Consider the following 55572-nt stretch of genomic DNA (forward strand, 5'->3'; position numbering starts at 1 on the left):
ACACGTGCTGTGCGCCCACTGCGACGCCAAGGGCAAAATGTGGAGCAACCTGCGTCTGTTCCACCGTAGCGAAGGCTTCGCCTATCTGGAACGCCGCAGCGTGCTGGACAGCCAGCTGGCGGAAATCAAAAAATACGCGGTGTTCTCCAAAGTCACCATCGCCGCCGATAACGACGCGGTGCTGCTGGGCGTCGCCGGTTTCCAGGCGCGCGCCGCGCTGGCGGATCTGTTCGCCACGCTGCCGAGCGCCGAGCACCCGGTAGTGCAGGACGGCGAGACCACGATCCTGCACTTCAATGCGCCAGCGGAACGTTTTCTGCTGGTGACCCGCCCCGCCGTGGCCGAACAGCTGATCGGCAAACTGCATGACCAGGCGGAACTGAATGACAGCAGCCAGTGGCTGGCGCTGGAGATCGAGGCCGGTTATCCGGTTATCGACGCCGCCAACAGCGCGCAGCTGATCCCGCAGGCCACCAACCTGCAGGCGCTGGAAGGCATCAGCTTCAGCAAAGGCTGCTATACCGGTCAGGAGATGGTGGCGCGCGCCAAATTCCGCGGCGCCAACAAGCGTGCGCTCTACTGGCTGGAAGGTAAGGCGGCCCGCGCCCCGCAGGCGGCGGAAGACCTGGAGCTGCAGCTGGGTGAAAACTGGCGCCGCACCGGCACCGTGCTGGCGTCGAGCCAACTGGCCGACGGCAGGCTGTGGGTGCAGGTGGTGATGAACAACGATTTGGACGCCGACAGCAAGCTGCGGGTGCGCGAGGATGCCGCCAGCCAGCTGGCGATCAAACCGCTGCCGTATTCGCTGGCCGAAGAGAAATAATCCGTCGGCCGCAGGCGCCCTGCCTGCGGCCGTCTTCGTTACTCGTCCAACTCCCCGTCGCGCTGCACCAGATAAATCAGCACCAGAATGATGGTGACGAAGAAGCGAAACGCATCGGGCACGCCGTTCCACTGTTTCGACATCCACATGCCAAACCACTCGCCCCCAATCGACATAAAGCCGACCTGCCAGGTGAGGAAGCCCAGCGTCAGCCCCACTACCGCCAGCTTTTTCCTGCCGTTGAAAGCTTTAGCGGGCAGTTTCAGGCCGCACAGCAAGCGCAGGCCGCCGATCCAGCACAGCAGCGCGGTCAGGCTCTCCAGCGCAATGATGAAGATATAGCCGGCGTGATGCAGCCACGGCGTTTGTATCGAACGGTAGCCGATGGTGGCGTCGGGGAAAATGGTGTCCATCATAAAGACGTGGCGCACGAAGGCGAAGTTGGAGCCGTAATCGGTGATATTGCCGAAGGCCACCAGCGAAGCGAACAAAGCGATAGCGCAGACCAGCAGCGCTTTGGATAAGCGAACGATCATTGTGATGAGTCCTGAACAAAGTTAAGAGAAAGAGTATGCGGGCTCAGAAATGAAAGAACGGGCTTGCTGGATACCCGAAAGAAGCAAGCGCCTATTTTTTAAAACAAAAGAGGCGCCCGTTCAATACGCATTCAGACGTAGCGATAACGTTTAGACGTAGAGGTAGATCGCCATGAAATGGCAGGCGCTGCCGCCGAGCACGAAGGCGTGCCAGATGGCGTGGCCAAAGCGAATGCGCTTGGAGGCGTAGAAAATCACGCCGAGGGTATAGACCACCCCGCCGATCGCCAGCAGCGTGACGCCGCCGGCCTCCAGCCGCGTAACCAGCTGATAAATCACGATCAGCGACAGCCAGCCCATCGTCAGGTAGGTTACCAGCGACAGGGCTTCAAAGCGGTGGGCGAAGGCCAGCTTGAACAGCACGCCCAGCAGCGCCAATCCCCAGATTACCGCCATCAGGCCCTTCGCCAACGGCGAATCCAGCCCCACCAGCAGAAACGGGGTGTAAGTCCCGGCAATCAGGAGATAAATGGCGCAGTGGTCAAATTTTTTCAGCCAATGCTTGGCCTTCTGATGCGGGATCGCATGGTACAGCGTGGAAGCGAGAAACAGCAGGATCATGCTGCCGCCGTACAGGCTGTAACTGGTGATGGCCGTCGCATCGGCGCCGGTATTCACCGCCTGCACCAGCAGCAACACCAGGCCGACGATACCGAACACCAGCCCGATGCCGTGGCTGATGCTGTTGGCGATCTCTTCCGCCCACGGATAAGCCGAGGCGACAATCTTATTGTTCCCGGCTTTCACTACGTCCGTTTTCCCCATAACGCGCAACCCCTCAAAATGCCCTGCTTTGTGCGAAATTAACGCAAAGCAGCTTAACTGAGAATAATTCCAGTGTACACGTGTACGCTAAAATAAAAATGTGAACGCGTGTAACCATCGAAATCGCCCGCCCGGTGGTCTACAATCGTCAGGCTTCAACCCACCCACCTTGAGGTTTACACCATGTCATCCGCTGTACCCGCGTTAGATTTCGGCTCAATGACCCAGGTCATCCAGTTCCTGATGGAAATCGATAAGTTGAAAGGCGTGCAACGCCGCACCAAAGTGCTGGGCACCCAGCGCCAGGAAAACTCCGCCGAACACAGTTGGCACTTCGCCATCGCCGCCATGAGCCTGGCGCCCTACGCCGGTGATGACGTAGACATTCAGCGCGTGATCCAGATGGCGCTGCTGCATGACATTGTGGAAATCGACGCCGGCGACGTGCTGGTCTACGATCTGGCGGCCCGCGCGGCGATCCACGATCAGGAAGTGGCAGCGGCGCGCCGCCTGTTCGGCATGTTGCCGGAGGCTCAGCACGAGTATTTCACCGCTTTATGGCAGGAATATGAAGATGGCGAAAGCGCCGATGCACGCTTCGCCTTGCTGCTGGATCGCACCATGCCGATGCTGATGAACCTGCACAATGAAGGCCAGAGCTGGGTAGAGAACGGCATCAGCCTGGAGCAGGTGCTGGCGCGCAATGCATCGATCGCCGACGTGCACCCCGAGCTGTGGCACCACATGGAGCAACACCTGCGGGATGCGCAGCGCAAAGGCTGGTTGAAGTAATAGTATATGCTGCAGTGAATACACTGCAGCCTGTTTATTTCACCCGACGGCGGCTCCATACTTGCTTTTAGACGTCATCGCAGCGGTCAGTTCAAGCAAACCCAGCCCCGGCACGGGATATGTGTCTCATACTTGCTTAACCCCAGGTTCTCTCCTTTACTTACCTTTTTCGCATCCATTTCTTTGGGGAAAGTCATGAGCTCACTTCTCGTTCAACGCGATGTCGCCGCATTATTTTATGCCGTCATAGGAAAAAAAGCCGACATTAAAGATATCGATTATTTTTCAAAAAAATTGGCACAAGAAAACCTCTCCCTTGCTGCATTAACAAATAAATTAATCAATTCTGAATTAGGTCAATCACGCCTGTCGCAATTAAATAACAGTGAAAAAATACAGTTTATTTACCATAATCTTCATGGTGCCGACGCATCGGAGGAAATACTCGCTTACCTTCTCAGCCAATTGGAAAAAAGTGGCGATCTCGGAAGCCTTGCGGCTTACATGAACAACGAACTTTTGCACTACTCCGGGCAAGAAGTCATTTTAAAAGAACAACAAGCCGCGTTGATTGAAACCGTCAATCAAACGCTATTCCCCTCTTTTAACGGCTCAGTATCAGACGGAGCCGAATGGGTGCAGGGTTTTTATTATGCAGTGAAATCAACGATGACATCCGATGGTATAAACTATTGGGGCAACGTGATAAATAAGCACCCTGAACAGTTAAATCTGATTGCACAAAAATTTGTCGATGGTAAAAAAACGTTGTCGAACCTTAGCGACAATGATTTCGTCATCAAAATTTATGAAAATATTTTTGGATCAACCCCCGATAACAACCAACTACAAAAATATACTGCCGGGTTAACTATCAATACGGAAAACCGTGGCGATGTTATAGTACGAATGATTAATGACATCCGCAATGATGACACCAGCGAACATGCTGATGCCAAAGCAATTTTTTTGGCTAACACGCATGTTTATGCTGCCGGAGAGTTACCGGCACCGGAGTATCAAGAGGCCATAACTGCAATATACTTGAGCATTGCCGGTTATTATATTGATGCCAATGCATTGGATACCTACAGTAAGCAATTAGCCGCAGGGCGCTCTGAGAGTGATATCCTCGCCATGTTCGCTAAGCAGCCTGCATTCGCCAAAGCCGTCTCATATCAGATAATATTCAGTAATTTATGGGGAAGACCCATGACGACAGCCGAGTCTGTCGCAATTATGAACGAAAGTGGCAATGATGCACTGAAGGCAACACTGGCGGTATTGGCGCACTTTCGTGCTAATGAGAGTATTATTTCAGGCAATGGCGGAGCTCCGGGCAGTTATGCGGTCCAACAATTCGAAAAAAAGATCGGAGCCAATTTAAACTATGTCAAACAGGGGGTACTGACAAAAAGTGATGAAAACGGAGCATTAACGGGAACAATAAATAATCATGGCGTCGAACATGTTATTTCCAATGCTGAGTTACTCATGCTGAATGACATTACGTTGAACGTCATGAAATCAGGCACTGTCGACATTAGTCAATTGAATGGGTGGCATACCCTTACCATTGACGGTACTGAGAATGTTTTGCTGAAGTTGTTCACGCAAGCGCTCAATAATATTAATATATTCCTGAAAAACCCGAATGTCACCTTGGCAAACCCTATTACTGGGAACAATCAAAACGTTATCATCACGGCAGATGCGGATATGGCGCATGCCACCGGTGAGCTTCGATTCAATTTTGCAAAAAATATCAATGTACAGTGGCAAGGCAATAGCATCAATGACGGCGCCAATAGCGTTAGCAATACTTTCAAAATTAAGGGGTATGACCAAGGTTCGGTATTAACGGCTAACCTCATCACCAAGAATGTGTATCTCACCACAGGTAGCGATGGTACGCTTTCCGGCACGATTGCCACCAATGTAGGTAATTTTACGCTTTTCCCCCAGATCGATTTGGCGGGCTATCGCGGTACGGGTTCTATCTACCTTGACGGACAATTAGTCGGCAACGAGGGCAGGCACGTATTTGATATCGGCCTCTTGGCCGATCCCTCTATCGCTAACATACACAACAAGGATTATAAGCATATCACCGACCTGAAAGCCCCCGAGCTTTGGGATCCTGCGTGGGGAATGCCAAACGGTTTTACGGGTTCATACGGTTTTGCGCTGTCTGGCTTTGCCGATAACGTTACGGTGATTAATGTGCCGGTAGATTCATTTATGGATGCCCCTTTTAGCCAACGCGCTCTGGAAATCACCGGTAATGCCGGTGAAAACAGCCATATTACCTTCGAGTACGCCCCTGATTACCGTTATAAAAATTTTTCACCCGTGATGACAATTAGTTTTGATGCGAAAAATATAGTTCACGCTGATGCCGGCACTTTATCGTTCAAAACCAATACGGTCTATATTGACTCTGGCATTCCAGAGGTCAGAGAGTTTTTGGAAATATCATCCAAGGGAGATGCGGAAAACACCCTACGCCTTGAGGGCCATGACAACCATATCAGTGAAATTAACATTACCGGTGATAAGGCGCTTAACCTCACCATCAAAAACAATTTCAGCGAAGAATTGAAATCCATCACCAGTCACATGGCTAATAGCACACCGCTGCATTTGACCATGGAACAAGGGGGAACCGGCGGCGGGCAGTTCTATCAGCTGCTAAAACAATTAGACGGACTGACGGGATACGATGCCATCATGTCCCAATTGGCCGGTTACCAACTGTCGATCGCCAACGATGCCCCTACGACCAGCGGCATCCAGGCTAATCATATCTACAACGTAATGGGCAATACGAGTCTGGCAACCGGCAAAGGCGCTGATACGGTGGTATTCAACCACAGTACCATTGATAACATGGTCACCTTTAACGATTACGAAAACAGCAGTACGCAAAATGCATCATGGGTTGAAGGCGACAACATTGCCGTCGGTGATATCGACCGGCAGTGGCTCTTTTCCGCGGGTGGCAGCAAGACTATCGATCTCGTCGGCAGCTTATCCCTGAATGAGCTGACAGTGCTACTCTCCGGAATGAATGTCCAGACGAATACGACTCCGCAACAATTGTTCATTGAACTGGTATCTACAGTCACTCAAGGCCACAGTCAGAGTGCATTGAGCGAAGTCAGCGCCTTATCGTTGAATGGATTCTATTTTGTGATGGTGGATAAGAATCTGAATCACAGTTTGGACAACGATGACATTATTTTTGGTCTCACAAACGACAATGCCTTCAACATGGCCCATTACGATTCACCCGTTCTGGAAATTAATGGCATTGGCAGTTTTACCCATGATGCCCTCGCTGCATAGCTGCTATTTATCATGCACAACTTTCACGCCGGGCTTTGACCCGGTGTGAAAGTTACTACGGTTTGTGCGCCCTCCCCTTCGCGGCAATCACTGCCCCCAGCGCGCTCAGTAACGCCCCCAGCATGCAGTCCAACAACGGCCCGGCATAACGTACCCGGGGCAGAAACGGTTCGGTGATGAGTGCCGCCTGCGGGATGCGCAGCGCAAAGGCTGGTTGAAGTAAGTAAACCAGGCCGCCGCCGCAGCCCGTTATCGTCACGCGAACGCCCGTTGGCGTTCCAACGCCTCCTCATAGCTCGGCATCGATCCCGCCGCCCCGGCGCGCTCCACGCAGACCGCCGCGTAGGCGGCGGCGAAGCGCACCGCATCGGCTAACGGCACCTGATTCGCCAGCTGCGCCGCCAGGGCGCCGTTAAACGCATCGCCCGCGCCGGTGGTGTCTTTCGGCTGCGCCGGAAACGCCGGGATCAGCTCGCTGTTTTCCCCGTCCGAGAACAACGCTCCCTGCGTCCCCAGGGTCACGATCAGCAAGCGAATGCCCTTGGCGTGCAGCACCTGCGCCGCCTGGCGCGCCGAAGCCGCATCCCGCACCGGCACGCCGGTCAGCAACGTACACTCGGTGGCGTTGGGCGTCAGCATATCAACCTGCGCCAACAGGCTGTCCGGCACCGGCTGAAACGGCGCCGGGTTGAGAATGATGAACGTCTGCGCCTCGCGGGCGATGGCGATCACCTGCTCAATCGCCGGCAGATTGTTCTCCAGCTGGGTCAACAGAATGTCCGCCGCGGCGATCGCCGGCCGGCACTGGCGCACCTCATTTTCGCTGACCGTCAGGTTGGCGCCGGGATCGACGGCGATCATGTTCTCCGCCTCCTCGCCGGCAACATAGATAAGCGCATTGCCGGTCGGGCAATCGCCGGTCGAGAACAGCGTCACCGCATCGAAACCGGCGGCGGCGAGATGGCGCCGGGCAAAGGTGCCGAAGTCGTCGCGCCCCACCTTGCCGATATAATGCACCCGCGCCCCGGCGCGCAGCGCGGCGGTGGCCTGGTTGGCCCCCTTACCGCCCGCCCCCATCATGCTGTTGCGGGCGATCAGCGATTCGCCAGGCTGCGGAAAGCGCGCCATGCCGGCGACGATATCCAGGTTGAACGAACCGAACACGCAGACTTTGCCTTTCATTGCGGGTACTCCCTGCTCAATTGGAAATGGCGCCGGGCGGCCAGGCAGGCGCCTTTGCTGCCGGTCTCATCGCTAAGGCGGCTGATAGAGATCGCCAGCCCCTGCGCCGGCTGCGGCTCGCGCAGATGGCGGCGGATCTCTTGCTCCAGCTGCGCCAACGGGAAACCGCTCATGGCGATCACGCCGCCGCCCAGGATCAGCCGCTCTGGATCGAGCACGTTCATTTCGATGGCGATGGTCTGCGCCAATCGTTCGACGAAGCGCCGCAGATCCGGATGCTCGCCGTGGCGTTCGAACAGCCGTTCGAACGGCGTTTGCGCCGCGTTGGCGCGCGCCCAGCCGGTCAGCCAGTGACCGGAGGTCAGGCTCTCGACGCAGCCCCGTTTACCGCACGGGCACTCGCCCTGATGGCCCGGCCAGGGTATGTGCCCCAGCTCGCCGGCGGCGCCGTGCGCCCCGTGGTAAAAATTGCCGTTAAGCCACAGGCTATTGCCCATGCCGGTGCCCAAATACAGCCCTACCGCCACCTGCGGCAGCGCCGGCAGCTGCTGCAAGTCCCACCACAGCAGGTGATTGACGTCTTTATCCATCCGCACCGGCAGCGCCAGCAAATCGGCCAACAGCGCCGCCACCGGCTGAGCATCCAACGCCGGAATGAACGGCAGCGACAGCACCCGCGAGCGATCGCGGCTGAGGATACCCGGCAGCCCCAGCATCACCTGCGCCACCTGACGATCCTGGCAATGCCCGGCGATCAGGCGGCCCAACGCCGCCAGCGGATCGGCCTGCCGTGCCCAATCGGCGGTCGCTATCTTGCGGTAACCGCTGAACTCGCCGTCATCATCCATCAATAGCAGGCGGGTGTTGGTGCCGCCGACGTCTACGCCAAGAAAATGCCGCATCATGTCCCCCGCCTCAGGCCGCCTGCCGCATCTGATCCAGCATTTTTTCCCATGCCGTCTCCAGATCCGGATCGAGGTTGAACAGCCCGGAGCTGCCGACGATCAACACTTCCGCGCCGGCGCCCATCAGATCGCGGTAGGTGCGCTGATTGCAGGATCCGTCGATCTCGATCAGATAGCTCAGGTTTTGTTGGCGTTTCAGATCGCGCAACTGGCGGATCTTTTCCAGCATTTCGGGAATGAACGGCTGCCCGGCATAGCCCGGATCGACGGTCATCACCGTAACCTTGTCCAGCAGATGAAGGTAGTGGCGGATAAACTCCACCGGCGTAGCCGGGTTCAGCACCACACCCACTTTTTTGCCCAGCGCGCGGATCTGGTTGATCACCCGGAACGCGTCGCGGTTGATGGTTTCAGCGTGCGGGCAGATAAAGTCCGCGCCGGCGCGGGCGATCGGGTCGATAAAATCGGTCGGGTTCTCCACCATCAGATGCACGTCCAGCAGCAACGAGGTGTGCGGGCGGATCTGTTCGATAAAGAACGGCGACAGCGTGATGTTTTTAACGTAGTGCCCGTCCATGATGTCGATATGCAGCATATCGGCGCGGCAGTTCAGCACCGCCAATTGCTGCCGGATATCCATCAGGTTCATGCACATCAGTGAAGGTGAAATCTGGTATTTCATTAGCGTTATCCTGTGCAAAAGGGAAAAGGATCAGTGGCCTGCCGCGGCTCTGGCCTGGGCCGCGCTGCGGCGCATCGCCCGCCGCTGCCGATAGCGATGGCGGAAAAACTTCAGCGCCAGCACCGCAATCAGCACCGCGCCCCACATCGCCAGACTGAAGTGCGGGCTGACGTTCATCAGGTTCAAACCGGTGGCGATCACCTGCAGCACGATCAGCGCCAGCACCACGCCGCTGACCCGGCCAAAACCGCCGAACGGATCGGTGCCGCCCAGAATGATCGCCAGCACCGTCAGCAGCAGGTAAGAGTCGCCGTAGCCCATGCGCGCCGAGTTGAAGCGCGCCATCATCACCAGCCCGGCAATGACGCACAGCAGGCTGGAGAGGGTGTAAATGGCGATCAGCACCCGATGGGTATTCACGCCGCTGAAGTGGGTGGCGTTGATGTTGCTGCCGCTCATGTAGATGCATTTGCCGAGCCGGGTTTTCTGCAAGAACAGCGCCAGCAGCACGGCGACCGCCAGGAAGATCAGGAGCGGTACCGGTACGCCCAGCACGCGCTCGGCGCCGATAAACCGCACGATCTCCGGCATGCCGCTCAGGGCCGCGCCGCGCGTCAGGTAGATGCCGATGCCGTTGACCGTAGTCATGGTCGCCAGCGTCACCAGAATCGGATGCGCGCCGACGTAGGCCACCAGCGCGCCGGTCGCCGCGCCGATCGTCACGGCCAGCAGCATCGCCGCCGCCAGCGCCAACACCAGCCACAGCGCCTGCAATCCCAATCCGGCGTCCGGCGGCAGATAGCTGATGAACAGCCAGGCCATCAGCAGGCTGGTCAGGTTGGCGCTGGCGATAATGCACAGGTTCAGGCCGCCGCTGAGGATCGGGATGAACATCGCCAGCGTCAGCAGGCCCAGCTCCGGCAGCTGGAACGCCACGCTGGTGAAGGTGGCGCCGCTGAAGAAGCGCCCCGGCATCAGCAGGCTGAAGGCCAGCACCACCGCCACCAGCAGCGCCAACAGGCCGACGGCGGTGCCGTCCGGACGAAATTTCAGGTAGTTGCCCATCAGGCGCTCCTCAGGCGAAACCGACGTCGGTTTCTTTGCGTTTCTTGTAGTGAGTGACGGTGATCGCCGCGACGATCACCAGGCCGATCACCACGTTCATGAAGTAGCTGGACACGCCGATCAGGTTGAGGCCGTTTTTCAGCACGCCGATCAGGAATACGCCCATCAGCGTGCCGATCACGCTGCCCTTGCCGCCGTTCAGACTGGCGCCGCCCAGCACCGCCGCCGCCAGTACGTCGAGCTCGCCGCCCACCAGCGCATTGGGCACCACCTCCCCCATGCGGTACACCTGCACCAGGCCGCCGATCGCCGCCATCACGCCCAGATAGCCGTAGGCGAACAGGTGCAGCAGGCCGACGCGAATGCCGATGCGCCGCGCCGATTCCGCATCGCCGCCGACGGCAAACAGCTGGCGCCCGAGGTGCGTCTTGTTCAGCAGCAGCCAGGTCAGCAGCGCCACCGCCAGCATCACCAGCGTCGGCAAACCGAGCTGATAGCTCTGTTCACCCAACTGGAACGGCAGCAAGCTGCGCGGCAGCGTCCACCAGTCCGGCAGCGCGTACAGACTGCGGCCGTTGGTCAGCCACATCAGCATGCCGAACAACAACGCCTGCATACTGATGGTGACGATGATCGAAACGATGCGCAGGCAGTAGATCAGCAGCGCGTTAACCATGCCCAGCGCGGCGCCGATCGCCAACGCCAGCAGAATGCTGCCCGCCGGGCTGGCCAGGCCGTAATGGGTCGCCAGCGTGGCGATCAGGTACTGCACCACCGAGGCCACCGCAGCGAAGGAGATATCGATGCCGCCGGTCACCAGCACCACGAACAGGCCGAGGGCAAAGATGCCGCTCACCGCATAGCTTTCGCAGAGATCGAGCAGGTTTTGCACCGTTAAAAACTGCTCGCTGAGCAGCGAAAAGACGATGACCGTCAGCAGCAGCACCCAGGCCAGGTAGCCTTCGTTGCCGCGCGGTTTCAGGCTGAATCTACGCATTGACCGCCTCCGCCAGCTGTTGCTGACTCACCTGCCCCGGCAGGTACTCGCCGATCACGCTGCCGCCGCTGAAGTGCAGCACCCGATCGCAGTTGTAATACACCTCCGGCACTTCGTCGGAGATCAGCAAAATGGCGATCCCCTCCTGCGCCAGCAGATGGATCAGTTGGTAGATGCTGGCCTTGGCGCCGACGTCGACGCCGACGGTCGGCGAGTCGAGGATCAGGATCCGCGGCTGGGTCAGCACCCACTTGGCCAACACGATCTTTTGCTGATTGCCGCCGGACAGCGTCGAAACCGCCTGCTCCGGATCCGCCACCCGCACGCCGAGTTTGGCGATCCACTCCGCGACGATGCGATTCTTGCGGTAGTCGTCAATCAGGCGAAAACGCCCGCGCAGCTTATCAAGAATGGTCAGCACCGCGTTGTCCGCCACCGACTGTTGCTGCACCAGGCCGAGCGTCAGGCGATCCTCCGAGACGTAGCCGATGCCGGCCTTGATCGCGTCCTCATGGCCGCGAAAGCGCACCGGTTTGCTGTCGAGGTAGAGCTTGCCGCTGTCCGGCCGGGTCATGCCGAACAGGCTCAGCGCCAGCTCGGTGCGCCCGGAGCCGAGCAGCCCGCATAGACCGAGCACCTCGCCCTGATGCAGCCGGAAGCTCACGTCCTGATATTGCCCGGCGCGGCTGAGGCGATCCGCCTCCAGCAGCACCCGATCCTTATTCATGCTGGGTGACTTCAGGCGATAGTCCAGCTTCAGACCGGTCATCAGCTCGGTCAGACGATCGCCGGTGATCTCCGCCGCCGGCCAGGTCCCGATCTTGTTGCCGTCGCGGATCACCGTGACGCGATCCGAAATCTCCAGCACCTCGTCCAGCCGGTGGCTGACGAACACCACGCAGATGCCTTTCGCTTTCAGGTAATCCACCGTGCGCAGCAGCTGATTGACCTCGGTGCGGGTCAGCGAGGCGGTCGGTTCATCCATGATCACTAGCCGCGCCTCCGCCACCAGCGCGCGGCAGATCGCCACCTGCTGCCGCTGGGCGATCGGCAGCTCCGCCACCCGTTTGTCGAGATCCAGATGGAAACTCAGCTCTTGCAGCAGGCGCTCGGCGGTGCGCCGCAGCCGTGCCGGGCGGTACCATCCCAGCAGCCCATGCAGGTTGTGCTCGAAGGCGATGTTTTCCGCCACCGTCAGGTTGGGAAACAGCGACAGATCCTGGTAGATCACCTGAATGCCGAAGGCGCGCGCCTGATCCGGCGACAGCCGGCCGAAGGTTTGCCCGTCGATGGTGATGCGGCTGCCGTCGTCCGGTTGATACACGCCGGCGATCGCCTTGATCAACGTACTCTTGCCGCAGCCGTTGGTACCGGCCAGGCAGTGCACTTCCCCCGGCATCAGCGCCAGCGAGATAGCGTTCAGCGCACGCTGCCCGCCAAAGGTCATCGACAGCTGTTGCAGCGCGATCAGCGGCGCGCCCTGGGTTGCCGTATTGCCGGAAATCGCCATGATTACAGCCCCATCTTCACCAGCTTCGGCAGGTTTTGCTTATCCAGACTTTCGGTGGCGTTGCCGAGAATGGTGTGCTGCTGTGCATCCACCTGCACCTTGCCCATGCCTTCGATGGTCATGCCGTCGGTGATCTTTTCTCCCTTGTGCATCATGTCGGCGATGCGCACGAACACTTCGCCCGCCACCATCGGGTTCCAGATGTAACCGCCCTTGATGGCGCCGCGATTGACCAGCGAAGCGCCCTGGCCCGGGCTGAACGGCCCGATGACGCAGATATCGTTGCTTTTGCCGCGGTTGAGCACCGCGCGCCCGGCGCCGATCGGCCCCTGCGATCCGAACGCCAGCACGCCTTTCAGATCGGGATATTTGGCCATCAGATCGTTGGTGGTGCGCACGCTGTCATCCAGCGATTCCCCCACGCCGAACTTGTCGCCCACCAGGTGCATGTTCGGGTAGTGCTGCTTCTGGTAGTTGATGGCCGAGTCCGACCAGGTGATATGCAGCGGCACCGTCAGGCTGCCGACGTACACCGCGTACTTGCCCTGCTCTTTCATGCAGGCGGCCAGCGCTTTCATGTGGTTGACCCCGTGCTGCGAGGCGTCCACTAGCTCAAAGTCCCAGTCGGCGTACTTCTGGCCGGGGGATTCGTGTACGATCACCTTGATGCCCGCCTCCTGCGCGCGCTTGAGCACCGGCTCCAGCACCCGGGCGTCGTTCGGCACCACGCCGATGATGTCCACCTTCTGCGCGATCAGATCTTCGATGGCGCGCACCTGCAGCGCCGGATCCGCCGCCGTCGGCCCGACCATCCAGGCGTCGATGCCGCGTTTGGCGCCTTCGTTTTTGATGCCGGCCTCCATGGCGTTGAACCACGGAATGCCGCCGATCTTCACCACCACGCCCATTTTCAGCTTGTCCGCCGCCTGCGCGGATAGCGACAGCAGCAGCGAGGCAAACAGACCGACCAGTACGGATTTTTTCATTGTTCTCTCTCCACAAGTGTTGGCTGTAAATAAGGGGGTTTCGTTGTTGTTATCGCGCCGCCCTTTTCGCGGCGGGTGAAACTTCAATCACGTCGACGTTGTTCCAGGCCAGTTCCTGACGAAATTCGTCGTCGCTGAGCCGATCGGTGATTAAGGTATCTATCTCCCGGTAGTGGCAGATGCGCGCGAACGAGCGGCGGCCGAACTTGTTGCTGTCCACCAGCAGGAACTTGCGTTCCGACGCCAGCAGCATCTGCTGCTTCAGCCGCGCATGGTGCTCGTTGCTTTCGCGGATGCCGCCGTCCTGGCAGATGCCGTGGCAGGAGAAAAACAGCTTGTTGATCACGAACTCTTTCAGCATCTGCTCCGCCAGCACGCCGATAAAATCCTCATACTTGGCGGAATACTCGCCCCCCAGTCCGATGGTGCGCACGTTGGCCTTGCAGGCCAGCGTCTGGATGATGTGCAGCGAGTTGGTCAACACCACCAGCGAGATATCCGGCAGTTGGCGCGCCAAAAACCAGCTGGTGGAGCTGCTGTCCAGCAGCAGGCAATCCCCCGGCGCGATAAACTCCAGCGCGCGTTTGGCGATGCGCGTCTTCTGCTCCGGCGCCTCGTTGCTGCGCTGGCGGAAAGATTCCCCCTGGTCTATCTCGGCGGGCACATAGGTTTTCTCCACCGCCGGCGGCTCGACGAACACCGCGCCGCCGTGGCTGCGCAGCAGCAGGCCGCGCCGTTCCAGCAAGGCCAGATCACGCCGCGCCGTCTCGATAGAGATGTGGCACAGCTGCGCCACCTCCTGCACCATCACGCGGCCGCGCTGGCTCAAGACTTCGGTGATAAAACGATGACGTTCTACAGGCAGCATGTTTCTTTTCTCCTCCAGGACGATGACTACGATATCGATTTGCCGCGCCGCGTTTTGCGCGCAGACGCAAAGCGCATCGCCCCGCGATCGGTCAACGATGGCGGTGTGATAGTTGTCAAAAAAATCGGGAGGAAAATGAAATGAATAATTATGAAAGTGTGGAGTAACAGGCAGTTATGATGCGCGTGCGTCTTAGGCAGACAGGAGAGAAACGGTAAACGGTCACAATTCCACGTTCCGCAACATGACCGTTAATGACCGTTTTTGTGGTTTTGACCGAACGCCGGGCCTAAAGTAGCCCGGCATTCTATTTACAGCGGCTTATGCGCCGTTTCCCGCGCCGCCCATACCGCCCAAAGCGTGATAAGCAGAGCCAACGCGACATAGGCGGAAATCGCCAGCGTGCTGTCGTAAGATTTAAACAACGAAGTGATGATCAGCGGGGCAAAGCCGCCACCGATAATCCCCGCCAAGGTATAGGCTAACGACGATCCGGCATAACGCACCCGTGTCGGGAACTGTTCCGTGATGAAGGCCGCCTGTGGCCCATACATCGCCGCATGGATCAACAGCCCGATCACCACTGCCGTGCAGATCAACACCGGTTGACTGCTGTCGAGCAGGACGAAGAATGCAAACGCCCACGCGATCGCCGCCAATGCACCGCCGATATACACCGGACGACGGCCGAAGCGATCCGACAAGGCGCCAAACAGCGGTACCGCGACGGCGTTGCCTATCGCCCCCAGCATGGTGGCGCCCAGCGCCAGCGGGCGCGGCAGATTCAGCACGGTGGTGACGTAGGTCAATGTGAACACGACCACCAACGCATAGAGCACGTCAGAGCCGATACGCGATCCGCCGGCGATCAGCAGTGGGCGCATGTGCTGCGTGAAGACTTCGCGTATCGGCGACTGCGTAACATCTTTCGACGCCTCCAGTTGCAAAAATGCCGGCGTCTCACCCACCCCCCGACGCAGCCACAAACCGAAGATGACCAGCACCAGGCTCAGCAGGAACGGGATCCGCCAGCCCCATTGCTGGAAATCGTCCGCCGACATCGCCAACGTCACCAGCGTAATCAGGCCGGTGCCGATCAGCGAACCGCAGGACGGCCCTACCTGAGCAAAGGACGCGTTGCGCCCGCGCTGATGCGGCTTACCGTGTTCCATCGACAACAGCACCGCCCCCGCCCATTCTCCGCCCAGCGCAATGCCCTGAATAAAGCGCAGCGTCACCAGCAGCAACGGGCTCCAAATCCCCCAGCTGGCATAGCCGGGCAGCAACCCCATCAGCGCCGTGGTCACGCCCATGATCACCAGCGTGGTGACCAGCACAAAACGCCGCCCCAACACATCGCCAAGGTGGCCGAACACGATGCCACCGATCGGCCGGGAAACATAGCCCACCGCGTAAGTGGAGAACGCCAGAATCGTGCCCACCAGCGGATCGAACGATGGGAAGAATACATGGTTGAAAATCAACGCGGCCATGATGTTGTAGACGGTGAAATCGTACCATTCCAACGCCGTGCCGATCGAGCTGGCCGCCGCCAGCTTGCCGGTATTGGGCGGTGCGGCGGCACTTTCTGCGGCCGGCGCGGCAGCCTGTGCCGTTTCAGTGGTGTATGCGTTCATGATGTCAGCTCCTGTGCGGTCAGTTGCCAGCCAAGGGCATAGTGCCAGGCATCGGCGGCGGGCATGTTCAGCGCTTCAGCGGCCTGCTCGCTTAAACGCAGGCCGGCTTCGGCGTCGCTGCTTTCGATCAATAGCATCGGCAGCATTCGGCGGTTTTCTCGCGATTCTTTCGGCAGCGGGGAACTGAGTTCGGCATCCGGCGTCAACAGGCTGCTGCGCACAAAGCCAGGCTGTTCAGCCAGCCGTGCGCCCAGTTGCAAGATGCGGGCATGCAGCGCTTCCGATGCCGCCGACGGCAGCACGAAGATACAGAGATGACTGCCGCACCCTTGGCCGGTGACCGCCTCCACCGCACACACCCGGCGCATTGGATCGCGCATTTTCTCCAGGCTGGCCACCGACCAAGGCGTTTGGTGTTGAAACGCGGCGCGATAGGCTTCGGAGGTAAAACTGGCCAACGATTCGGTTTTATACAGCCCCAAATATTGACGCCCGCCCTGCAATGCCCGATAGCGTGTGCCGGATAAAAAGCCGGGCACCCGCACCCGCTCCTCCACGTGTTCGCGGTCATACCAGCGATTGAAATCCGCAGCATCCTGCGTGGCGACATCCGTCGCGACAAACAGCATTCCGTTCGGGGAATCGTTCATGGATATTCTCCTGGTCATCTCAAAAGGCAGGCCTGCGCCCACCGGAAAATCACGCCTCGGCAAGACGGCGTTCGATCGCCAGCGCCCATCCCAGCAGCGCCTCATCACACATCGGCAAGCCCGCCAGCATCAGGCCGATCGGCGCGGCGCCCGGCCGCTGGCAGGGCAAGGACAGCGCGCAGCCATCGAGGAAATTGACGATCGCGGGATTGCGCAGCATCAGTCCGTTGCAACGGAAGTAGGCATCATCCGCCGCCAGCTCGCCGATAGTTGGCGCAATCATCGGCACGGTCGGCATCAGCAAAGCGTCAAACCTCTGCAGCTCCGCCGTAATCCGCCGCTGCCAGTCGGCGCGTTGCCGCTGCAACAGCTGCAGATCGGCGTCGCCCAAGGATGCACCGCGGCGAATGCGCGACAGCACCCGCGGGTCATAGCCATCGCCCCGTTCACCGATCAGTGCCCGATGCCAGCGCCAGGACTCCAACGCGGTGAAACCACCGTTGGCATTGATCGCCGCCAGCTCGGCAAACGCCGTAGCAGGAATGAATTCAATCTGCGCCCCCGCCTGAGACAGGCATTGCAGGCTGCGCTGGAATGCCTCGGCAACCGCCGGCTGCAGTTCATCCAGCACCACCGTTTGCGGCACGGCAAAATGCGCCTGCGCCAAGCTTTTTTGCGGCACCCGCAGCGGGCTGTCGGCAATCAGTGCGTCCAGCGCAATACAGCTGGCGACGTCATGAGCAATCACGCCGATCGAATCCAGCGAAGGCGACAGCGGCAATAAGCCAGCGTCATTGATGCGCCGTGCAGTGGGTTTATAACCTGTCAATCCGCACAGCGCGGCGGGTATGCGTACCGACCCGCCGGTATCGCTGCCAATCGCGCCCAGGCACATGCCGTCGGCCACCGCCACCGCCGCACCGGAAGAGGAGCCACCGGGAATGCGTGCCGCCTGGCGCTCCCAGGGATTGGCCGGCGTCCCGTAATGCGGGTTGATGCCCAGTCCGGAATAGGCGAATTCCGTCATCGTCGTTTTGCCCACCACCACCGCGCCGGCTTGCAACAGCCGTTCTACTACCGCAGCGTGCTTTTCTGCGGGCGGCGCGTCGGCCAACACGCGCGAGCCCGCCGTGGTCACCTCACCGGCCACGTCAAACAGATCCTTGATTGAGACAGGCACGCCATCCAGCGCCGACAGCGGCGAGCCGGTGGCGCGCCGCCGATCGGAGGCCTGCGCTTGCCGTTGTGCCCACTCGGCGTAGGTTCGCGTAAACGCGCGCGCGCCCTCCCCCCGCTCATCGGCGATCTGCGCCAAAGCGGCGGCGGTCAGCTGCGCTGCGGTGAACTCCCCGCTAGCCAGGCCGGCGCTGGCCTGCATCAACGTCAGCTTTTTCATCACGCCACCACCGGCAGTTCAATGCTGCGATAACCGTGACTGATGGTGCGCCCAAGCACATCGTCCACCAGTTCCATGCGAAACTCGCCGGCCGGTCGAATGCCGCCGATCGCCGCCACCGTGCCGCAAGTCATCGCCAACCCGTTGGGCGTTTGCGGTTGCGCCAGCCCGCACTCCGGCGGCTGCATACCGGTGAAGTAACGCTCCAGCAAATCACCGGGCGTACGCAGCGCGGCAAGGCTGCCCTGTTGATACAATCGCCATTCGCCCTCTTCCTTGATCCACGAACGCAAGATCAAACTGTCCCAATGTTCCAGCACCTCCTGCAGCGGCCAGGCGGCTCGCGCCACCGGTTTAACGCAAATCTGTTTCGACAGCGCCACGCTGTGCGCTTCGAGTTGACGATCGGTGTGATCGGACGCCAATGACACGAACAGTTCGCCGCGATGGGCAAAAATCAGCGGTTCCGCTTCGCCGGACGTCGCGTTGCCAATGACTTCAATGGTCTCTTGCTGGCTCAACTGATTGGCGGCAACGCGGTAAAACAGGGGGATTGCACTGGGCTGGGGCACGCCCAGCTCGGCCAATTCACGAATATGGTGCAAGATCGCTTCGCGATCGCGCCCGGTCCAACCGGCGATCACCAGATGATCAATCTCAACATTCAACGTCGCCGCGCCGCGGGATTCAGGTAAAGTGAAGGTCAGTCTCATGGCAGTTTCGCCCCTCTTGTTAAAACACTGTGAAATTTCACTATATCTTTAGTTGCCAAATAAGCGATTTTCATGCCATGTTTTTGTGTACTATGTCTAAAAACTTTCTTCTTGCAGGAGCAAAACGTGAAGACTGTTGACGCAGAAAGCCCGCAGCGCCCGATGACGGAAGAAGCCGGCGTCTCACTGAACGAGCTGGCCTACCGGCGCTTCAAACAGGCGCTGGTCACACTCAGCTACAAGCCGGGCGAATATCTCAATACCGCGCAGGTGATGAACGATCTGGATATGGGCAGAACGCCGATCAATCAGGCAATCCACCGCTTGGCCAACGAGGGGTTACTGCAGGTCATCCCGCGCAAAGGCGTGATGGTTTCACCGTTGTCGATGGACGATGCGTTGGAATTGATCGAAGTAAGGCTGGCTAACGAGATGCTGTGCATGCAGCTGGCGAGCCAGAGGATTACCGAGAGGCAAATCGCGACGCTGACCGAACTCAACCGGCAAATCGAAGCCGCGAGCCAGGAGCGAGATAGAGTGCGAATGATGACACTCGATCATGCGTTTCACCAAGAGCTGGCGCAGATCGCCGGCAATAACATGCTGGCGGATATCCTGAGTGTGCTGCACGCCAGGGCGCAGCGTTTTTGGGCCAGCACCCTGTCGCGGGAAGGGCATATGCGCGAAGTGATCGACGAACACCGGGCAATTATCGCCGCGCTGGCCGCACAAGACAGCGCCGCCGCCGCCGAGGCCGCGCAGGCGCATATCTTGTCATTCCGCAGCGCGCTGCTGCACGACGGGTAACCCCGCGGCGCAGGATATTACCGGGAATAGTTATGATGACCCTGTTCTGCCGATGAGCAGGAGATAAACGGTAAACGGTCACATTTCACGCTCCGCAGAATGACCGTTTTTATAGTTTTGACCGAGCTCCGTCGAGAGGTAGCCGACGTTGGTAGGCGTTGCCTTAAAAAACAGCAAAAAAAATCCGGTGAGAATCTCACCGGACCGTTAGCCACCTGACACAAATTATTCCTCGTGCTCATGCTCTTTCAACATCGCCTCACGCAGCACAGCGTTCAGGCGTTTCTGATAGCCCTTGCCTGGCCGCTGAAGCCAGGCCAACACATCCGCATCGATTCGGATGGTTTTCGATACTTTCATCGGTTTATAAAAACGCCCCTGAACCGCAGCCTGCCACTTCTCCTCACCCAGGGCCGGGGCATCGGTATAATCGATATCCTCATCCGGCAGCGCGCTCAGTGAAGCAATTTGCGCTTTCTGCTCCTCCGTCAACGGAGGGAGTACGCTATGCGCCAGATTTTTGGCTGAATTTTTGCGCTTCATATCTTCCCCTCTCTTTGGCATCGGCCTTGCGTGCTGAAATGATGCGCACGATCTCTACTGTATCGCCTTCGACATCCGTTTCGGTCGTCGTATGTGCCACCAGCAGCAACAAACAGGAGCCGACCATACCGAGCGTTTGCCAGCGTTCTTCTCCATCCTCAATCCTTTCCAGCACGGCCAAATGGTTGGGATCCAGAAAAACCCGTTGCGCAATCTCAAAACTGACGCGGTGTTTGCGCTGGTTACTGTGATTTTTATCCTGATTCCATTCAAAATAAACATACATTTTTGTAACTACATTTTGATTGTTATTTAATCAAAATACACTCCGCACGGCGGGATGTCAAAACCCCCTCATGCGTTCAACGCCCGCCCGCAGCCTCGATAAAAGTGCCGGTCACGTAAGACGCGGCGTCAGACAGCAGCCAGGCGATCGCCTCCGCCACTTCCTGCGGTTGGCCGCCGCGTTGCATCGGCAAACTGTCCTTCACGCGATCCACCCGGCCGGGCTCGCCGCCGCTGGCGTGCATCTCGGTATAGATGAATCCGGGCCGCACGCCGTTGACGCGGATGCCCTGCGCCGCCACCTCGCGCGATAACCCGATGGTCAGGGTATCGACGGCGCCTTTCGAGGCGGCGTAATCGACGTATTCCCCGGCAGCCCCCAACCGGGACGCCGCGGAGGAAACGTTGACGATCGCGCCGCCCTGCCCGCCATGGCGCAGCGCCATGCGCTTCACCGCCTCGCGGCAACACAGGAAGTAACCGGTAACGTTAGTGCCGAGCACCTGATTGATGCGCTCGGCGGTCAACTGCTCAATGTTCGCCTGCTGGAACAGAATGCCGGCATTATTGACCAACGCACTGAGCGTGCCCAGCCGGGCGTCCAGCGCGGCGAACATCGCCATCACCTGCGCTTCGTCGGCCACATCGGCCTGCAGCGCCAGCGCCTTGCCGCCCTGCGCCTCGATTTCCGCCACCACCTGCCGCGCCGCGCTTTCGTCGCGCAGGTAATTCACGCCCACTGCATAACCCTGCCGGGCCAGCAATAACGCGGCCGCACGGCCAATTCCCCGGCTCGCGCCGGTCACCAATGCCACTTTCGTCATACTGTTTTTCTCTGGTTGGCGATATCAACACAGCGGCCTGCGCACAGGCGCCCCGTTTGTCCGTCAGAGTATAGAGCTGCGCCCTAAAAAGCGCTTCAAAGCTGAGCCAGGCGGCGCAGCTGCTTTTTAATCCGCGCTTTGACGCAGCCGTAGGCGTCCGACGTCGCTGCCTGATGCCCCCGTTGCAAGCCGGCAGCATGCGGGCCATTGTCGCTATGGCTCTGCGCATCGCCGCGAAAAGACAGCGTCAACAGAACGAGCAGCGCCGCCACGCCTGTATATATCAGCCGCCGCGAGGTGCCCGCGAGCGGGGAACCGTCAGTCTGCATGTTTCGCGCCCTCTGTCATGATTTCGAATGGCTGCAAAATAACTGAAATTCCCTTTTGCTCCCTTAACGCGAGATTAAAGCCAGATTAAGGTTTGCTTAAGAACGTACAGGCAAAGCGAGTTTCCCCGTTGTCTTCCCGGCAGGGTTATAGTTAGATAATCGCGACTTGAGGATCTCAGCGGAACAAACGTGAACATACTGTTGGTGGAAGACGACCTGCAATTAGGCAAGGCGCTGTGCCGCGCATTGGAGCTCACCGGCTTTAATTTGTGCTGGGTGCGCCTGCTCGCGGACGCGGAAAATAAACTTTCACCCGGCGGGTTCGACCTGATGCTGTTGGATCTCACGCTGCCGGACGGCGACGGTTTGCAAAAGCTGATCGCCTGGCGCGCCGCCGGGCAAAATATCCCCATCATCATCCTGACCGCCCGCGACCGCATCGAAAGCCTGGTGAACAGCCTGGATTCCGGCGCGGACGACTTTCTGGCCAAACCCTTTGCGCTGCCCGAGCTCATCTCACGCGTCAAGGCGGTCAACCGACGCATGGCGGGCTTCGCTTCGCAAACCTGGAGCCTCGGCACGCTGTATCTCGACCCGGTCAACCATCAGGTGACGCTGGATAACGAACTGCTGATGCTGTCGAAAAAAGAGTATCACCTGCTGCACGAGCTGATGCGCTGTGCCGGCACAGTGGTGCGCAAAGCGGTGTTGGAACAGCGGCTGTTCGGCCACGGCGACAGCGTGGAAAGCAACTCGCTGGAAGTGCACATGCATAATTTACGGCGCAAGATCGGTAAAGAAAGAATTATTACCGTACGCGGCATTGGTTATTTGCTGAAGAAAGAGTAGCAAGATGATCGGTTTCAAATCCTTCTTTATGCGCACCATTATTTTCCAGGTCCTGGCCATTTTATTATTGTGGGGGATCCTCGTCGCCTGGGTGAAATATTGGTATTACCCCGACATGGAAAAATATTTCGATAACCAGCAACGCATCGTCGCCGTGGGTATCGCCAATATTCTCGATGAAACCGGCACCGACAATATCGATTACCGCGGCATCATCAAGACCATTGAAGGCATGTACATTGATTCCATCAATAACGGCATGCAGGATCAAATCGATTACCACCCGCTGTTCGTGGTTTACGATCGGGACAACCGGGTGCTTTACAGTTCGCAAACGCAGGGAGAACCGCTGCGCCTGCCGCCTTCGGTGCTGTCGGGCTCCGTTAAGTACGCCGGCGCCAACTGGCATCTTGCCGGCAGCTGGAGCGAAAAGCGTCAGTACCGGGTGATCGTCGGCGAGTCGTTCAACGATCGCACCACGCTGTTCGGTAACCCGGCGGAAAGCACTGCCATGCCGCTGCTGGGCATTCTGGCGGCGATCATCATCACCTTGCTGTTTACCGCCTACTTCAGCCTGCGGCCGCTGCGCCAGATCGCCCGCACCATCTCCGATCGCCAGCCGGGTAATCTGTCGCCGATCAACGTCAGCGAGCAGTATCAGGAAATCCGGCCGGTGGTGGTGGAGGTCAACAAGCTGATGGCGCGCATCGACGCCGCCAACCAGCGCGAAAAACGCTTTATGGCCGATGCGGCGCACGAACTGCGCACGCCGATCGCCGCCGTGCTGGCGCAGCTGCATCTGCTGACCCAGGTCAGCGAGCAGCAGGAGCGCCGGGAGATCATCGGCGACATGCAGCAGGGGCTAGATCGCGCGGCGTCGCTGTCGCGCCAGTTGATCAACCTGGCCAAGCTGGAGGCGGAAGATTTTCCGCTGAAAATCGAGGCGGTGGACATCTACGCAGAGATCGGAAAATGCATCGCGCAGCACGTCCCCTATGCGCTGGAAAAGGATGTGGAACTCTCGCTCGACGGCAGCGAGGACGTGGTGGTAACCACCGATCGCCATGCGCTGATCGCCATCTTCACCAACCTGCTGGACAACGCACTCAAGTACGCACCGCCCGGCAGCCGCATCGAAGCCCATATCCGTTCGCTGGCACCGCTCGGCTGCTATATTACGTTGCGCGACAACGGCCCCGGAGTGAGCGAAGAGCACCTTCCGCGCCTGTTTGAACGCTTTTACCGCGTGCCCGGCACGCAGCAGACCGGCAGCGGACTGGGATTGGCCATCGCCCGGAACCTGGCCGATAAGATCGGCGCGCAGCTGCGCGTCACCGAAGGCCTCGACGATCGCGGCATCGGTTTTATTATCGATTTGCCGGAAAGTTACCGGCCACAGACTGAGAGTGAACAACGATCATGAGCGCCCCTGTCCTGCTGCAACGGCAGCAACTCGACCGACTATGGGATATTGACCGCAGCGAAATCATCGACACCCTGTATCGCCTGCAGGACGGTAAACTGCAAGCCTACCCGGACTACTACGACGTGCGCGGTTGGGATCCGCACGACCGGGAAACCTATACGCCGATCCATGAAGCCTGCTTCGATCGCGGCGGCGCGTTCTTCGCGCGGTTCGAAGGCGAGGAGATCGTGGCGGCGGCGGCGCTGGATACCGAGCCGCGCGGCCCGCAGCGGGATCTGCGCCAGCTGCTGTTCTTTTACGTCAGCGCGCACCAACGCGGCCAGGGGTTAGGCAAGCAGCTGTTCCAGCTCTGCCTGCGTCAGGCGGCGCAAGAAGGCGCCGCCGGGCTGTACGTCTCTTCCATCCCCAACAAAAGCACCGTAGACTTCTATCTGGCGCAAGGGTGCCGGCTCATCGAGCGCCCGGATGCCGAGCTGTTCGCCCGCGAGCCGGAGGATATTCACCTGGTCTGCCCTTGCCGCTAGCGGCAGGAACTTAGCGGGCGATGCGTATCACCGAACGCACGTCGCTTTTCTTGTTCAGATCCCATACCTCGGCGATCTCCGCCAGCGCGTGCTCCTGCGTCTCGATAGTGAGTGCGCCCGTTACCGCCAGCGCCAGAATTTCGGTCGCGTAGCGCTGCATCTCCGGGATCGGCGGGAAGTTGCCGGTGCCGCTGCCGAGGATCTGCAGCTGATTGCTGCGCAGCACCGCCGCCGGCAGCCGGATGTCCGGCGCGGCCATCGAGCCGACGTTGACCAGGCGAATGCCGCGCCCGCCGGCGTAAGACGAGAGATCGTGATTATTGAGCGTCGCGAGCAGCGCTTCGGTCGCCGGGCCCCAGATATAATCGACGATCACCTGATAACCGCCCGGCCCCGCCGCCGCCGCGAAGGCCTGCGTCAGCGCCTCGCCCTGCAGGCTCAGATCCACCGTGGCATCCACGCCCAACGCTTCCAGCACGCTCAGCCGACGGCCGGCGGCAACGATGCGCCCGGCTCCCGCCTGACGCGCCGCGGCGACCGCCAGTTTTCCCGAAGTGCCGGTAGCGCCGATGATCAGCACCGTTTCACCGGGCTGCAGATCCGCCCGCCATCGCAGCGGCAGCCAGGCGGCGAAGGCCGGATTGATCAGCGCCGCCGCCGTGGCGTCGTCCACCGCCTCCGGCACCGGCACCGTCCATGACGCGACGCTGCGCTCAGCCATCGCGCCGTAAGGGCGGCGGAAGGAGGCGAAATACACCCGTTGCCCGTCGGCCGTCCGGCCCACGCCGTCGGTGCCGGGTACGATCGGCAACTGCTTCGGGCTGGAGTAATGGGTGCCGGCGACGGTGGCGCGATCCAGCTGTTTGATGCCGGCCGCCAGAACGTCGATCGGCACTTCATTCGCCTGCGCCTGAGGCTCCTCAAAGGTGCCGAAAACCGGGGCTTGCCCCAGCGCTGTTACGATTGCCGCTTGCATGGTGACTCCTCAAATCGTGGGAACGTACGGGAAAGAATAGGCCGCAATAAAATAAAAAGGGACACCGCATGATGCGGTGTCCCCCGAACACAAACTTTGCCGAACGTGTTATTCGTAGTCGCTCATCGGCACGCAAGAGCAGAACAGGTTACGGTCGCCGTACACGTCATCCAGACGCTTAACGCTCGGCCAGTACTTGTTCTCGCGCACGCCGGCCACCGGGAACACCGCCAGCTCACGGCTGTACGGATGCTGCCAGTCGTTAACCAGCTCAGCCTGCACGTGCGGCGCATTCACCAGCGGGTTGTCTTCCAGCGGCCATTCGCCTTTGGCGACGCGGTCGATCTCGCTGCGGATCGCCAGCATCGCATCGATAAAGCGATCCAGCTCCACTTTGCTTTCCGACTCGGTCGGCTCGACCATCAGCGTGCCCGCCACCGGGAACGACATGGTCGGCGCGTGGAAGCCGAAGTCGATCAGGCGCTTGGCGATGTCCATTTCGCTGATGCCGGTCTCTTCCTTCAGCGGACGAATATCGAGGATACATTCGTGCGCCACGCGGTGATCGCGGCCGGTATACAGAATCGGATAGGCGTCTTTCAGGCGGGTAGCGATGTAGTTGGCGTTCAGGATCGCCATCTGGCTGGCCTGCTTCAGGCCTTCCGCGCCCATCATGCGGATGTACATCCAGCTGATAGGCAGGATGGAGGCGCTGCCGAACGGCGCCGCGGAGACCGCGCCCTGCTGGGTGGTTACGCCGTCGATCTGCACGACGCTGTGGCCCGGCACAAACGGCGCCAGGTGCGCTTTCACGCCGATCGGGCCCATGCCCGGGCCGCCGCCGCCGTGCGGGATGCAGAAGGTTTTATGCAGGTTGAGGTGCGAAACGTCCGCGCCGATATAGCCTGGCGTGGTGATGCCCACCTGGGCGTTCATGTTGGCGCCGTCCAGATACACCTGGCCGCCGAACTGATGCACGATCTGGCACACTTCGCGGATGGTTTCTTCATACACGCCGTGGGTCGACGGGTAGGTCACCATGATGCAAGAGAGCTCTTCGCCTGCCTGCTCCGCCTTGACGCGCAGATCGTGCAGATCGATGTTGCCGTTCTTGTCGCAGGCGACCACCACCACGCTCATGCCCGCCATCTGGGCGGAGGCCGGGTTGGTGCCGTGCGCGGAGCTCGGGATCAGGCAGACGTGACGGCCCGCTTCGTTGCGGCTTTCGTGGTAGCGGCGGATTGCCAGCAGGCCGGCGTATTCGCCCTGCGCGCCGGAGTTCGGCTGCATGCACACCGCGTCATAGCCGGTCAGTTGCACCAGCCACTGAGACAGTTGGCCGATCATCTGCTGGTAGCCGGCAGCCTGCTCCGGCGGGCAGAACGGGTGCAGCTCGGAGAATTCAGGCCAGGTGATCGGGATCATTTCCGCCGCGGCGTTCAATTTCATGGTGCAAGAGCCCAGCGGGATCATCGCCTGGTTCAGCGCCAGATCCTTGCGCTCCAGGCGATGCATATAGCGCATCATCTCGGTTTCGCTGTGATAGCGGTTGAATACCGGGTGGGTCAGGATCGGATCCTGGCGCAACATGGCGGCCGGGATCGATTGACTGCTCTTGCTCACCGCCGCGTCCAGCGCGTCGATGTCCAGGCCGTGGTTGTCGCCGGCCAGCAGTGCGAACAGCGTCTGCACGTCTTCGCGCGAGGTGGCTTCGTCCAGCGTGATGCCTACGGCGCCGTGGATATCGGTACGCAGGTTGATGCCGAAGCTCAGCGCGCGTTCCAGCACCGCCGCTTTGTCTTTCACTTCAACGGTCAGGGTGTCGAACCAGGTGTTGTGGCGCAGCGTCAGGCCGGCCTTCTGCAGCCCGGCGGCCAGAATGTCGGTCAGGCGATGGATACGCCCGGCGATGCGCTGCAGCCCTTGCGGGCCGTGATATACCGCATACAGGCTGGCGATGTTGGCCAACAGCACCTGCGAGGTACAGATATTCGAGTTGGCCTTCTCGCGGCGGATATGCTGCTCGCGGGTCTGCATCGCCATGCGCAGCGCGGTGTTGCCGGCGGCATCGCGGGAAACGCCGATGATGCGGCCCGGCATCGAGCGCTTGAACTCGTCGCGGCAGGCGAAGAAGGCGGCGTGCGGGCCGCCATAGCCCATCGGCACGCCGAAGCGCTGCGCGGAGCCGAACACCACGTCGGCGCCCTGCTTGCCCGGCGCGGTCAGCAGCACCAGGGCCATAATGTCGGCGGCCACGCTGGTGATGATTTTGCGCGATTTCAGTTCGGCCAGCAGCGCGCTGTAGTCGTGCAGCTCGCCGGTGGTGCCCACCTGTTGCAGCAGCACGCCGAACACGCCGTCCAGCTCCAGCACTTTTTCCGCTTTATCGACGATGACGTCGAAGCCGAAGGTTTCGGCGCGGGTGCGCACCACGTCCAGCGTCTGCGGATGCACGTCGTCAGCCACGAAGAAGCGGTTGACGTCTTTCAGCTTGCTGGCGCGTTTGGCCAAGGCCATCGCTTCGGCGGCGGCGGTGGCTTCATCCAGCAGCGAAGCGGAAGCCAGATCCAGGCCGGTCAGATCGAGAGTCACGGTCTGGAAGTTCAGCAGCGCTTCCAGGCGGCCCTGCGACACTTCCGGCTGATAAGGGGTGTAAGCGGTGTACCAGCCCGGATTTTCCAGCATGTTGCGCAGGATCACCGGCGGCGTCAGCACGGCGCTGTAGCCCATGCCGATATAGGATTTGTAGCGCTGATTCTGCGAGGCGATCGCCTTCAGCTCAGCCAGCGCCTGGTGTTCGGTCGCCGCGTCGCCGACCGGCGGCGGCCCCGGCAGCTGAATGTCCGCCGGCACGATCTGTTGTATCAGCGCGCTGAGCGAGCGAGCGCCCACCGCTGCCAGCAACTCCTGGCGTTGTTCCGCAGAAGAGCCGATGTGGCGTTCGATGAACGCTTCGCTGTGTTCGAGTTGGCTGAGTGTCTGGGTCATTGCTACAAATTCCTGAATGCTTGCGTGATACGGGATATAGCTTGAGCGGTAACTAAAACGCCCCGGCCGAAAGGCCTGGGGCGTGGTCACGATTACTCGTCGATCGAGGCCTGATAAGCCGCGGCGTCCAGCAGGTTCGCCAGCTCGCCTTCGTCGGCGGCTTTAATCTGGAACAGGAAGCCGTCACCGTAAGGTTCGCTGTTGACCAGTTCCGGGGAGCTTTCCAGCTCGCCGTTCACCGCCACGATTTCGCCGCTGATTGGCGCGTAAATGTCCGACGCCGCCTTGACGGACTCCGCCACGGCGCAATCTTCACCGGCGGCGACGCGGCGGCCCACTTCCGGCAGATCGACAAACACCATATCGCCCAGCAGTTCCTGCGCGTGTTCGGTGATGCCTACGGTGTAAACGCCGTTACCTTCTGAACGAACCCACTCGTGGGAGGATGCGTATTTCAATTCTGTTGGCACATTGCTCATCGCCGGTTACTCCTTCGAAGAAATAAAAGAATCAATCAATAAAAAATCAATTTGTCAGCGGCTTGCCGGCGCGAACGAAACCGGGCTTGGTCACTTTGACCGGCATTTCACGGTTGCGGATCTGCACGATGGCCTGTTCGCCGATGCCCGCCGGCACGCGCGCCAGCGCGATGCTGAAGCCCAGCGTCGGAGAGAACGAACCGCTGGTGATCACGCCTTCGTGAGTTTGTCCCGCCGCGTCGGTGAAACGCACCGGCAGCTCATTACGTAATACGCCTTTTTCCGTCATGATCAAGCCGACCAGTTGCTCGGTACCCTGCTCGCGCTGTTGTTCCAGCGCTTCGCGGCCGATGAAACGGCGATCTTCCGGCTGCCAGGCGATGGTCCAGCCCATGTTGGCGGCCAGCGGCGAAACGCCTTCGTCCATCTCTTGCCCGTAGAGGTTCATGCCCGCTTCCAGACGCAGCGTGTCGCGCGCGCCCAGACCGGCCGGCTTGACGCCCGCGGCCAGCAATTTTTGCCAGAAATCCGCCGCCTGCGCTTTTGGCAGCGCGATCTCATAACCGGCCTCGCCGGTGTAACCGGTGGTGGCGATGAACAGCTCGCCGGCCTGTACGCCGAAGAATGGCTTCATGCCTTCAACCGCGCTTTTTTGTTCCGGGGTGAACAGCGTGCCGGCGCGCTCTTTGGCCTGCGGGCCCTGCACCGCGATCAACGCCAGATCGTCGCGCACCGTCAGCGCAACGCCATACGGCGCAGCGTGCTCTTCGATCCAGGCCAGGTCTTTGTCGCGGGTGGCGGAGTTCACCACCAGGCGGAAATAGTCTTCAGTGAGGAAATAAACGATCAGGTCGTCGATCACGCCGCCGGAGGCATTCAGCATGCCGGTGTACAGCGCTTTGCCGGGTTGGGTCAGTTTGGCGACGTCGTTCGCCAGCAGGTAGCGCAGGAACTCGCGGGTGCGGGCGCCGTGCAGATCCACAATGGTCATGTGAGACACGTCGAACATGCCGGCATCCTGACGCACCGCGTGGTGCTCATCAAGCTGCGAGCCGTAGTGCAGCGGCATCATCCAGCCGTGAAAGTCTACCATGCGCGCACCGCACGCCACGTGCTGGTCGTACAGTGGGGTTTGCTTTGCCATCTTTTCCCTCTTTCCACTCGTCGCTAGAAGTTAGGGTGCTGCCACGCAATGCGGCGGAGCCTGGCTCGCGGCCCGATCGCCATGGCGCACTGACTGCTCAACACAAATGCTGCGCCGGGACGGGCGGAAACTGCGTGCAACCGCCGTGACGCAAACGATACCTTTCCCTCGAACTTATCACCGAACGACCACATTAACCATAAGTTAAAATAGGCTCATCGCCGTTCCGGGGCGGTAAAATGCCGGGCTAGTGTGCAGAGTTTTTCACTGGAAAAATGCGCTTTAAGGCACAAAATTAACAATTAAAGCGGCAAAACTCCGAAGTTATATAACAAACCGACGGCCGCACATGAGATTCCGACTTTTGATAACCGAACATGGAATTAGAAAAAGTAATGATAAAAAACGGCTGAAATTAGATTATTTCAAATGAAGGGTTATATAAGGAAAGACGATGGCATAAGGCAAGAAGCGCGAGCCCGCGGAGGGCTCGCAGAAGGCAGGATGTCAGGCAAGCCACTCGGGCAGATCGTTCAGGCCCATCGCCTGACGCACCAGCTTCGGCTTGACGCCCGGCAGGCTGTCCGCCAGCCGCAGGCCCACGTCGCGCAGCAGCTTTTTGGCCGGGTGGTTGCCGTCGAACAATTCGCGGAACCCCTGCATGCTGGCCAGCATTACCGCCGCGCCATGTTTGCGGCGGCGCTCATAGCGGCGCAGATAGAGGTGCTGGCCGATATCCTTGCCCTGCCGCTGCAGGCGGCGCAGTTCGGAAATCAGCTCGGCGGCGTCCATAAAGCCCAGATTCACGCCCTGCCCGGCCAATGGATGCACGGTATGCGCCGCATCGCCCACCAGCGCCAGGCGGTGCGCGGCGAAACTGCGCGCATAGCGGCCGGTCAGCGGGAACGCCAGCCGTTCGCTTTCCAGGCTGCAAGCCCCCAGGCGCATGTCGAAGGCCATCGCCAGTTCGCGGTTGAACTGCGCCGGTTCCAGCTGCTTGAGCCGCTCGGCCTCTTCCGGCGTCACCGACCAGACGATGGAGCTCAAATGCGGATCGTTGAACGGCAGGAACGCCAGAATGCCGTCGCCGTGGAAAATTTGCCGCGCCGTCGCCTGATGCGGCTCTTCGGTGCGAATGGTGGCGACCAGCGCATGGTGGCGGTAATCCCAGAAGGTAAGCGGAATGTCGGCGTGCTGGCGCAGCCACGACTGGGCGCCGTCGGCGCCGATCACCAGGCGGGCGGTCAGCATGCGGCCATCCTCCAGCGTGACGAAAGCGTCGTTCTCGCCCCACGCCACCTGCTTGAGCGCGGCCGGGGTAATCAGCGTGATGTCCGACAGGCTTTCGGCGCGTTTCCACAGCGCCTGCTGGATCACCGAGTTTTCGATGATGTGGCCAAGATGGCTGAAGCCGCACTCGTCGCCGCGGAAGGCGATTTTGCCAAAGCTGTCGCGATCCCACACTTCCATCGCGTTATAAGCGCTGGCGCGCAGCTGGAGAATGTCATCCCACACGCCGATATGCTGCAGCAAACGCTCGCTGGCGGCATTGATGGCGGAGACGCGCAGCGCTGGCTGCTCCGACGGCGGCGCCATGTCCGGCTGGCGCTGCTCCAGCACCGCCACGCGCAGCCCGCTGCCCTGCAGGCCGCAGGCCAACGCCAGCCCCACCATACCGCCACCGGCGATAATCACGTCAAATGATTGCATGCTGCTCGATTTCCTTAAATAACGCGCGACGCCTTGCCGCGCCGCGTTTTGGGCGCGCCACAGGGCGCCCGATTCTGTGTCTAACGTTCCACCCAGCCGAGCGTGCGCTTGGCGAAGGCGTCGCGCACCGCCGGCAAACGCTCCATCGCCATCAGCCCCAGGTTGCGGCCGACCACCAGCGGGGCATAACGGTTGGCGAACAGGCGGATCAATCCGTCGGTCACGCCGATCGTCGCCTGCTGATCGTTTTGCCGCCGCTGCTGATAGCGGCTCAGCAGCGCATAACCACCGGCGTCTTCGCCGCTGTTCACCGCTTCCGCCAGCGTTTCCGCCAGCGACATCACGTCGCGCAGACCGAGGTTGAACCCCTGCCCGGCGATCGGATGCAGCGTCTGCGCCGCGTTGCCCACCAGCGCCAGACGATGGCTGGCATGGCGTTCGGCGGTCAGCAGGCTGAGCGGATAGCTGTGCCGTTTACCGGCCTTGAGGATGCGCCCCAGCCGCCAGCCGAAGGCCTGTTGCAGCTCGGCGATAAATCGCTCGTCGTCCCAGGCGTCCACCCGGGCGCGATCTTCGCGCGCATGGCACCACACCAGCGAACTGCGCCCCTGCGACATCGGCAGCAGCGCCAGCGGCCCGTAGCGGGTAAAACGCTCGAAGGCGCGCCCCTGCGGATCTTCCGCCGTGGTGACGTTGGCGATGGTGGCGAACTGCGGATAGTCCTCCTGCCGCCACTGCACGTTGCAGGCCTGCGCCAGCGCCGAACGCGAACCGTCGGCCGCCACCAGCAGTTGCCCGCACAGGCGCAGACCGGTATCCAGTTGTACTTCCGCCCGCTCGGCGGTGCGAATCACGTCCACCACCCGCGCGGGGCAGTGCAGCGTAACGCCCGGCGCCTTCGCCAGCAGCGCGAACAGCCGCTGCCCGGCGTCATGCAGTTCGATCACCTGGCCGAGCGCATCGACCTGATAATCCTGCGCCTGCAGATTCACGAAACCGGCGTGGCCGCGATCGCTAACGTGCACCTGAGCGATCGGCGTAGCGCAATCGCGCAGCGCCGGCCAAACGCCGATGCGCGCCAGCTGTTGGCAGGTGCCCTGCGCCAGTGCGATGGCGCGGGCGTCAAAGCCCGGATGGCTGTGGTCATCCGGCCGAGTCGCCTCGACCAGATCCACCGCCATTCTTCCCTGAGTAAGCGACGAGATAGCCAGCGCCAGCGTCGCGCCCGCCATACCGCCACCAACGATAATTACACTCATTTTATGACCTTGCCGCCGCCATCAACGCTTCGATGGCATCGGCGTCTTTCACTACGGTGGCGGTCAGGTTTTCATTGCCGTCGGCGGTGATCACGATGTCGTCCTCGATGCGGATGCCGATGCCGCGGTATTCCGCCGGCACGTCCGCATCCGGCGCAATGTACAGCCCCGGTTCCACGGTCAGCACCATGCCCGGCTCCAGCAGCCGATCGCGGCTCGGCGTGCCGTAGTGGCCGACGTCGTGCACGTCGAGGCCCAGCCAGTGGCTCAGCCCGTGCATGAAGAACTGCCGGTGCGCCTGCTCGGCGATCAACTGATCGACTTCACCTTTCAATACGCCCAGTTCCACCAGCCCGACCACCATGATGCGCACCACTTCGTCGTTGACTTCGCGGATGCTGGTGCCGGGTTTAAACAGTTCCAAAGCGCGCTGCAGCGACGCCAGCACGATGTTGTACACCGCGCGCTGCGGCTTGCTGAACTTGCCGTTGACCGGGAAGGTGCGGGTGATGTCGCCGGCATACCCCTGGTACTCACAACCGGCGTCGATCAGCACCAGATCGCCGTCGCGCATCTGGCTCTCGTTCTCGGTGTAGTGCAGGATACAGCCGTTTTCGCCGCTGCCGACGATGGTGTTGTAAGACGGGTAGCGGGCGCCGAGGCGGGTGAATTCATGGTGAATTTCCGCTTCCAGCTGGTATTCGAACATGCCCGGGCGGCATTTTTCCATCGCGCGGGTGTGCGCCAGCGCGCTGATCTCACCGGCGCGACGCATCACCGCCAGCTCTTCCGGCGATTTGAACAGGCGCATGTCATGCAGCCACGGCCGCCAGTCGGTAACGGTGGCCGGCGCCTGCAGATTCTGGCGGAACCCCTTGCGCAGCTTGTCCAACGCGCCGAACAGGATCTGATCGGCGTAGGCGTATTCACCCTGCGCGTGGTAAACCACGTCCAGGCCGTTGAGCAGCAGGTGCAGCTGGTCATTGATTTCATCGAACGGCAGCGCGCGATCCACGCCCAGCTTCGCCGGCGCGGCGTCTTGCCCCAGGCGGCGGCCAAACCAGATTTCCGCCGTCAGATCGCGCACCCGGTTGAACAGCACGCTGTGGTTGTGCGTGTCGTCGCTTTTGATCAGCACCAGCACCGCTTCCGGCTCATTGAAGCCGGTCAGGTACCAAAAGTCGCTGTTCTGCCGATAGGGATAGTCTGAATCTGCACTGCGCGTCGTTTCCGGCGCAGAGAAAATAACCGCCGCGCTGGCCGGCGCCATTTTCGCCAACAGCGCCTGACGGCGGTTGTTGAATTCCTGCTGAGTCATTACCTTCTCCTGAAATCATGCCATCCGCATCGCCGGCGGAGGGCCGATAGGACGTTTAGTGCAACGTCGGTTTGATGTTTTCCGGCGCCGTTGGCTTGTGACGGGTGAATTCGCCGTAGCACATGATGGCGGCAACCCGCACATACTCCGCCACTTCTTCCAGCGACTGCTCCAATTCTTCCTGATCTTCGTCTTCGTCGTAGCCCAGCTGCGCGATGTTGCGCAGATCGTCGATCGCTTCACCGACTTCGTCTTTCACCTGGGCCAGTTTGGGCTGCATCATGCCCAGCCCGAGCAGGAAGTGGTTGACCCAACCGGCCAACGCGTCGGCGCGATCGAACACGCTGACGGCTTCCCCTTCCGGCAACATCAGTTGGAACAGGAATTCGTCGTCTTCCAGCGTTTCGCGCGTCACTTCATACAGCTGTTGCAGCGGTTGGCTGAGCGCCTGCGGGAAGGCGACGCCTTCGTTGGTCAGATCGTGCACCAGCGCCTGCCAGCCGGCATCACGGCTGCCGCCGCACAGCAGGCCGCTGATCAGGCCGTGCATTTCTGCCGCGGTCAGCGCCACCGACTGCTGGTTGAGGGCCACGGTCAAAGATTGGTAACTTGGAAATGTATTCTGTATAGACATGCGCATTCGTCATCGTTGGCAGGATAAGTTCGTGTTATGCTACCACCAAGGTCCGTCGCTATACCAGATAAGCGCGACACCTCAGTGGCTAGTTATAATCGCGATGTGGCAGGTTTCACACTGCGCCGTCGGGTGGCGAAAGTGCGGTAAATACGCATTTTGAAACCCTTTTTTGACTGGCAATGTGCGCCACAGTAGATTACAACCAGGTACTGAAAAAGGGGTTGTATCTTGGTACCGAGGTATATATAGTGGCGCCCGCTTTGACGGCCCGGCCAGGGCGGACAAGGCTGGCGCGAAATTTAGGCAGGAAGGTGGCATGTCTGCACAACCGGTAGATATTCAAATTTTTGGCCGCTCGTTAAGAGTCAATTGCCCGCCAGAACAACAAGATGCGTTGAATATGGCGGCGGACGATCTTAACCAACGGTTGCAAGATCTTAAAGTTCGCACTAGAGTCTCCAATACTGAGCAACTGGTTTTCATCGCGGCATTGAACGTCTGTCACGAACTTGCTCAAGAACGGTTGAAAACCCGTGACTATGCGTCCAATATGGAACAACGCATACGGATGCTGCAGCAGACCATTGAACAAGCGTTGCTTGAACAAGGTCGCATCTCTGAACGTCAGGATGCACAATTCGAATAACTTAAGTTGTTGAAATCACAGTTTCGGCAACGAGTACAAAATTTCTCTGAGATGTTCGCCAGCGGGCCAGTCCCCTGAGCCGATATTTAGTACAAACAGAATGTGTTGCTCCGCGATCGGTGAGCACGCTCGGTGCGCCGAGAAGCCTTAAGATTGCGACGGCACGTTCACCTTGAACCATGGGTTCAAGGGTTACAGCCTGCGACGGCATCTCGGAGATTCCCCTTCTCAGCGGTTTATGTGTGCTGAACGCCACACTGAGCAAGCCTGATACGATGCCTTTTCAACCCCAATTCGCGCAGCAGCGCCAAGCCATTCGTCAACTCATACGCCAACGTCGGCGCGAGCTTACGCCGGGCCAGCAACGCTTTGCCGCAGACAAGATAGCCGAGCGCCTCGTCGCGCATACGCACATTAAGGCGGCGCACAGCATCGCGGTATTTCTGTCGTTTGACGGTGAACTCGACACCGGGCCGCTGATCGAGCAACTGTGGACGCTCGGCAAACGGGTTTACCTGCCGGTGCTGCACCCGTTCAGCCCTGGCCACCTGCTGTTCCTGCGCTATGCGCCGGAAACGCCGCTGGTGCGCAATCGCTTCAATATTCTCGAACCGCGCCTCGATGTGCGCCAGGTGCTGCCGCTGGGCGAGTTGGACGTCGTGCTGACGCCGCTGGTGGCGTTCGATCATACCGGACAGCGTCTGGGCATGGGCGGCGGCTTTTACGATCGCACCCTGCAAAACTGGCGCAGCGGCGGCCCCTATCCTATCGGCCTGGCCCATGATTGCCAGCAGGTGGAGCACCTGCCGATCGAGCACTGGGATATCCCGCTGCCGGAAATCCTCACCCCGCTCTGCAGCTGGGCGTGGCACGAGCCCAAATAGCAAAAGGCCGGATCGCTCCGGCCTTTTTTGTTGCGGCGAGCCGCCGAATCAAAACAGCAGACGGGCGCGAATGGTGCCGTCGATGGCCTTCATGCGCTGCAGCGCGGCGTCGGCGCGCGCGGTTTCCGCTTCGATGTCGATCACCACGTAGCCGATTTCAGGCCCGGTTTGCAGATACTGTGCGGCGATGTTAACCCCCTCTTCGGCGAAGATCTGGTTAATCTGCGTCAGCACGCCCGGGCGGTTTTCGTGGATGTGCAGCAGGCGGCTGGCGTTCGGGCCATGCGCCGGCAGCGACACTTCCGGGAAGTTGACGGCGGACAGGGTCGACCCGTTGTCGGAGTATTTCGCCAGCTTGCCGGCCACTTCGTCGCCGATATTCTCCTGCGCTTCCTGGGTGGAGCCGCCGATGTGCGGCGTCAGCAGCACGTTGTCGAACTCACACAGCGGCGAGTTGAACGGATCGCTGTTGGTCGCCGGTTCTTCCGGGAAGACGTCGATCGCCGCGCCCGCCAGGTGATTGCTGGCCAGCGCGTCGCACAGCGCGGGAATATCCACCACGGTGCCGCGCGAGGCGTTGATCAGAATGGCGCCCGGTTTCATCAGCGCCAGCTCTTCCGCCCCCATCATGTTCTTGGTGGCCAGCGTTTCCGGCACGTGCAGCGTCACCACGTCGCTCATATTGAGCAGATCGGACAGATGACGCACCTGCTGCGCGTTACCTAACGGCAGCTTGTTCTCGATGTCGTAGAAGAACACCTTCATGCCCAGCCCTTCGGCCAGAATGCCCAGCTGGGTGCCGATGTGGCCGTAGCCGATGATGCCCAGCTTTTTGCCGCGCGCCTCGTAGGAGCCCACGGCCAGTTTGTGCCACACGCCGCGGTGCGCCTTGGCGTTGGCGGCCGGAATGCCGCGCAGCATCAACAGCAGCTCGCCCAGCACCATTTCGGCCACGGATCGGGTATTGGAGAACGGGGCGTTGAAGACCGGAATACCGCGCTTGGTCGCTGCTTTCAGATCAACCTGGTTGGTGCCGATGCAGAAGCAGCCCACAGCCACCAGTTTTTCTGCGGCGGCGAACACCTCTTCGGTCAGATGCGTACGCGATCGGATGCCGACGAAGTGCGCATCGCGGATGGATGCCTTCAGCGATTCGGTGTCTAACGCACCCTTGTGGTATTCGATGTTGGTATAACCGGCGGCACGTAAATTATCGACCGTGCTCTGATGAACCCCTTCCACCAACAGGAATTTAATCCTGTCTTTCTCCAATGATACTTTTGCCATTTACCCGACCCTATGTTCAGACTTCAGAAGCGGCTGTGACGACACAGCTCCCATCCAACATAACAAAAATAACGCGGGCGGCAATACAAACGATTGCCTGCCCGGCAGGACAAGGCGCAGCGTTGATGGCGGTTTACGGCAGAAAATGCCATAGGGAAAGTTTTCGGCAGAAGCTTTGGGGAGTCAGTTTTCACAATGTGACATAAGTCACCAAATTTGCCGTTTTTCAGAAAAGATATTTTAACCGAAGAATTATGCGGCCCGGCACTACCGGGCCACAAACGGCGGAGGTTTATTTGACCACTTTCACGCCTTCCGGGGTGCCGACCAGCGCCACGTCCGCGCCGCGGTTGGCGAACAGCCCCACGGTCACCACGCCGGCGATGCCGTTGATCTTGTTCTCCAGCGCGATGGCGTCGGTGATGCTCAAGTTATGCACATCGAGGATCACGTTGCCGTTGTCGGTCACCACGTTTTGGCGATACTCCGGCAGGCCGCCGAGTTTCACCAGCTCACGCGCCACGTAAGAGCGAGCCATCGGGATCACTTCCACCGGCAGCGGGAACTTGCCCAGCACGTCCACTTGCTTGCTGGCGTCGACGATGCAGATAAATTTCTTGGCGATGGCGGCGATGATCTTCTCGCGCGTCAGCGCCGCGCCACCGCCTTTGATCATCTGCATATGGCCGTTGATTTCGTCCGCGCCGTCTACATAAATATCGAGCGAGTCCACTTCATTGCTGTCGAACACATGGATGCCGAGGCTTTTCAGCTTGGCGGTGGAGGCGTCGGAGCTGGACACCGCGCCTTCGATCTGGTGCTTGATGGAGCCCAGCGCGTCAATAAAGTGGGCGGCGGTAGAACCGGTGCCGACCCCGACGATGGTGCCCGGCGTCACGTATTCCAGCGCTGCCCAGCCCACCGCTTTTTTCAGTTCATCCTGCGTCATAATATGTCCCTTGCCTCTGTACGAAAACGTGTGCGTATTATAGGGTAAAACGCTGTTTTTCACGCCGGCAGGATCACACTTATTTGCCGCAGCCCGCATTTTTAGCCGCTTAGCGGCGAGACGGGGGCGTGATTTTTCCACCTGCGCCGCGCGCAAAATGTGGCATAGTGCCGGTATCATTCTAATTTAAGGGATATCTTTCCGATGAAACGCCCAGACTATCGTACGCTGCAAGCGCTGGACGCGGTGATCCGTGAGCGCGGCTTCGAGCGCGCCGCTCAAAAACTCTGCATCACGCAATCGGCGGTATCCCAACGCATCAAACAGCTGGAAAACCTGTTCGGCCAACCGCTGCTGGTCCGTACCGTGCCGCCGCGCCCGACCGAACAAGGGCAAAAGCTGCTGGCGCTGCTGCATCAGGTGGAATTGCTGGAAGAAGAGTGGCTGGGCAACGACACCGGCGTCGATACGCCGCTGCTGCTGTCGCTGGCGGTCAACGCCGACAGTCTGGCAACCTGGCTGCTGCCGGCGCTGAAGCCGGTGCTGGCGGACTCCCCCATTCGCCTGAATCTGCAGGTGGAAGATGAAACCCGCACCCAGGAGCGGCTGCGCCGCGGTGAGGTGGTGGGCGCGGTGAGTATTCAGCCGCAGCCGCTGCCGAGCTGCCTGGTGGATCGGCTGGGGGCGCTGGATTATCTGTTCGTGGCCTCCAGCGCCTTCGCCGAGCGCTATTTCCCGAGCGGCGTCACCCGCTCCGCGCTGCTGAAAGCGCCGGCGGTGGCCTTCGATCATCTCGACGACATGCACCAGGCGTTCCTGCAGCAGAACTTCGATCTGTCGCCGGGCAGCGTGCCCTGCCATATCGTGAACTCGTCGGAAGCCTTCGTGCAGCTGGCGCGTCAGGGCACCACCTGCTGTATGATCCCGCATCTGCAGATCGAAAAAGAGCTGGCTTCCGGTGAGCTGATCGATCTGACGCCGGGGCTGTACCAGCGCCGCATGCTGTACTGGCACCGCTTCGCGCCGGAAAGCCGCATGATGCGCAAAGTGACCGACGCGCTGCTGGAACACGGCCACCAGGTGCTGCGCCAGGATTAAAACGAAAAAAGGTTCGCCGCAGCGAACCTTTTCTTCAACACGAACACCTTACTGCGCGGCGTTGCGCTGCAGCTCGAACACCACATCCACCTGATCGTCGAAGTGAATGCTTTGCTGCTCATAGGTTTGCGCCGCGTCGCTTTCCGCCGCCGCACCGGCCGCCTTATACATCCGCGCCACCGGCATCGGCTGGTAGTTGGCGACCCGGTAGCGAATGCTGTACACCGGCCCCAGCTTGGCGTGGAAACCTTTGGCCAGGGATTCGGCCTGCTGAGTCGCGTTCTCGATCGCTTTTTGCCGCGCCTGCTCGCGATACACGTCCGGCTTGGCGACGCCCAGCTCCACCGCGCGGATCTCGTTCAGGCCGGATTTCAGCGCGCCGTCCAGCAGCTCGTTCAGCTTGTCCAACTGACGCAGGGTTACCTGCACCTGACGCACCGCCCGGTAGCCCTTCAGCACCGACTCGCCGGTTTTCAGGTAGTCGTACTCCGGCTGGGTGCGCAGGTTGGCGGCGCTGATGTCTTTCTTCTCGATGTTATTTTTCTGCAGGAAATCAAAGTACTGCGCTACGCGCTCGTCCACCTGCTTCTTCGCCTGGGCGGCGTCTTTGGAGGAAACGCTCACTTCGATCGCCAGGGTGGCGATATCCGGCGTGGCGTCCACGCTGGCGGTGCCGGAGGTGACGACGTGCGGCCCTTCAGGCACTTCAGCCGCCTGCAGCGCCATCGGTAACGTCCCTAATCCGACCATTGCGGCCATAGCCAATGCTTTTAGCTTCACAGTGTCTCCTTAATGACAGGCTGTCTCTGATCGCCGGCTTTTCCCTGTGAGAACCGCCGGATTCCTGGCATCAAACGTAGCATATCGCGCGGCGTTTTGAATTCGGATTAGTGGCAAATTCTTATAAATTTGCCCCCTGCCAGGCCAGCTGCAGCGCGATGCTCCACATCACCAGCCCGACCAGCGCGTTGATGATGCGCTGCGCCCGCTGGGTGTTCAGCCACGGCGCCAGCCAGGAGGCCAGCAGCGCCAGCCCGAAGAACCACACCGCCGACGCGCTGACCGCGCCGAGCGCGAACCAGGAGCGAACGTCCGCCGTCAGTTGCCCGCCCAGGCTGCCGAGCACCACAAAGGTATCCAGATAAACGTGCGGGTTCAGCCAGGTGACCGCCAGCATGGTGACCACGAGACGCCAGCGGCTCTGCGCCAGCTCTTGCGCCGCGGCCTGCGCCGGTTGCGGGCTGAAGGCGGAACGGAACGCGCCCCAGCCATACCACAGCAGAAACGCCACCCCGCCCCAGGTGACCAGCGCCAGCAGCAGCGGCGAGCGGGTCAGCAACGCGCTGCCGCCGAAAATCCCGGCGCAGATCAGCACGATATCGCTCAACGCGCACAGCGAGGCGATCATCAAATGATACTGGCGGCGAATGCCCTGATTCATCACGAATACGTTCTGCGGGCCCAGCGGCAAGATCATGGCGGCGCTCAGGGCAAAACCCTGCAGGAAGACGGCTAACATGGGAGATTCCTCGAATGATAAAAGGCGCCGGACGAGGGCGCGTGTCGGTCAACACGCGCATCATACGAGGAAGCGATCATTAGGTGAAATTGATGTTTCTAATCCAGTATCAGAGATGCTAATACTTAAATCGGTGTGACGAACCCCAGCTCCTGCGAGATGCGTTGCGCAGTGGCCAGCACCGGTTTAATCAGGCTTTTGACGCCGATTTGCTGCAGCTTGGCGGTCGGCAGAGAAACAGACACCGCATAGGGCACGCGCTGTTGAATATCGAATACCGGCGCCGCCACGCAGGAGACCCCCAGCTCGTTTTCTTCGCGATCCATCGCCATACCGCGCTGGCGAATATCGGCCAGTTCCTCATACATTTTCGGCAGCTCGGTGATGGTATTGCGCGTCAGCGTCTGAATCTCCTGCTGATGGCTCTGCCAGTAGTGGGCCGGGTAATCGTCGTTGCCGTAGGCCATGAAGATTTTACCCATCGCCGAACAGTACAGCGGCATATGCTGGCCGATATAGGCGCGGGTGCGCATCATGCCGGTGGTCGGCTCCAGCTTGTAGATCAGGATGACGTGGTCGTCTTCGCGGCTGGAGAAGTTGACCGTCTCACCCACTTCCAGGTTCAGCTGTTCCAAATGCGGCGCGGCCACGTGAATGATATTGAGTGACGACAGCGCCTTCTGGCCGATGGAAATGAACTTGGTGGTCAGGCGGTAGCTGCCCGGCGACGGCGCCTGGGTCACATAGCCGCTGGTGTGTAACCCCTGCAGCAAGCGGTGCACCGTGCTCTTGTTCATGCCGGCCAGCTCGGACAGATGCGCCAGTGGGCATCCATTGGGGAAATTGCTCAGGATCTCAATCAACTGCAAACCGCGGAACAGGCTTTGGCTGCCCAGCGGTTTGTCTTTCTTGTCATCTTTCTCGTCGACGGCTTTCAGGCTCATAGCGAAAATCTCTCCAGTGTCGAACCGCCAACCGGCGCTGCGGCGAAGTCAGCAGGCTCTTTGCCGGGCATGTTACCCCAAGGCCTGCATCAGGTGAAGACGGAACGCCGTTTCATTGTCCGCAGCGGGCCAAAAATCCGCAATATTTCCCCCACATTGGAGTGAGCCATCGGTCACACTTCCGCAAAGTAAAAAATAACTCATTGTTTAATAAAGATAATTAAAACCTCATCGCCTTTGATTTAGCGCAACGAACGTCATATTATTTTTGAAATTGAATTTCGCATATTGAAATTTAAAGACCAGATACTCACCAGCGGTTTAGCTGATTTGCCCGGCATCGTCGCATGGGCACAACACCAGGGGCGCATCACATGACTATCGATAATGCGGCACAACCCATCCTTACCCTCAGCCACATCGTCAAGCGATTTGGCGGCAACGTGGCGGTCAACGACGTCAGCCTGCAGGTGATGCCGGGCGAGGTTCTGGCGCTGCTGGGCGAAAACGGCGCCGGCAAATCGACGCTGATCAAAGTGCTGGCGGGCGTCTACCCGCGCGACGGCGGCGATATTCGTTTTCAGGGCGCAAGCATCGCCTCCGCCGCCGCGATAAAAAACGCCAGCCGCCAGCCGATCGCCTTTATTCATCAGGATCTCGGCCTGATTGAATGGATGACGGTGGCGGAGAACATGGCGCTGGTGATGGGGTTTCCCCGCCGCTTTGGGTTGATCGACTGGCGAGCCATTCGCCGCCGGGCGGCGCAGGCGCTGCAAGACGTCGGTATCGCGCTCGATCCCGATGCGCGCGTCTTCGAACTGTCGCGCACCGAAAAATCGCTGCTGGCGATCGCCCGCGCGGTGGCGGTCAACGCCGAGCTGCTGGTGCTGGATGAACCGACCGCCTCCCTGCCCGCCAACGACGTGCGCCATCTGTTCGCCGTGATCAACCGGCTGCGCGCCAAAAAGGTCGGCATGATTTATGTCACCCACCGCCTGGACGAAGTGATCGAAATCGCCGATCGGGTCTGCGTAATGCGCGACGGGCGCTATGTCGCCGGCGGCCGCACCGCCGACTACTCGCTGCGCGATCTGGTGCAAACCATCGTCGGTGAAGCGATGGCGGACGATCAGCGCGAACCGCTACCGGAACATCGTCCGCCGGTGCTGCAGCTCGATAGCGTCACGGTAGGCGACATCGGCCCGGTGAGCTTCGATTTGCAGCCGGGCGAGATGCTGGCACTGGCCGGCCTGCGCGGGGCCGGGCAAGAAGAGATTGGCCGGCTGCTGTTCGGGTTGCGCCAGGCCGTAGGCGGCGCGATTCGGTTTCGCGATCGGCCCTATCAGGCGAGCTCCCCGCAGCAGGCGATGGCGTGCGGCGTTTCGCTGGTGGCGGGCGATCGCACCGGCGAAAGCCTGGTGATGTCGATGAGCGTGCGTGAAAACCTGTTTATCAACCCCTGCGCCAGCGGCCACCGGCTGCTCTCCCGCTACGGGCGGCGAGCGGAGATCGGCGCCAGTTGGTGGAAAGTGCAGCTGTTCGACGTGCGCCCCAAGGACGTCAATATCGATATCAGCGCGCTGTCCGGAGGCAACCAGCAAAAGGTGGTGATGGCGCGCTGGATGCACCTGGGAGCGCCGCTGCTGATCCTGGAAGATCCCACCGCCGGCGTGGACGTCGGCGCGCGAGCGGAAATCTACCACCTGCTGAATAAATCCCTGGCGGAAGGCGTAGCGGTGCTGGTGATCTCCAACGATTTCGAGGAGATCGCCCATATTTGCAACCGCGCACTGGTGTTCAACCGTGGGAAAGTGGTCGGCGAGCTGAAAAATCAGCAGGTGTCATTCGCCAATTTATTGGAGCTGGCCTCTGCCAGCACCGGGGAAAGCGTCGCAATCACGTCAGAATCCGAGGTAGGCCATGTCTAAAACATCCGTTAAATCAACCGCGCTGGAGCAGCGCGTCAGTCTGGCGCAGGACGGCGCCGGCCCCTGGCTGATGCAGGTTCTCACCCGCTATGGCCTGCTGCTGCTGTGCGTCGCGCTGGTCGTGCTGTTCTCACTGATCACTCCCTCTTTCGCGTCGATGCTGACGCTGCAGGCGATCCTGTCGAGCAAGGCCAAAATCGCCCTGTTGGCGCTGGCGGCGACCATCCCGATGATCGTGGGCAAGATCGATCTTAACGTCGGTTTCGGCATTGTGTTGTGGCATATCCTGGCGATCACGCTGCAGGTGGAATACGGCTTCTCCTGGCAGATGGCGGTGCTGACGGTGCTGGCGATCTCGGCGCTGTACGGGTTGCTGAACGGCATTCTGGTGGCGCTGGCCGATATCGACAGCTTCGTCGCCACTCTCGGCTCCGGCACCGTGCTGTACGCCATTGCCCTGTGGCACTCCGGCGGGCGGCAGATCGTCGGCGACTTGCCGGATGCCTTTATCGCGCTGCACCACACCGAGATCGCCGGCATTCCGATCGTGGCGTTTTACGTGCTGATCGTCGCGGTGGTGCTGTGGCTCATCACCGAACATACCCCGCTCGGCCGCTGCATGTATGCGGTGGGCGGCAACCCGGCGGCGGCGCGCCTGAACGGCATCTCGGTCAACCGCTTCACGATCGGCGCTTTCATCGCCTCCAGCGTGCTCACCGGTTTCAGCGGCGTGTTGATCGCCGCCGAACAGGGCGTCGGCCAGGCCAGCGTCGGCATGGACTATCTGCTGCCGGCGCTGGTCGGCGCCTTCCTCGGCAGCACCACCATTCGCCCTGGGCGCGTCAACGTCTGGGGCACCGTGGTCGGCATCGCCATTCTGGCTATCGGCATCGCCGGCATTCAGCAGTTCGGCGGTGAATTCTGGGTCGAGCCGCTGTTCAACGGCGCGACGCTGTTGCTGTCGATCACCCTGGCCGGCTATGCCCAACGCCGCCGGCTGCTCAATCAGAAAGCGGTACAACGCAGCCAGGCGACGCCGGCTGACAACAACAATCAGACAGCGACCCACCCTTAAACCAGGAGCACACCATGAAACGCATTTGGCTGTTACCGGGGTTCACCACATTATTGCTCGCCGCATCGCCGACCTGGGCCGACGTCTATCTCGATCAGGCCACCGCCGCCGTCGCGAAGGCCACCGCCAGCGCCACCCAGTGGGACGGCCCCACCAGCGGCCCGCAGCTGCAGGCCAACAAGAAGATCATTTTTATCGCCTCCGACATGAAGAACGGCGGCGTGCAAGGGGTGCAACAGGGGTTGAGCGAAGCGGCGAAAGCCGCCGGCTGGAAGCTGGAAACGCTCGACGGCGGCGGCTCGGTGAAAGATCAGCTGGCATCGCTCAATCAGGCCATCGCCCAGAAACCGGACGGCATCGTGATCGGCGGCTGGAACCCTAACGTCGCCAAGATCCCGCTGAAAAAGGCCGTGCAGCAGGGTATCGTGCTGACCGCCTGGCACGCGGTGCCGGAACCGGGCCCCATAGCCAAATACAACGTGTTCTATAACGTCACGTCGGACTCCAACGAAGTGGCGCGCATCGCCGCGCAATACGCGGTGGTGCAGTCCGGCGGCAAGGCGAGCGTGCTGATCTTCACCGACTCGCTGTACCAAATCGCCTTGGACAAGGCCAACGTCATGAAAGAAGAGATCGCCAAATGCAGCGGCTGCACGCTGCTGGAATTCATCGACACGCCGCTGGCCGATACCGCCAACCGCATGCCGGCGATGACCTTCAGCCTGCTGCAGAAGTACGGCGACAAATTCCAATATGCGCTGGCGATCAACGATCTGTACTTCGACTTTATGGCGCCGGCGCTGAAGACCGCCGGCAAAGGCGGCAAGAACGCACCTTACAACGTATCGGCCGGCGACGGTTCAATCTCCGCTTACCAGCGTATCCGCTCGGGCGACAGCCAGTCGGCGACGGTGCCGGAACCCTTGAAGCTGCACGGTTGGCAACTGCTGGACGAATTCAACCGCGCCTTCGCCAAGCAGCCGCCTTCCGGCTACGTCACCCCGGCGCATCTGGTCACCCGCGACAATATCGCCGCCGACGGCGGCGCCAATAACCTGTATGACCCGCAAAACGATTATCAGGGCCATTACAAAGCAATCTGGGGCGTGAAGTGAACGGCGATTCATTGCGCACGCACGCTCAGCTCGAGCGTTTGTGCTCACCAGCGATTTGGGCCGAGGGGCCGGTGTGGCTGCCGCAGGAGGATGCGGTGGTGTTCAGCGACGTGAAAGGCAATCGCATGTTCCGCTGGTCGCGCCGGGGTGAGCTAAGCCTATACCGCTCGCCGTCTCACTACGCCAACGGCAATGCGCGCGACGGCGAGGGGCGCGTGATCAGCTGCGAACACGGGCGGCGCGGCATTAGCCGCACCGAAAGCGATGGCGAGGTACGCCTGTTGATCGACCGCGTCGACGGCAAGCGCTTTAATTCGCCGAACGACGTGGCGGTGCGCTCCGACGGCACCCTATGGTTCACCGATCCGCCCTACGGCATCATCGGCGACGAAGAGGGTTACAAATCGGAAAGCCAGGTGATCGGCTGTTATCTCTACAGCTTCGATCCGCGCGACAGTTCGCTGACCATCGCCGCCTGCGACCTGCAGCGCCCGAACGGCCTGGCGTTTTCACCGGATGAAAAATGGCTGTACGTTGCGGACATGTCGATCGTGGATTTTCCGACGCTGGGCCGCCGCGAGCTGCGCGTCTATGCGGTCAACGGCCGCGAGCTGGAAGCCGGCCGCCGTTTCGCGACGGTGGAGCCCGGTTTCCCGGACGGCTTCTGCGTCGATCGGGCCGGCAATCTGTTTTGCAGCTGCGCCGACGGCGTGCTGGTCTTTGATCCACAGGGGCGACAGATCGACAAAATCAGCGTGCCGGAACGCGTCTCCAATTGTACCTTCGGCGGCCCGAACGGCGATGAGCTCTATATCACCGCCACCACCTCGCTCTACCGCATGGTGCTGAACACCCGCGGTTAGCCGGGGCCTCGCAAGACGCAGGGTGGGTTTCGATCCGCCCTGCTTTGTCGCGTCTGAAGCACGTCATTCCCACCAAAACGTGGCGGCGATCACAAAACCACCACTCAATTTTAACGTCATGTTTTTCATGAATAATTTTACTCCCTCTTGCTTTGACTTCCCTGAACCGCCGGGATAGCATTTATTTGAAATGCAATTTCGTATATTGAAATTTAGCGAACCAAAAACAGACGATTCGCACAGGCGGAGAACCGGCATGAGAGTGAGTTACAGCGAGTTAAAACAGCAATTCAAACGCGTGCTGCTGGCGCGCGGCGTGGCGGAACACACCGCCGACGACTGCGCCGGCATGTTCGCCGACACCACCGCCAGCGGCGTTTACTCCCACGGCGTTAACCGCTTTCCGCGCTTTATTCAGCAGTTGGACGCCGGCGATATCGTGCCGGACGCCGAACCCAGCAAACTGTTGTCTCTGGGGGCGATCGAGCAATGGGATGCGCACCAGGGCATCGGCAACCTTACCGCCCGCCGCATGATGGATCGCGCCATGCAATTAGCCGACGATCATGGCATCGGCCTGGTGGCGCTGCGCAACGCCAACCACTGGATGCGCGGCGGCGGTTACGGCTGGCAGGCGGCGGAGAAAGGCTATATCGGCATTTGCTGGACCAACTCGATCGCCGTGATGCCGCCGTGGGGCGCCAAAACGTGCCGTATCGGCACCAACCCGCTGATCGTCGCCGTGCCCGGCAACCCGATCACCATGGTGGATATGTCGATGTCGATGTTTTCCTACGGCGCGCTGGAGCTGAACCGGCTGGCGGGTAAAACCCTGCCGGTGGACGGCGGCTTCGACAACGACGGCCACCTGACCCGCGATCCGGCCACCATCGAAGAGAACCGGCGCATTTTGCCGATGGGGTATTGGAAAGGATCGGCGCTGTCGATCGTGCTGGACATGATCGCTACCCTGCTGTCCGGCGGCGCCTCGGTGGCGGAAGTGACGGAAGATCACCGCGACGAATACGGCGTCTCCCAGGTGTTCATCGCGATTGAGATAGACCGGTTGATCGACGGCGACAGCCGCGATCAAAAACTGCAGCGCATCATGGACTACGTCACCAGCGCCGAACGGGACAATCCCGACGTCGCCATTCGCCTGCCGGGCCACAAGTTCCCGCGCATTCTGGAAGAAAACCTGCGCGACGGCATTCCGATTGACGAACGAGTCTGGGCGCGCATTCAGGCGCTATAACGGGAGGATCATCATGATATTCGGCCACATCGCCAACACCGCGCCCGAGCAGTATCCGACGCCGGTCGCCAACGCCGTCGCCTATCTGCAACGCACCGATTTCAGCGTCTTGCCCGCAGGGCGTTATGAAGATCCCGCCACCGGCTACGTGGTGCAAGTGCTGGATCTGCATACCCAACCACCGGATGCGCTGCGCCCGGAAGTGCATAGGCAAAACGTCGACGTGCAGTTTCTGGTCAGCGGCACCGAGCTTATCGGCGTAGCGGCGGACAGCGGCGACAACGTCGTTCATCAGGAGCTGCTGGCGCAGCGCGACATCCTGTTTTATCAGGACGTGGCCGACGAATCCTGGCTCACGATGCAACCCGGCAACTTCGCGGTATTTTTTCCGCAGGACGTGCATCGCCCGGCCTGCATTAACCAGCGCCCCAGCGCGATACGCAAGGTGGTGGTGAAGATACCGCTGGCGTCGTTTAGCGCCTGATCGGCCGCAACACCCGTAACGATAACAACACCGGTCCATGGGGCCTGTGCGGGCGCCCTTGCGCCCAAACCAAGCAAAACAATAACGCCCGACCCTACAAAAAAGCGAACATCGAAAGAGGTCCTTATGAATACAGCCTCCGTTTCCGTCAGCCAAAGCCAGGCGATACCCAAGCTCCGCTGGCTGAGGATCGTGCCGCCGATCCTCATCACCTGCATCATTTCTTACATGGACCGGGTCAATATCGCCTTCGCCATGCCCGGCGGCATGGATGACGAACTCGGCATCACCGCCTCGATGGCCGGGCTGGCCGGCGGCATTTTCTTCATCGGTTACCTGTTTCTGCAGGTGCCCGGCGGCAAGCTGGCGGTATACGGCAACGGCAAGAAATTCATCGGCTGGTCACTGTTGGCCTGGGCGGTGATCTCGGTGCTGACCGGCCTGGTCACCAACCAATACCAGCTGCTGTTCCTGCGCTTCGCCCTCGGCGTTTCCGAAGGCGGCATGCTGCCGGTGGTGCTGACCATGATCAGCAACTGGTTCCCGGATAAGGAGCGCGGCCGCGCCAACGCCATCGTCATCATGTTCGTACCGATCGCCGGCATCCTCACCGCCCCGCTGTCGGGTTGGATCATCACCGCCTGGGACTGGCGCATGCTGTTCCTGGTGGAGGGGGCTCTGTCGCTGGTGGTGATGGCACTGTGGTACTTCACCATCAGCAACCGGCCGCAGGAAGCCAAATGGATCTCGCAGGCGGAAAAAGAGTATCTGGTGAAGACCCTGCACGACGAACAGCTGCTGATTAAAGGAAAAACGGTGCGCAACGCCTCGCTGCGCCGGGTGCTGGGCGACCGGATCATGTGGCAGTTGATCCTGGTGAATTTCTTCTACCAGACCGGTATCTACGGCTACACCCTGTGGCTGCCGACCATTTTGAAAGGGCTGACCCACGGCGATATGGAGCAAGTGGGCCTGCTCGCTATCCTGCCCTATATCGGCGCCATCTTCGGCATGCTGATCATCTCCACCCTCTCCGATCGCACCGGCAAGCGCAAAGTCTTCGTCGCCCTGCCGCTGGCCTGCTTTGCTGCCTGCATGGCGCTGTCGGTGCTGCTGAAGGATCACGTCTGGTGGTCTTACGCTGCGCTGGTCGGCTGCGGCGTGTTTATTCAGGCGGCAGCCGGGGTGTTCTGGACCATCCCGCCCAAATTGTTCAACGCCGAAGTGGCCGGCGGCGCGCGCGGCGTGATCAATGCGCTGGGCAACCTCGGCGGCTTTTGCGGCCCGTATATGGTCGGCGTCCTGATCAGCCTGTTCAGCAAGGACGTCGGCGTCTACAGCCTGGCGGCTTCGCTGGCGATCGCCTCCGTGCTGGCGTTGATGCTGCCCAATAAATGCGACCACGGCGCGAGGAACGAATGATGGAATATTGGCTGGGGCTCGACTGCGGCGGCACCTTCATCAAGGCGGGATTATACGACCGCCGGGGCCATGAACACGGCGTTGCGCGGCGCAATCTGGCGATCGTCGCGCCGCAGCCCGGCTGGGCCGAGCGCGATATGGCATCGCTGTGGCGCACCGCCGCCGACGTGATCCGTGAAGTGCTGTCCGCCAGCGGCGTCGCCGCCGGCGCCATCCAGGCCATCGGCATCTCGGCGCAGGGCAAGGGCGCATTTCTGTTGGATAAGCAGGGGCAGCCGCTGGGCAACGCCATGCTCTCTTCCGATCAGCGCGCGCTGGCGCTGGTGCAGGAATGGCAGCGACAGGGCGTGCCGCAGGCGCTGTATCCGCAAACGCGCCAAACGCTGTGGACCGGGCACCCGGTCTCGCTGCTGCGTTGGCTGAAGCGGCATCAGCCGGAACGTTACGCCCGCATCGGCAGCGTGCTGATGGCGCACGACTACCTGCGCTATTGCCTGACCGGCGAGCTGGCCTGCGAAGAAACCAATATCTCCGAATCCAACCTGTATCTGATGCGCAGCGGACGCTATGACCCGGCGCTGGCGCAGCTGCTGGGTATCGGCGACATCATGCCCGCCCTGCCGACGATTGTCGGTTCGGCCGATATCGCCGGGCGCGTCGCGGCAAACGCCGCGGCCATCACCGGCCTGCAAACCGGCACCCCGGTGGTCGGTGGGCTGTTCGACGTGGTGTCCACCGCGCTGTGCGCCGGCCTGCAGGACGAAACCCGGCTCAATGCGGTGATGGGAACCTGGTCAGTCACCAGCGGCATCACCGACGCCATCGTCGAGGGTTTCGATCATCCCTTTGTCTATGGCCGCCACGCCGAAAGCGGCCAATACATCGTGCATGAAGCCAGCCCCACGTCCGCCGCCAACCTGGAATGGTTCTGTCGCCAATGGGGGCTGCAGGACTACGGCCAGCTTAACCGCTGGGTCGCCACCCTGCCGAAAGCCGCCGGCGATCTGCTGTTCGCCCCTTTCCTGTACGGATCCAACGCCGGCCTGGGGCTGAGCGCCAGCTTCTACGGCCTGCAGGCCTTCCACCAGCGCGAGCACCTGGTGCAGGCGATCTACGAAGGCGTGGTGTTCTGCCACATGACGCACCTTAACCGCATGCGCCGGCGTTTCCCTGAGGCGCAGGCACTGCGCGTGACCGGCGGCCCTGCCAAATCCCTCCCCTGGATGCAAATGTTCGCCGACGTCAGCGGCCTGCCGGTGGAGCTGCCGCAGGTGGAAGAAACCGGCTGTCTGGGCGCGGCGATGGCGGCCATGGTCGGCAGCGGCGCCTTCAACGATTTCACCGCCGCCCAGCACCGGCTGGCGCCGCGTATCGAGCGGCTGCTGCCAGATGCGGCCGCCGCTGAAGCTTACGACAACAAACACCAACGTTATCAGGCACTGATTGCTGCATTGCAAAATCTGCAGCCCGCCAACAAGGAGGCTCCATGAGCACGAAACCGCGCCTGCAGTTGGCGCTCGATCAAACCCGTTTGGATACGGCGCTGCGCACCGCCGAGACCCTCAGCCCCCATGTGGACATCATCGAGGCCGGTACCATTTTGTGCATCAGCGCCGGCATTCAGGCGGTTAGCGCGCTGCGCGAGCGCTGCCCGCAGCACACGCTGGTGGCCGATCTCAAGGTGGCCGACGCCGGCGCGACGCTGGCCGAGCAGGCTTTCGGCCAGGGCGCGGACTGGATGACGGTGATCTGCGCCGCGCCGTTGGCCACCATGGCCAGCGCGCGGGAGGTCGCCGAGCGTCACGGCGGTGAAATCCAGATCGAACTGTTCGGCCGCTGGACATTGGAGGATGCACGGCAATGGCGCGGCCTCGGCATTCGCCAGGCGATCTATCACCGCGGCCGCGACGCGCAGGCCAGCGGGCAAACCTGGGGCCGGCAGGATCTGGATCGGATGAAGGCGCTGTCCGATCTGGGCATCGAACTGTCGGTGACCGGCGGCATTACGCCCGCCGACCTGCCGCTGTTTAAAGAGATCGCCGTCACCGCCTTTATCGCCGGCCGCGCGCTGGCCGAAGCCGGGGATCCGCCGGCGGCCGCCAGGCAGTTCCGCACCGCCATCGATGACATCTGGAGATCATGATATGCGTCAGCACCCGTTGGGAATTTACGAGAAGGCGCTGCCGAAACACCTGAGCTGGCCCGAACGCCTGGCGCTGGCCAAGGCCTGCGGCTTCGACTTCGTCGAAATGTCGGTGGACGAAAGCGATGAACGCCTGGCGCGCCTGAGCTGGAGCAAAGCGCAGCGCCTGGCGCTGGTGGACGCCATGCTGGAAACCGGCATCCGCATCCCGTCGATGTGCCTCTCCGGCCACCGGCGCTTTCCGTTTGGCAGCCACGATCCGGCGCTGCGCCAGCGCGCCTTCGACGTGATGGAACAGGCCATTAAGCTGGCCCAAGACGTCGGTATCCGCACCATCCAGCTGGCCGGCTACGACGTGTATTACGAAGAGCAGGACGAGGGGACGCTGGCGCGCTTTAGCGAAGGCATGCAGTGGGCGGTAGAACGTGCCGCCGCCGCCCAGGTGATGCTGGCGGTGGAAATTATGGATACCCCCTTTATGAACTCGATCGGTAAATGGAAAGCCTGGGACGCCCTGCTGGCCTCGCCGTGGTTCACGGTGTATCCAGACGTTGGCAACCTCAGCGCCTGGGGCAACGACGTGCCGCGCGAACTGGAGCTGGGCATCGATCGCATCGCCGCCATTCACCTGAAAGACACCTACCCGGTCACCGCCGCTTCGCCGGGGCAATTCCGTGACGTGCCGTTTGGCGAAGGCTGCGTCGACTTCGTCGAGGTGTTTCGCACGTTGCAGCGCCTCAATTACCGCGGCGCATTCCTGATTGAGATGTGGACAGAAAAAGCCGAGGAGCCGGTGGCCGAGATCGTTCAGGCCCGCCGCTGGATCGAACAGAAAATGCAACAAGGGGGCATGACATGCTGACTCAGTTAAAACAACAGGTGCTGGAGGCCAATCTCGATCTGCCGCGCCATAAGCTGGTGACCTTTACCTGGGGCAACGTCAGCGCGGTGGATCGCGAACGCGGCCTGGTGGTGATCAAGCCTTCCGGCGTTGAATACGAGCATATGACGGCGGAGGATATGGTGGTGGTCGATCTGGCCAGCGGCCGCACCGTCGAGGGGGCAAAGAAACCGTCGTCGGACACCGCCACCCATCTGGCGCTGTACCGCGAATTTGCCGATATCGGCGGCATCGTCCACACCCATTCCCGCCACGCCACCATCTGGGCGCAGGCCGGGCTGGACATCCCCGCCTGGGGAACCACCCACGCCGACTATTTTTATGGCGCTATCCCCTGCACGCGCCTGATGACCCAGGATGAAATTGAGCACGATTACGAACTGGAAACCGGCAAGGTGATTATCGAAACCTTCCGCCGGCGCGATATCAATCCCAACGCTATCCCAGCGGTACTGGTCAACGCCCACGGCCCCTTCGCCTGGGGCAAAGACGCCCACAATGCGGTGCATAATGCGGTGGTGCTGGAAGAAATTGCCTACATGGGCATTTTCTCACGCCAGCTGACGCCGGGCATCCACAGCATGCAGCGCGAACTGTTGGACAAACACTACCTGCGCAAACACGGCCAAAACGCCTACTACGGGCAGTAGCGCGCCAGGGCCATAATCGTTGCGCCCGATGCTTTGCCGCATCGGGTGCCAGCGGGCATGAGGCGCAGTGATAACGATAACCGCATTCGCCCATCGGCGAAAAATTCGCTATCATCCGCACCCACCTTCCAGCCGGCCGCCCAATGTCTACTGTCACCGATACCTTTATCGCACCGCCATGCCATGACCAAATAGAGATCCTCTATCAGGACGATCATCTGGCGCTGATCAATAAGCCGGCCGGGCTGCTCAGCCTGTCGGGCAAGAATCCGCAGAATCTCGATTCGGTACACCATCGGCTGGTACAGATCTTCCCCGGCTGCACCCTGGTGCACCGCCTGGATTTCGGCACGTCCGGCTTGATGGTGGTGGCCCGCAACAAGGCCGCCAACGCCGCGCTCTGCCGGCAGTTCAGCGAGCGCACCGTCGGCAAAGTGTACAGCGCGCTGCTGTGCGGCCATCTGGCGGATAACGAAGGGGTAATAGACGCGGCGATCGCCAAAGATCCGGCGCTGTTCCCGCTGATGTCGATTTGCGCCCTCCACGGCAAGCCCGCCCGCTCCCGCTATCGGGTCGTCGAGCGTTTTTATCGTGAAGCGGAGGACGGGATCTCGCTGCCGCTGACGCGGGTGCAGCTCATCCCGGAGACCGGGCGCACCCACCAGCTGCGTATTCACAGCCGGCAGTTGGGCCACCCTATTTTAGGCTGCGATCTGTATGGCGGGCGACTGCTGCCAGGTACCGAACAGACGCCGCGGCTGATGCTGCACGCCAGCGAGCTGGACTTTGTGCACCCCATTAGCGGGGAGCGGATCGCCGCTCGTCACGCCGCGCCGTTCTGAACGCGGCTTACCACATCAAATCGTCGGGCACTTTAAAGTCGGCGTACGGATCGTCTTCATCCTGTTCTTCCTGACTCAGCGCGCTGTGCAGCACAATGCTGGCCGCATCGCGCTGCGCGATTTTATCAGCGACGCTCGCGGGGATAATCGCGTATTCACACTCTTCCCGGTTCTCGACCACCAGGCGTGCAATGGCGAGGCGGCCATTGATCAGCTGGGTTTGCGTCGCCTTATCCACCAGGATTTTCTTGATCAGGTTACCGTCGGTGAAGTTGAAACCGATATCGCCTTTCGCCAGAACGATGCGGTTCATTTCGATCAGCTGTTTCACCTGCGCCTTGTACTCTTTGGACAGCGCGGCCTGCTTTTGCTGCTCGTTCAGCTGCTTATCGCGCTCAAGCTGCGCCTTTTTATTCTCTTCCACCGCCTCTCTGGCCTCGCGGGCCTGAACGCGTGATTTTTTAGCCGTTCTTTGGACTTTGGCCATTTTCTTGCTGGTTACCAAGCCCGCTTTGAGCATCTGCTCTTGTAAGGTGAGTTTTGTCATGTTCGTG

General features: G+C 60.6%; 55 protein-coding genes and 1 other RNA gene (1 of these 56 running past the window's edge). 23 read left to right on the forward strand and 33 right to left on the reverse strand.

Going from position 1 to position 55572, the window contains the following annotated elements:
• Window positions 1-823 carry the 3' portion of a tRNA-modifying protein YgfZ gene (gene ygfZ / locus ACJ8HH_RS22345; protein ID WP_033649452.1) on the forward strand. The gene continues 170 nt to the left of window position 1, outside the view, so only the last 823 of its 993 coding nucleotides appear in the window; its start codon lies off the left edge, out of view; the stop codon is at window positions 821-823.
• Window positions 824-861: 38 nt separating this feature from the next.
• Here ygfZ and ACJ8HH_RS22350 read toward each other — a convergent pair whose 3' ends face one another.
• Window positions 862-1359, reverse strand: a complete 498-nt coding sequence (locus ACJ8HH_RS22350) for a DUF2165 family protein (protein ID WP_033649451.1) — start codon at window positions 1357-1359, stop codon at window positions 862-864.
• Between the two features lie 150 nt (window positions 1360-1509).
• Entirely contained in the window at window positions 1510-2184 is a 675-nt protein-coding gene (gene trhA, locus ACJ8HH_RS22355) for a PAQR family membrane homeostasis protein TrhA (protein WP_033649450.1), read from the reverse strand.
• Window positions 2185-2367: 183 nt separating this feature from the next.
• Here trhA and ACJ8HH_RS22360 point away from each other — a divergent pair, with 183 nt between their 5' ends.
• The gene (locus ACJ8HH_RS22360; RefSeq protein WP_089187461.1) at window positions 2368-2976 is read left to right on the forward strand and encodes an HD domain-containing protein; all 609 of its coding nucleotides are present in this window, start codon (window positions 2368-2370) and stop codon (window positions 2974-2976) included.
• Window positions 2977-3171: 195 nt separating this feature from the next.
• Window positions 3172-6324: a DUF4214 domain-containing protein gene (locus ACJ8HH_RS22365; protein ID WP_089187462.1), complete on the forward strand. Its 3153-nt coding sequence runs from the start codon at window positions 3172-3174 to the stop codon at window positions 6322-6324.
• Window positions 6325-6379: 55 nt separating this feature from the next.
• On the opposite strand, the gene ACJ8HH_RS22370 is transcribed toward ACJ8HH_RS22365, so the two are convergent.
• From ACJ8HH_RS22370 to ACJ8HH_RS22430, 13 genes are all read right to left on the reverse strand, one after another.
• On the reverse strand, window positions 6380-6583 hold the full coding sequence (locus ACJ8HH_RS22370; protein ID WP_048321924.1) for a hypothetical protein: 204 nt from the start codon (window positions 6581-6583) through the stop codon (window positions 6380-6382).
• The gene (gene rbsK, locus ACJ8HH_RS22375; RefSeq protein ID WP_033649447.1) at window positions 6580-7506 is read right to left on the reverse strand and encodes a ribokinase; all 927 of its coding nucleotides are present in this window, start codon (window positions 7504-7506) and stop codon (window positions 6580-6582) included. The genes ACJ8HH_RS22370 and rbsK overlap by 4 nt, the downstream gene beginning before the upstream one ends.
• On the reverse strand, window positions 7503-8411 hold the full coding sequence (alsK, locus tag ACJ8HH_RS22380) for an allose kinase (protein ID WP_033649446.1): 909 nt from the start codon (window positions 8409-8411) through the stop codon (window positions 7503-7505). Before alsK ends, rbsK begins: the two co-directional genes overlap by 4 nt.
• Before the next feature lie 10 nt (window positions 8412-8421).
• On the reverse strand, window positions 8422-9093 hold the full coding sequence (gene alsE, locus ACJ8HH_RS22385; protein WP_033649445.1) for a D-allulose 6-phosphate 3-epimerase: 672 nt from the start codon (window positions 9091-9093) through the stop codon (window positions 8422-8424).
• Between the two features lie 30 nt (window positions 9094-9123).
• Complete coding sequence (locus ACJ8HH_RS22390) at window positions 9124-10158, reverse strand: ABC transporter permease (protein WP_033649444.1); 1035 nt, start codon at window positions 10156-10158, stop codon at window positions 9124-9126.
• Window positions 10159-10168: 10 nt separating this feature from the next.
• Window positions 10169-11155, reverse strand: a complete 987-nt coding sequence (locus ACJ8HH_RS22395; RefSeq protein ID WP_197766311.1) for an ABC transporter permease — start codon at window positions 11153-11155, stop codon at window positions 10169-10171.
• Window positions 11148-12665 (reverse strand): sugar ABC transporter ATP-binding protein, encoded by a 1518-nt coding sequence (locus ACJ8HH_RS22400; protein WP_033649443.1) that lies wholly within the window; start codon window positions 12663-12665, stop codon window positions 11148-11150. The genes ACJ8HH_RS22395 and ACJ8HH_RS22400 overlap by 8 nt, the downstream gene beginning before the upstream one ends.
• Window positions 12666-12667: 2 nt before the next feature.
• Entirely contained in the window at window positions 12668-13651 is a 984-nt protein-coding gene (locus ACJ8HH_RS22405; protein WP_060452062.1) for a substrate-binding domain-containing protein, read from the reverse strand.
• A gap of 49 nt (window positions 13652-13700) precedes the next feature.
• On the reverse strand, window positions 13701-14519 hold the full coding sequence (locus ACJ8HH_RS22410; protein WP_004931653.1) for a DeoR/GlpR family DNA-binding transcription regulator: 819 nt from the start codon (window positions 14517-14519) through the stop codon (window positions 13701-13703).
• A 311-nt stretch (window positions 14520-14830) separates the two neighbouring features.
• Entirely contained in the window at window positions 14831-16156 is a 1326-nt protein-coding gene (locus ACJ8HH_RS22415) for an MFS transporter (protein WP_033635842.1), read from the reverse strand.
• A complete protein-coding gene (locus ACJ8HH_RS22420; protein WP_060431432.1) occupies window positions 16153-16806 on the reverse strand; it encodes a DUF4286 family protein in 654 nt (217 codons plus the stop codon). Before ACJ8HH_RS22420 ends, ACJ8HH_RS22415 begins: the two co-directional genes overlap by 4 nt.
• A gap of 49 nt (window positions 16807-16855) precedes the next feature.
• The gene (locus ACJ8HH_RS22425) at window positions 16856-18202 is read right to left on the reverse strand and encodes an amidase (protein ID WP_060452063.1); all 1347 of its coding nucleotides are present in this window, start codon (window positions 18200-18202) and stop codon (window positions 16856-16858) included.
• Window positions 18202-18915, reverse strand: a complete 714-nt coding sequence (locus ACJ8HH_RS22430; protein ID WP_039567279.1) for a DUF2848 domain-containing protein — start codon at window positions 18913-18915, stop codon at window positions 18202-18204. Before ACJ8HH_RS22430 ends, ACJ8HH_RS22425 begins: the two co-directional genes overlap by 1 nt.
• A 162-nt stretch (window positions 18916-19077) precedes the next feature.
• Between ACJ8HH_RS22430 and ACJ8HH_RS22435 the strand changes: the two genes are divergently transcribed.
• The gene (locus ACJ8HH_RS22435; RefSeq protein ID WP_170310382.1) at window positions 19078-19722 is read left to right on the forward strand and encodes a GntR family transcriptional regulator; all 645 of its coding nucleotides are present in this window, start codon (window positions 19078-19080) and stop codon (window positions 19720-19722) included.
• 225 nt (window positions 19723-19947) lie between these two features.
• Here ACJ8HH_RS22435 and ACJ8HH_RS22440 read toward each other — a convergent pair whose 3' ends face one another.
• From ACJ8HH_RS22440 to ACJ8HH_RS22455, 4 genes are all read right to left on the reverse strand, one after another.
• The gene (locus ACJ8HH_RS22440) at window positions 19948-20265 is read right to left on the reverse strand and encodes a BrnA antitoxin family protein (protein ID WP_033635847.1); all 318 of its coding nucleotides are present in this window, start codon (window positions 20263-20265) and stop codon (window positions 19948-19950) included.
• Window positions 20228-20551, reverse strand: a complete 324-nt coding sequence (locus tag ACJ8HH_RS22445) for a BrnT family toxin (RefSeq protein WP_049212587.1) — start codon at window positions 20549-20551, stop codon at window positions 20228-20230. Before ACJ8HH_RS22445 ends, ACJ8HH_RS22440 begins: the two co-directional genes overlap by 38 nt.
• A 76-nt stretch (window positions 20552-20627) precedes the next feature.
• Window positions 20628-21374, reverse strand: a complete 747-nt coding sequence (locus ACJ8HH_RS22450) for an SDR family oxidoreductase (protein ID WP_049212585.1) — start codon at window positions 21372-21374, stop codon at window positions 20628-20630.
• Window positions 21375-21469: 95 nt separating this feature from the next.
• Window positions 21470-21703, reverse strand: a complete 234-nt coding sequence (locus ACJ8HH_RS22455; protein ID WP_060388368.1) for a hypothetical protein — start codon at window positions 21701-21703, stop codon at window positions 21470-21472.
• Between the two features lie 189 nt (window positions 21704-21892).
• Between ACJ8HH_RS22455 and ACJ8HH_RS22460 the strand changes: the two genes are divergently transcribed.
• From ACJ8HH_RS22460 to ACJ8HH_RS22470, 3 genes are read left to right on the forward strand one after another with little or no spacing between them, the layout of a single operon-like run.
• Entirely contained in the window at window positions 21893-22552 is a 660-nt protein-coding gene (locus tag ACJ8HH_RS22460) for a response regulator (protein ID WP_019455640.1), read from the forward strand.
• Window positions 22553-22556: 4 nt separating this feature from the next.
• Window positions 22557-23975, forward strand: a complete 1419-nt coding sequence (locus ACJ8HH_RS22465) for an ATP-binding protein (protein ID WP_060388367.1) — start codon at window positions 22557-22559, stop codon at window positions 23973-23975.
• The gene (locus tag ACJ8HH_RS22470; RefSeq protein WP_033649436.1) at window positions 23972-24502 is read left to right on the forward strand and encodes a GNAT family N-acetyltransferase; all 531 of its coding nucleotides are present in this window, start codon (window positions 23972-23974) and stop codon (window positions 24500-24502) included. Before ACJ8HH_RS22465 ends, ACJ8HH_RS22470 begins: the two co-directional genes overlap by 4 nt.
• A 10-nt stretch (window positions 24503-24512) precedes the next feature.
• Here the strand turns inward: ACJ8HH_RS22470 and ACJ8HH_RS22475 are convergent, their stop codons facing one another.
• From ACJ8HH_RS22475 to ACJ8HH_RS22510, 8 genes are all read right to left on the reverse strand, one after another.
• Window positions 24513-25478 carry a quinone oxidoreductase family protein gene (locus ACJ8HH_RS22475; RefSeq protein WP_033649435.1) on the reverse strand — a complete coding sequence of 322 codons (966 nt, stop codon included), beginning with the start codon at window positions 25476-25478 and terminating at the stop codon, window positions 24513-24515.
• Between the two features lie 108 nt (window positions 25479-25586).
• Window positions 25587-28466 carry an aminomethyl-transferring glycine dehydrogenase gene (gene gcvP / locus ACJ8HH_RS22480; RefSeq protein WP_060419328.1) on the reverse strand — a complete coding sequence of 960 codons (2880 nt, stop codon included), beginning with the start codon at window positions 28464-28466 and terminating at the stop codon, window positions 25587-25589.
• Between the two features lie 92 nt (window positions 28467-28558).
• A complete protein-coding gene (gene gcvH / locus ACJ8HH_RS22485) occupies window positions 28559-28945 on the reverse strand; it encodes a glycine cleavage system protein GcvH (RefSeq protein ID WP_033649434.1) in 387 nt (128 codons plus the stop codon).
• Between the two features lie 46 nt (window positions 28946-28991).
• Complete coding sequence (gcvT, locus tag ACJ8HH_RS22490; RefSeq protein WP_049232314.1) at window positions 28992-30089, reverse strand: glycine cleavage system aminomethyltransferase GcvT; 1098 nt, start codon at window positions 30087-30089, stop codon at window positions 28992-28994.
• A 507-nt stretch (window positions 30090-30596) separates the two neighbouring features.
• The gene (gene ubiI, locus ACJ8HH_RS22495; protein WP_060426904.1) at window positions 30597-31799 is read right to left on the reverse strand and encodes an FAD-dependent 2-octaprenylphenol hydroxylase; all 1203 of its coding nucleotides are present in this window, start codon (window positions 31797-31799) and stop codon (window positions 30597-30599) included.
• A gap of 80 nt (window positions 31800-31879) precedes the next feature.
• Window positions 31880-33058, reverse strand: coding sequence for a 2-octaprenyl-6-methoxyphenyl hydroxylase (gene ubiH, locus ACJ8HH_RS22500; RefSeq protein ID WP_060452064.1), 1179 nt, complete (start codon window positions 33056-33058; stop codon window positions 31880-31882).
• Window position 33059: 1 nt separating this feature from the next.
• Window positions 33060-34376, reverse strand: coding sequence for a Xaa-Pro aminopeptidase (pepP, locus tag ACJ8HH_RS22505; RefSeq protein WP_060452065.1), 1317 nt, complete (start codon window positions 34374-34376; stop codon window positions 33060-33062).
• Window positions 34377-34431: 55 nt separating this feature from the next.
• Entirely contained in the window at window positions 34432-35010 is a 579-nt protein-coding gene (locus tag ACJ8HH_RS22510; RefSeq protein WP_033635861.1) for a YecA/YgfB family protein, read from the reverse strand.
• Between the two features lie 319 nt (window positions 35011-35329).
• On the opposite strand from ACJ8HH_RS22510, the gene zapA reads away from it, so the two are divergent.
• The 3 genes from zapA to ACJ8HH_RS22525 all read left to right on the forward strand — a co-directional run bounded on the left by zapA (window position 35330) and on the right by ACJ8HH_RS22525 (window position 36543).
• Window positions 35330-35659 (forward strand): cell division protein ZapA, encoded by a 330-nt coding sequence (zapA, locus tag ACJ8HH_RS22515; RefSeq protein WP_004931621.1) that lies wholly within the window; start codon window positions 35330-35332, stop codon window positions 35657-35659.
• Between the two features lie 40 nt (window positions 35660-35699).
• Window positions 35700-35882, forward strand: a non-coding RNA gene (gene ssrS, locus ACJ8HH_RS22520) — 6S RNA.
• A 52-nt stretch (window positions 35883-35934) separates the two neighbouring features.
• Window positions 35935-36543 carry a 5-formyltetrahydrofolate cyclo-ligase gene (locus ACJ8HH_RS22525; protein WP_060388362.1) on the forward strand — a complete coding sequence of 203 codons (609 nt, stop codon included), beginning with the start codon at window positions 35935-35937 and terminating at the stop codon, window positions 36541-36543.
• Between the two features lie 48 nt (window positions 36544-36591).
• Here the strand turns inward: ACJ8HH_RS22525 and serA are convergent, their stop codons facing one another.
• Both serA and rpiA read right to left on the reverse strand, forming a co-directional pair.
• Entirely contained in the window at window positions 36592-37830 is a 1239-nt protein-coding gene (serA, locus tag ACJ8HH_RS22530; protein ID WP_025304156.1) for a phosphoglycerate dehydrogenase, read from the reverse strand.
• Between the two features lie 292 nt (window positions 37831-38122).
• A complete protein-coding gene (gene rpiA, locus ACJ8HH_RS22535) occupies window positions 38123-38779 on the reverse strand; it encodes a ribose-5-phosphate isomerase RpiA (protein ID WP_025304157.1) in 657 nt (218 codons plus the stop codon).
• A gap of 204 nt (window positions 38780-38983) precedes the next feature.
• Between rpiA and ACJ8HH_RS22540 the strand changes: the two genes are divergently transcribed.
• Window positions 38984-39877 carry a LysR family transcriptional regulator ArgP gene (locus ACJ8HH_RS22540; RefSeq protein ID WP_033635863.1) on the forward strand — a complete coding sequence of 298 codons (894 nt, stop codon included), beginning with the start codon at window positions 38984-38986 and terminating at the stop codon, window positions 39875-39877.
• Between the two features lie 48 nt (window positions 39878-39925).
• Here the strand turns inward: ACJ8HH_RS22540 and ACJ8HH_RS22545 are convergent, their stop codons facing one another.
• The 3 genes from ACJ8HH_RS22545 to ACJ8HH_RS22555 all read right to left on the reverse strand — a co-directional run bounded on the left by ACJ8HH_RS22545 (window position 39926) and on the right by ACJ8HH_RS22555 (window position 42340).
• On the reverse strand, window positions 39926-40657 hold the full coding sequence (locus ACJ8HH_RS22545; RefSeq protein WP_025160209.1) for an oxidative stress defense protein: 732 nt from the start codon (window positions 40655-40657) through the stop codon (window positions 39926-39928).
• A 121-nt stretch (window positions 40658-40778) separates the two neighbouring features.
• The gene (gene argO, locus ACJ8HH_RS22550) at window positions 40779-41396 is read right to left on the reverse strand and encodes an arginine exporter ArgO (RefSeq protein WP_060452066.1); all 618 of its coding nucleotides are present in this window, start codon (window positions 41394-41396) and stop codon (window positions 40779-40781) included.
• A 125-nt stretch (window positions 41397-41521) separates the two neighbouring features.
• Window positions 41522-42340 (reverse strand): IclR family transcriptional regulator, encoded by an 819-nt coding sequence (locus ACJ8HH_RS22555; RefSeq protein WP_033649427.1) that lies wholly within the window; start codon window positions 42338-42340, stop codon window positions 41522-41524.
• Window positions 42341-42714: 374 nt separating this feature from the next.
• On the opposite strand from ACJ8HH_RS22555, the gene ACJ8HH_RS22560 reads away from it, so the two are divergent.
• The 12 genes from ACJ8HH_RS22560 to ACJ8HH_RS22615 all read left to right on the forward strand — a co-directional run bounded on the left by ACJ8HH_RS22560 (window position 42715) and on the right by ACJ8HH_RS22615 (window position 55018).
• Complete coding sequence (locus ACJ8HH_RS22560) at window positions 42715-44268, forward strand: sugar ABC transporter ATP-binding protein (protein WP_060452067.1); 1554 nt, start codon at window positions 42715-42717, stop codon at window positions 44266-44268.
• Window positions 44261-45343: an ABC transporter permease gene (locus ACJ8HH_RS22565; RefSeq protein WP_049212575.1), complete on the forward strand. Its 1083-nt coding sequence runs from the start codon at window positions 44261-44263 to the stop codon at window positions 45341-45343. Before ACJ8HH_RS22560 ends, ACJ8HH_RS22565 begins: the two co-directional genes overlap by 8 nt.
• 14 nt (window positions 45344-45357) lie before the next feature.
• On the forward strand, window positions 45358-46458 hold the full coding sequence (locus ACJ8HH_RS22570) for an ABC transporter substrate-binding protein (RefSeq protein WP_049212573.1): 1101 nt from the start codon (window positions 45358-45360) through the stop codon (window positions 46456-46458).
• Between the two features lie 11 nt (window positions 46459-46469).
• Complete coding sequence (locus ACJ8HH_RS22575; protein WP_154641092.1) at window positions 46470-47321, forward strand: SMP-30/gluconolactonase/LRE family protein; 852 nt, start codon at window positions 46470-46472, stop codon at window positions 47319-47321.
• A gap of 256 nt (window positions 47322-47577) precedes the next feature.
• Complete coding sequence (gene yiaK, locus ACJ8HH_RS22580) at window positions 47578-48576, forward strand: 3-dehydro-L-gulonate 2-dehydrogenase (RefSeq protein ID WP_033654044.1); 999 nt, start codon at window positions 47578-47580, stop codon at window positions 48574-48576.
• Between the two features lie 13 nt (window positions 48577-48589).
• Complete coding sequence (locus ACJ8HH_RS22585) at window positions 48590-49060, forward strand: YhcH/YjgK/YiaL family protein (RefSeq protein ID WP_049212569.1); 471 nt, start codon at window positions 48590-48592, stop codon at window positions 49058-49060.
• 126 nt (window positions 49061-49186) lie between these two features.
• Window positions 49187-50482, forward strand: coding sequence for an MFS transporter (locus tag ACJ8HH_RS22590; RefSeq protein ID WP_033654042.1), 1296 nt, complete (start codon window positions 49187-49189; stop codon window positions 50480-50482).
• Complete coding sequence (locus tag ACJ8HH_RS22595) at window positions 50482-51972, forward strand: FGGY-family carbohydrate kinase (protein ID WP_060452069.1); 1491 nt, start codon at window positions 50482-50484, stop codon at window positions 51970-51972. Before ACJ8HH_RS22590 ends, ACJ8HH_RS22595 begins: the two co-directional genes overlap by 1 nt.
• Window positions 51969-52625 carry a 3-keto-L-gulonate-6-phosphate decarboxylase UlaD gene (gene ulaD / locus ACJ8HH_RS22600; RefSeq protein ID WP_033649415.1) on the forward strand — a complete coding sequence of 219 codons (657 nt, stop codon included), beginning with the start codon at window positions 51969-51971 and terminating at the stop codon, window positions 52623-52625. The genes ACJ8HH_RS22595 and ulaD overlap by 4 nt, the downstream gene beginning before the upstream one ends.
• Window position 52626: 1 nt before the next feature.
• Window positions 52627-53487 (forward strand): L-ribulose-5-phosphate 3-epimerase, encoded by an 861-nt coding sequence (locus tag ACJ8HH_RS22605; protein ID WP_060388357.1) that lies wholly within the window; start codon window positions 52627-52629, stop codon window positions 53485-53487.
• On the forward strand, window positions 53481-54176 hold the full coding sequence (araD, locus tag ACJ8HH_RS22610) for an L-ribulose-5-phosphate 4-epimerase (protein ID WP_033649413.1): 696 nt from the start codon (window positions 53481-53483) through the stop codon (window positions 54174-54176). The genes ACJ8HH_RS22605 and araD overlap by 7 nt, the downstream gene beginning before the upstream one ends.
• 143 nt (window positions 54177-54319) lie before the next feature.
• Window positions 54320-55018: an RluA family pseudouridine synthase gene (locus tag ACJ8HH_RS22615; protein WP_060437701.1), complete on the forward strand. Its 699-nt coding sequence runs from the start codon at window positions 54320-54322 to the stop codon at window positions 55016-55018.
• Between the two features lie 7 nt (window positions 55019-55025).
• Here ACJ8HH_RS22615 and ACJ8HH_RS22620 read toward each other — a convergent pair whose 3' ends face one another.
• Entirely contained in the window at window positions 55026-55565 is a 540-nt protein-coding gene (locus tag ACJ8HH_RS22620; protein ID WP_033635867.1) for a DUF2058 domain-containing protein, read from the reverse strand.
• Between the last annotated feature and the right edge of the window lie 7 nt (window positions 55566-55572).

It is taken from the genome of Serratia sp. CY32780 (genome assembly GCF_052169135.1).
GTDB lineage: Bacteria > Pseudomonadota > Gammaproteobacteria > Enterobacterales > Enterobacteriaceae > Serratia > Serratia sarumanii.

Excerpts from the sequence above, each read along its gene's own strand:
- ulaD (WP_033649415.1), top strand. The coding sequence starts at position 51,969 with ATGAGCACGAAACCGCGCCTGCAGTTGGCGCTCGATCAAACCCGTTTG.
- ACJ8HH_RS22350 (WP_033649451.1), bottom strand. The coding sequence starts at position 1,359 with ATGATCGTTCGCTTATCCAAAGCGCTGCTGGTCTGCGCTATCGCTTTG.
- ACJ8HH_RS22585 (WP_049212569.1), top strand. The coding sequence starts at position 48,590 with ATGATATTCGGCCACATCGCCAACACCGCGCCCGAGCAGTATCCGACG.
- ACJ8HH_RS22420 (WP_060431432.1), bottom strand. The coding sequence starts at position 16,806 with ATGAACGATTCCCCGAACGGAATGCTGTTTGTCGCGACGGATGTCGCC.
- ACJ8HH_RS22555 (WP_033649427.1), bottom strand. The coding sequence starts at position 42,340 with ATGAGCCTGAAAGCCGTCGACGAGAAAGATGACAAGAAAGACAAACCG.
- ACJ8HH_RS22400 (WP_033649443.1), bottom strand. The coding sequence starts at position 12,665 with ATGGCGATTTCCGGCAATACGGCAACCCAGGGCGCGCCGCTGATCGCG.
- ACJ8HH_RS22395 (WP_197766311.1), bottom strand. The coding sequence starts at position 11,155 with ATGCGTAGATTCAGCCTGAAACCGCGCGGCAACGAAGGCTACCTGGCC.
- ACJ8HH_RS22470 (WP_033649436.1), top strand. The coding sequence starts at position 23,972 with ATGAGCGCCCCTGTCCTGCTGCAACGGCAGCAACTCGACCGACTATGG.
- ACJ8HH_RS22435 (WP_170310382.1), top strand. The coding sequence starts at position 19,078 with ATGACGGAAGAAGCCGGCGTCTCACTGAACGAGCTGGCCTACCGGCGC.
- ACJ8HH_RS22425 (WP_060452063.1), bottom strand. The coding sequence starts at position 18,202 with ATGAAAAAGCTGACGTTGATGCAGGCCAGCGCCGGCCTGGCTAGCGGG.
- ACJ8HH_RS22540 (WP_033635863.1), top strand. The coding sequence starts at position 38,984 with ATGAAACGCCCAGACTATCGTACGCTGCAAGCGCTGGACGCGGTGATC.
- rpiA (WP_025304157.1), bottom strand. The coding sequence starts at position 38,779 with ATGACGCAGGATGAACTGAAAAAAGCGGTGGGCTGGGCAGCGCTGGAA.
- ACJ8HH_RS22430 (WP_039567279.1), bottom strand. The coding sequence starts at position 18,915 with ATGAGACTGACCTTCACTTTACCTGAATCCCGCGGCGCGGCGACGTTG.
- alsE (WP_033649445.1), bottom strand. The coding sequence starts at position 9,093 with ATGAAATACCAGATTTCACCTTCACTGATGTGCATGAACCTGATGGAT.
- ACJ8HH_RS22415 (WP_033635842.1), bottom strand. The coding sequence starts at position 16,156 with ATGAACGCATACACCACTGAAACGGCACAGGCTGCCGCGCCGGCCGCA.
- ACJ8HH_RS22450 (WP_049212585.1), bottom strand. The coding sequence starts at position 21,374 with ATGACGAAAGTGGCATTGGTGACCGGCGCGAGCCGGGGAATTGGCCGT.
- ACJ8HH_RS22465 (WP_060388367.1), top strand. The coding sequence starts at position 22,557 with ATGATCGGTTTCAAATCCTTCTTTATGCGCACCATTATTTTCCAGGTC.
- ACJ8HH_RS22620 (WP_033635867.1), bottom strand. The coding sequence starts at position 55,565 with ATGACAAAACTCACCTTACAAGAGCAGATGCTCAAAGCGGGCTTGGTA.
- ACJ8HH_RS22445 (WP_049212587.1), bottom strand. The coding sequence starts at position 20,551 with ATGTATGTTTATTTTGAATGGAATCAGGATAAAAATCACAGTAACCAG.
- ACJ8HH_RS22590 (WP_033654042.1), top strand. The coding sequence starts at position 49,187 with ATGAATACAGCCTCCGTTTCCGTCAGCCAAAGCCAGGCGATACCCAAG.
- zapA (WP_004931621.1), top strand. The coding sequence starts at position 35,330 with ATGTCTGCACAACCGGTAGATATTCAAATTTTTGGCCGCTCGTTAAGA.
- argO (WP_060452066.1), bottom strand. The coding sequence starts at position 41,396 with ATGTTAGCCGTCTTCCTGCAGGGTTTTGCCCTGAGCGCCGCCATGATC.
- ACJ8HH_RS22440 (WP_033635847.1), bottom strand. The coding sequence starts at position 20,265 with ATGAAGCGCAAAAATTCAGCCAAAAATCTGGCGCATAGCGTACTCCCT.
- trhA (WP_033649450.1), bottom strand. The coding sequence starts at position 2,184 with ATGGGGAAAACGGACGTAGTGAAAGCCGGGAACAATAAGATTGTCGCC.
- ACJ8HH_RS22595 (WP_060452069.1), top strand. The coding sequence starts at position 50,482 with ATGGAATATTGGCTGGGGCTCGACTGCGGCGGCACCTTCATCAAGGCG.
- ACJ8HH_RS22560 (WP_060452067.1), top strand. The coding sequence starts at position 42,715 with ATGACTATCGATAATGCGGCACAACCCATCCTTACCCTCAGCCACATC.
- ACJ8HH_RS22475 (WP_033649435.1), bottom strand. The coding sequence starts at position 25,478 with ATGCAAGCGGCAATCGTAACAGCGCTGGGGCAAGCCCCGGTTTTCGGC.
- ACJ8HH_RS22510 (WP_033635861.1), bottom strand. The coding sequence starts at position 35,010 with ATGTCTATACAGAATACATTTCCAAGTTACCAATCTTTGACCGTGGCC.
- ACJ8HH_RS22570 (WP_049212573.1), top strand. The coding sequence starts at position 45,358 with ATGAAACGCATTTGGCTGTTACCGGGGTTCACCACATTATTGCTCGCC.
- rbsK (WP_033649447.1), bottom strand. The coding sequence starts at position 7,506 with ATGAAAGGCAAAGTCTGCGTGTTCGGTTCGTTCAACCTGGATATCGTC.
- ACJ8HH_RS22390 (WP_033649444.1), bottom strand. The coding sequence starts at position 10,158 with ATGGGCAACTACCTGAAATTTCGTCCGGACGGCACCGCCGTCGGCCTG.
- ACJ8HH_RS22360 (WP_089187461.1), top strand. The coding sequence starts at position 2,368 with ATGTCATCCGCTGTACCCGCGTTAGATTTCGGCTCAATGACCCAGGTC.
- ACJ8HH_RS22525 (WP_060388362.1), top strand. The coding sequence starts at position 35,935 with ATGCCTTTTCAACCCCAATTCGCGCAGCAGCGCCAAGCCATTCGTCAA.
- pepP (WP_060452065.1), bottom strand. The coding sequence starts at position 34,376 with ATGACTCAGCAGGAATTCAACAACCGCCGTCAGGCGCTGTTGGCGAAA.
- ACJ8HH_RS22605 (WP_060388357.1), top strand. The coding sequence starts at position 52,627 with ATGCGTCAGCACCCGTTGGGAATTTACGAGAAGGCGCTGCCGAAACAC.
- araD (WP_033649413.1), top strand. The coding sequence starts at position 53,481 with ATGCTGACTCAGTTAAAACAACAGGTGCTGGAGGCCAATCTCGATCTG.
- gcvP (WP_060419328.1), bottom strand. The coding sequence starts at position 28,466 with ATGACCCAGACACTCAGCCAACTCGAACACAGCGAAGCGTTCATCGAA.
- yiaK (WP_033654044.1), top strand. The coding sequence starts at position 47,578 with ATGAGAGTGAGTTACAGCGAGTTAAAACAGCAATTCAAACGCGTGCTG.
- ACJ8HH_RS22410 (WP_004931653.1), bottom strand. The coding sequence starts at position 14,519 with ATGCTGCCTGTAGAACGTCATCGTTTTATCACCGAAGTCTTGAGCCAG.
- gcvH (WP_033649434.1), bottom strand. The coding sequence starts at position 28,945 with ATGAGCAATGTGCCAACAGAATTGAAATACGCATCCTCCCACGAGTGG.
- serA (WP_025304156.1), bottom strand. The coding sequence starts at position 37,830 with ATGGCAAAAGTATCATTGGAGAAAGACAGGATTAAATTCCTGTTGGTG.
- gcvT (WP_049232314.1), bottom strand. The coding sequence starts at position 30,089 with ATGGCAAAGCAAACCCCACTGTACGACCAGCACGTGGCGTGCGGTGCG.
- ubiH (WP_060452064.1), bottom strand. The coding sequence starts at position 33,058 with ATGAGTGTAATTATCGTTGGTGGCGGTATGGCGGGCGCGACGCTGGCG.
- ACJ8HH_RS22615 (WP_060437701.1), top strand. The coding sequence starts at position 54,320 with ATGTCTACTGTCACCGATACCTTTATCGCACCGCCATGCCATGACCAA.
- ACJ8HH_RS22565 (WP_049212575.1), top strand. The coding sequence starts at position 44,261 with ATGTCTAAAACATCCGTTAAATCAACCGCGCTGGAGCAGCGCGTCAGT.
- ACJ8HH_RS22405 (WP_060452062.1), bottom strand. The coding sequence starts at position 13,651 with ATGAAAAAATCCGTACTGGTCGGTCTGTTTGCCTCGCTGCTGCTGTCG.
- ubiI (WP_060426904.1), bottom strand. The coding sequence starts at position 31,799 with ATGCAATCATTTGACGTGATTATCGCCGGTGGCGGTATGGTGGGGCTG.
- ACJ8HH_RS22455 (WP_060388368.1), bottom strand. The coding sequence starts at position 21,703 with ATGCAGACTGACGGTTCCCCGCTCGCGGGCACCTCGCGGCGGCTGATA.
- alsK (WP_033649446.1), bottom strand. The coding sequence starts at position 8,411 with ATGATGCGGCATTTTCTTGGCGTAGACGTCGGCGGCACCAACACCCGC.
- ACJ8HH_RS22365 (WP_089187462.1), top strand. The coding sequence starts at position 3,172 with ATGAGCTCACTTCTCGTTCAACGCGATGTCGCCGCATTATTTTATGCC.